This is a genomic window from Rhizobium terricola, from assembly GCF_012927355.1.
GTDB lineage: Bacteria > Pseudomonadota > Alphaproteobacteria > Rhizobiales > Rhizobiaceae > Allorhizobium > Allorhizobium terricola.
In genome coordinates this window covers 1,258,395-1,315,578 of the sequence record NZ_JABBGK010000001.1, presented here as the reverse complement: position 1 = coordinate 1,315,578, position 57,184 = coordinate 1,258,395, and the positions used below count along the sequence as shown (strand labels likewise).

General features: G+C 64.0%; 52 protein-coding genes and 1 riboswitch (2 of these 53 only partly in view). Of the genes, 45 read left to right on the top strand and 7 right to left on the bottom strand.

All coding sequences use genetic code 11. The features are described 5' to 3' along the window. The 10 genes from HHL25_RS06220 to cobO form a co-directional block, all read left to right on the top strand. A protein-coding gene (locus HHL25_RS06220; RefSeq protein ID WP_169588267.1) for a flavodoxin domain-containing protein crosses the window boundary here: on the top strand, window positions 1-497 show its 3' portion. The gene continues 40 nt to the left of window position 1, outside the view; the window shows 497 of its 537 coding nt (coding positions 41-537); its start codon lies off the left edge, out of view; the stop codon is at window positions 495-497. A gap of 75 nt (window positions 498-572) precedes the next feature. Further along, window positions 573-950, top strand: coding sequence for a fluoride efflux transporter CrcB (gene crcB, locus HHL25_RS06215; RefSeq protein ID WP_169588265.1), 378 nt, complete (start codon window positions 573-575; stop codon window positions 948-950). 97 nt (window positions 951-1,047) lie between these two features. Further along, window positions 1,048-2,037, top strand: a complete 990-nt coding sequence (locus HHL25_RS06210; RefSeq protein WP_169588263.1) for an RluA family pseudouridine synthase — start codon at window positions 1,048-1,050, stop codon at window positions 2,035-2,037. Further along, window positions 2,034-2,687, top strand: a complete 654-nt coding sequence (locus HHL25_RS06205; RefSeq protein ID WP_169588261.1) for an HAD-IA family hydrolase — start codon at window positions 2,034-2,036, stop codon at window positions 2,685-2,687. Before HHL25_RS06210 ends, HHL25_RS06205 begins: the two co-directional genes overlap by 4 nt. A 10-nt stretch (window positions 2,688-2,697) precedes the next feature. Continuing rightward, window positions 2,698-3,501 (top strand): ATP12 family chaperone protein, encoded by an 804-nt coding sequence (locus HHL25_RS06200; protein WP_169588259.1) that lies wholly within the window; start codon window positions 2,698-2,700, stop codon window positions 3,499-3,501. A gap of 63 nt (window positions 3,502-3,564) precedes the next feature. Then, on the top strand, window positions 3,565-4,323 hold the full coding sequence (locus HHL25_RS06195) for a hypothetical protein (RefSeq protein WP_169588257.1): 759 nt from the start codon (window positions 3,565-3,567) through the stop codon (window positions 4,321-4,323). Window positions 4,324-4,392: 69 nt separating this feature from the next. Then, window positions 4,393-4,763: riboswitch (cobalamin riboswitch) on the top strand. Window positions 4,764-4,932: 169 nt separating this feature from the next. Then, window positions 4,933-5,457 carry a bifunctional adenosylcobinamide kinase/adenosylcobinamide-phosphate guanylyltransferase gene (gene cobU / locus HHL25_RS06190; protein ID WP_169588255.1) on the top strand — a complete coding sequence of 175 codons (525 nt, stop codon included), beginning with the start codon at window positions 4,933-4,935 and terminating at the stop codon, window positions 5,455-5,457. A gap of 4 nt (window positions 5,458-5,461) precedes the next feature. Next, window positions 5,462-6,535 carry a cobalamin biosynthesis protein CobW gene (gene cobW / locus HHL25_RS06185; RefSeq protein ID WP_169588253.1) on the top strand — a complete coding sequence of 358 codons (1,074 nt, stop codon included), beginning with the start codon at window positions 5,462-5,464 and terminating at the stop codon, window positions 6,533-6,535. Window positions 6,536-6,788: 253 nt separating this feature from the next. Continuing rightward, a complete protein-coding gene (gene cobN, locus HHL25_RS06180) occupies window positions 6,789-11,036 on the top strand; it encodes a cobaltochelatase subunit CobN (protein ID WP_169588252.1) in 4,248 nt (1,415 codons plus the stop codon). Window positions 11,037-11,053: 17 nt separating this feature from the next. Next, entirely contained in the window at window positions 11,054-11,689 is a 636-nt protein-coding gene (gene cobO, locus HHL25_RS06175; protein ID WP_169588250.1) for a cob(I)yrinic acid a,c-diamide adenosyltransferase, read from the top strand. 302 nt (window positions 11,690-11,991) lie between these two features. Here cobO and HHL25_RS06170 read toward each other — a convergent pair whose 3' ends face one another. Together HHL25_RS06170 and HHL25_RS06165 are read right to left on the bottom strand one after the other, a co-directional pair. Continuing rightward, window positions 11,992-12,252: a type II toxin-antitoxin system ParD family antitoxin gene (locus HHL25_RS06170; RefSeq protein ID WP_169589626.1), complete on the bottom strand. Its 261-nt coding sequence runs from the start codon at window positions 12,250-12,252 to the stop codon at window positions 11,992-11,994. Window positions 12,253-12,319: 67 nt separating this feature from the next. Next, a complete protein-coding gene (locus HHL25_RS06165; RefSeq protein ID WP_169589624.1) occupies window positions 12,320-13,105 on the bottom strand; it encodes a TSUP family transporter in 786 nt (261 codons plus the stop codon). Window positions 13,106-13,442: 337 nt separating this feature from the next. Between HHL25_RS06165 and HHL25_RS06160 the strand changes: the two genes are divergently transcribed. The 8 genes from HHL25_RS06160 to HHL25_RS06125 all read left to right on the top strand — a co-directional run bounded on the left by HHL25_RS06160 (window position 13,443) and on the right by HHL25_RS06125 (window position 22,407). Further along, entirely contained in the window at window positions 13,443-14,798 is a 1,356-nt protein-coding gene (locus HHL25_RS06160; protein ID WP_169588249.1) for a sirohydrochlorin chelatase, read from the top strand. A gap of 295 nt (window positions 14,799-15,093) precedes the next feature. Next, a complete protein-coding gene (locus HHL25_RS06155) occupies window positions 15,094-15,732 on the top strand; it encodes a precorrin-8X methylmutase (RefSeq protein WP_315853050.1) in 639 nt (212 codons plus the stop codon). Continuing rightward, on the top strand, window positions 15,725-16,972 hold the full coding sequence (gene cbiE / locus HHL25_RS06150; RefSeq protein WP_169588245.1) for a precorrin-6y C5,15-methyltransferase (decarboxylating) subunit CbiE: 1,248 nt from the start codon (window positions 15,725-15,727) through the stop codon (window positions 16,970-16,972). The genes HHL25_RS06155 and cbiE overlap by 8 nt, the downstream gene beginning before the upstream one ends. A 156-nt stretch (window positions 16,973-17,128) precedes the next feature. Next, window positions 17,129-17,869, top strand: a complete 741-nt coding sequence (cobI, locus tag HHL25_RS06145; RefSeq protein WP_169588243.1) for a precorrin-2 C(20)-methyltransferase — start codon at window positions 17,129-17,131, stop codon at window positions 17,867-17,869. Beyond that, window positions 17,866-19,782, top strand: coding sequence for a precorrin-3B C(17)-methyltransferase (gene cobJ / locus HHL25_RS06140; RefSeq protein ID WP_169588241.1), 1,917 nt, complete (start codon window positions 17,866-17,868; stop codon window positions 19,780-19,782). Before cobI ends, cobJ begins: the two co-directional genes overlap by 4 nt. Before the next feature lie 256 nt (window positions 19,783-20,038). Then, window positions 20,039-20,827, top strand: coding sequence for a precorrin-4 C(11)-methyltransferase (cobM, locus tag HHL25_RS06135; protein ID WP_169588239.1), 789 nt, complete (start codon window positions 20,039-20,041; stop codon window positions 20,825-20,827). 86 nt (window positions 20,828-20,913) lie between these two features. Continuing rightward, entirely contained in the window at window positions 20,914-21,369 is a 456-nt protein-coding gene (locus HHL25_RS06130) for a GFA family protein (protein ID WP_169588237.1), read from the top strand. 75 nt (window positions 21,370-21,444) lie between these two features. Next, window positions 21,445-22,407 (top strand): nucleoside hydrolase, encoded by a 963-nt coding sequence (locus HHL25_RS06125; RefSeq protein WP_169588235.1) that lies wholly within the window; start codon window positions 21,445-21,447, stop codon window positions 22,405-22,407. A 101-nt stretch (window positions 22,408-22,508) separates the two neighbouring features. Here HHL25_RS06125 and HHL25_RS06120 read toward each other — a convergent pair whose 3' ends face one another. Both HHL25_RS06120 and HHL25_RS06115 read right to left on the bottom strand, forming a co-directional pair. Beyond that, a complete protein-coding gene (locus HHL25_RS06120) occupies window positions 22,509-23,192 on the bottom strand; it encodes a cobalt-precorrin-6A reductase (protein ID WP_169588233.1) in 684 nt (227 codons plus the stop codon). Then, window positions 23,182-24,312: a cobalt-precorrin-5B (C(1))-methyltransferase gene (locus tag HHL25_RS06115; RefSeq protein ID WP_169589622.1), complete on the bottom strand. Its 1,131-nt coding sequence runs from the start codon at window positions 24,310-24,312 to the stop codon at window positions 23,182-23,184. The genes HHL25_RS06120 and HHL25_RS06115 overlap by 11 nt, the downstream gene beginning before the upstream one ends. A 92-nt stretch (window positions 24,313-24,404) precedes the next feature. Between HHL25_RS06115 and cobA the strand changes: the two genes are divergently transcribed. The 5 genes from cobA (at window position 24,405) to HHL25_RS06090 (ending at window position 29,098) form a co-directional block, all read left to right on the top strand. Beyond that, window positions 24,405-25,247, top strand: coding sequence for a uroporphyrinogen-III C-methyltransferase (cobA, locus tag HHL25_RS06110; protein ID WP_169588231.1), 843 nt, complete (start codon window positions 24,405-24,407; stop codon window positions 25,245-25,247). Then, window positions 25,244-26,545 (top strand): cobyrinate a,c-diamide synthase, encoded by a 1,302-nt coding sequence (locus HHL25_RS06105; RefSeq protein WP_169588229.1) that lies wholly within the window; start codon window positions 25,244-25,246, stop codon window positions 26,543-26,545. The genes cobA and HHL25_RS06105 overlap by 4 nt, the downstream gene beginning before the upstream one ends. Beyond that, window positions 26,545-27,549, top strand: coding sequence for a threonine-phosphate decarboxylase CobD (gene cobD, locus HHL25_RS06100; RefSeq protein WP_169588227.1), 1,005 nt, complete (start codon window positions 26,545-26,547; stop codon window positions 27,547-27,549). Before HHL25_RS06105 ends, cobD begins: the two co-directional genes overlap by 1 nt. Further along, window positions 27,546-28,529 carry an adenosylcobinamide-phosphate synthase CbiB gene (gene cbiB / locus HHL25_RS06095; RefSeq protein ID WP_169588225.1) on the top strand — a complete coding sequence of 328 codons (984 nt, stop codon included), beginning with the start codon at window positions 27,546-27,548 and terminating at the stop codon, window positions 28,527-28,529. The genes cobD and cbiB overlap by 4 nt, the downstream gene beginning before the upstream one ends. Before the next feature lie 140 nt (window positions 28,530-28,669). Next, entirely contained in the window at window positions 28,670-29,098 is a 429-nt protein-coding gene (locus HHL25_RS06090) for a L,D-transpeptidase (RefSeq protein WP_169588223.1), read from the top strand. Between the two features lie 148 nt (window positions 29,099-29,246). Here the strand turns inward: HHL25_RS06090 and HHL25_RS06085 are convergent, their stop codons facing one another. Continuing rightward, a complete protein-coding gene (locus HHL25_RS06085) occupies window positions 29,247-29,975 on the bottom strand; it encodes a Crp/Fnr family transcriptional regulator (protein WP_169588221.1) in 729 nt (242 codons plus the stop codon). A 202-nt stretch (window positions 29,976-30,177) separates the two neighbouring features. Between HHL25_RS06085 and hemN the strand changes: the two genes are divergently transcribed. From hemN to HHL25_RS06045, 8 genes are all read left to right on the top strand, one after another. After that, window positions 30,178-31,527, top strand: coding sequence for an oxygen-independent coproporphyrinogen III oxidase (gene hemN / locus HHL25_RS06080; protein ID WP_169588220.1), 1,350 nt, complete (start codon window positions 30,178-30,180; stop codon window positions 31,525-31,527). 105 nt (window positions 31,528-31,632) lie between these two features. After that, entirely contained in the window at window positions 31,633-31,911 is a 279-nt protein-coding gene (locus HHL25_RS06075; RefSeq protein ID WP_003502893.1) for an acyl carrier protein, read from the top strand. A gap of 23 nt (window positions 31,912-31,934) precedes the next feature. Further along, on the top strand, window positions 31,935-32,408 hold the full coding sequence (locus HHL25_RS06070) for a 3-hydroxyacyl-ACP dehydratase FabZ family protein (RefSeq protein WP_169588218.1): 474 nt from the start codon (window positions 31,935-31,937) through the stop codon (window positions 32,406-32,408). Between the two features lie 96 nt (window positions 32,409-32,504). Continuing rightward, on the top strand, window positions 32,505-33,710 hold the full coding sequence (locus HHL25_RS06065) for a beta-ketoacyl-ACP synthase (protein WP_169588216.1): 1,206 nt from the start codon (window positions 32,505-32,507) through the stop codon (window positions 33,708-33,710). A 12-nt stretch (window positions 33,711-33,722) separates the two neighbouring features. Then, window positions 33,723-35,012 (top strand): beta-ketoacyl-ACP synthase, encoded by a 1,290-nt coding sequence (locus HHL25_RS06060; protein WP_169588214.1) that lies wholly within the window; start codon window positions 33,723-33,725, stop codon window positions 35,010-35,012. A gap of 62 nt (window positions 35,013-35,074) precedes the next feature. Continuing rightward, complete coding sequence (locus HHL25_RS06055; RefSeq protein ID WP_169588212.1) at window positions 35,075-36,103, top strand: zinc-binding dehydrogenase; 1,029 nt, start codon at window positions 35,075-35,077, stop codon at window positions 36,101-36,103. Between the two features lie 4 nt (window positions 36,104-36,107). Beyond that, window positions 36,108-37,037, top strand: a complete 930-nt coding sequence (locus HHL25_RS06050; protein WP_169588210.1) for a lipid A biosynthesis lauroyl acyltransferase — start codon at window positions 36,108-36,110, stop codon at window positions 37,035-37,037. A 270-nt stretch (window positions 37,038-37,307) separates the two neighbouring features. Beyond that, the gene (locus HHL25_RS06045; RefSeq protein ID WP_315853032.1) at window positions 37,308-38,048 is read left to right on the top strand and encodes a PAS domain-containing protein; all 741 of its coding nucleotides are present in this window, start codon (window positions 37,308-37,310) and stop codon (window positions 38,046-38,048) included. Window positions 38,049-38,120: 72 nt separating this feature from the next. On the opposite strand, the gene HHL25_RS06040 is transcribed toward HHL25_RS06045, so the two are convergent. Continuing rightward, a complete protein-coding gene (locus HHL25_RS06040) occupies window positions 38,121-38,642 on the bottom strand; it encodes a hemerythrin domain-containing protein (protein WP_169588208.1) in 522 nt (173 codons plus the stop codon). A gap of 291 nt (window positions 38,643-38,933) precedes the next feature. On the opposite strand from HHL25_RS06040, the gene ccoN reads away from it, so the two are divergent. From ccoN to gndA, 9 genes are all read left to right on the top strand, one after another. Then, the gene (gene ccoN / locus HHL25_RS06035; protein ID WP_169588206.1) at window positions 38,934-40,562 is read left to right on the top strand and encodes a cytochrome-c oxidase, cbb3-type subunit I; all 1,629 of its coding nucleotides are present in this window, start codon (window positions 38,934-38,936) and stop codon (window positions 40,560-40,562) included. Between the two features lie 15 nt (window positions 40,563-40,577). Further along, window positions 40,578-41,309 carry a cytochrome-c oxidase, cbb3-type subunit II gene (gene ccoO / locus HHL25_RS06030; RefSeq protein WP_169588204.1) on the top strand — a complete coding sequence of 244 codons (732 nt, stop codon included), beginning with the start codon at window positions 40,578-40,580 and terminating at the stop codon, window positions 41,307-41,309. A gap of 10 nt (window positions 41,310-41,319) precedes the next feature. After that, window positions 41,320-41,472, top strand: a complete 153-nt coding sequence (locus tag HHL25_RS06025; RefSeq protein WP_169588202.1) for a cbb3-type cytochrome c oxidase subunit 3 — start codon at window positions 41,320-41,322, stop codon at window positions 41,470-41,472. A 3-nt stretch (window positions 41,473-41,475) separates the two neighbouring features. After that, the gene (ccoP, locus tag HHL25_RS06020; protein WP_169588200.1) at window positions 41,476-42,339 is read left to right on the top strand and encodes a cytochrome-c oxidase, cbb3-type subunit III; all 864 of its coding nucleotides are present in this window, start codon (window positions 41,476-41,478) and stop codon (window positions 42,337-42,339) included. 288 nt (window positions 42,340-42,627) lie between these two features. Then, on the top strand, window positions 42,628-44,214 hold the full coding sequence (gene ccoG / locus HHL25_RS06015; RefSeq protein WP_169588198.1) for a cytochrome c oxidase accessory protein CcoG: 1,587 nt from the start codon (window positions 42,628-42,630) through the stop codon (window positions 44,212-44,214). Further along, window positions 44,211-44,708 carry a FixH family protein gene (locus HHL25_RS06010; protein WP_169588196.1) on the top strand — a complete coding sequence of 166 codons (498 nt, stop codon included), beginning with the start codon at window positions 44,211-44,213 and terminating at the stop codon, window positions 44,706-44,708. Before ccoG ends, HHL25_RS06010 begins: the two co-directional genes overlap by 4 nt. Then, on the top strand, window positions 44,705-47,005 hold the full coding sequence (locus HHL25_RS06005) for a cation-translocating P-type ATPase (protein WP_169588194.1): 2,301 nt from the start codon (window positions 44,705-44,707) through the stop codon (window positions 47,003-47,005). Before HHL25_RS06010 ends, HHL25_RS06005 begins: the two co-directional genes overlap by 4 nt. Further along, window positions 47,002-47,157 (top strand): cbb3-type cytochrome oxidase assembly protein CcoS, encoded by a 156-nt coding sequence (gene ccoS, locus HHL25_RS06000; RefSeq protein ID WP_169588193.1) that lies wholly within the window; start codon window positions 47,002-47,004, stop codon window positions 47,155-47,157. Before HHL25_RS06005 ends, ccoS begins: the two co-directional genes overlap by 4 nt. 106 nt (window positions 47,158-47,263) lie before the next feature. Then, window positions 47,264-48,688, top strand: a complete 1,425-nt coding sequence (gndA, locus tag HHL25_RS05995) for an NADP-dependent phosphogluconate dehydrogenase (RefSeq protein WP_169588191.1) — start codon at window positions 47,264-47,266, stop codon at window positions 48,686-48,688. Window positions 48,689-48,773: 85 nt separating this feature from the next. Here the strand turns inward: gndA and HHL25_RS05990 are convergent, their stop codons facing one another. Next, the gene (locus HHL25_RS05990; protein WP_169588189.1) at window positions 48,774-49,808 is read right to left on the bottom strand and encodes a LacI family transcriptional regulator; all 1,035 of its coding nucleotides are present in this window, start codon (window positions 49,806-49,808) and stop codon (window positions 48,774-48,776) included. 447 nt (window positions 49,809-50,255) lie between these two features. Between HHL25_RS05990 and HHL25_RS05985 the strand changes: the two genes are divergently transcribed. From HHL25_RS05985 to HHL25_RS05965, 5 genes are all read left to right on the top strand, one after another. Beyond that, entirely contained in the window at window positions 50,256-51,491 is a 1,236-nt protein-coding gene (locus HHL25_RS05985; protein ID WP_169588187.1) for an ABC transporter substrate-binding protein, read from the top strand. A 138-nt stretch (window positions 51,492-51,629) separates the two neighbouring features. Continuing rightward, on the top strand, window positions 51,630-52,532 hold the full coding sequence (locus tag HHL25_RS05980; protein WP_169588185.1) for a carbohydrate ABC transporter permease: 903 nt from the start codon (window positions 51,630-51,632) through the stop codon (window positions 52,530-52,532). After that, window positions 52,525-53,466, top strand: a complete 942-nt coding sequence (locus HHL25_RS05975; RefSeq protein WP_169588183.1) for a carbohydrate ABC transporter permease — start codon at window positions 52,525-52,527, stop codon at window positions 53,464-53,466. Before HHL25_RS05980 ends, HHL25_RS05975 begins: the two co-directional genes overlap by 8 nt. A 3-nt stretch (window positions 53,467-53,469) precedes the next feature. Continuing rightward, window positions 53,470-54,564, top strand: coding sequence for an ABC transporter ATP-binding protein (locus HHL25_RS05970; RefSeq protein WP_169588181.1), 1,095 nt, complete (start codon window positions 53,470-53,472; stop codon window positions 54,562-54,564). Window positions 54,565-54,790: 226 nt separating this feature from the next. Further along, window positions 54,791-57,184, top strand: the 5' portion of a protein-coding gene (locus HHL25_RS05965; protein ID WP_169588179.1) for a beta-mannosidase. 69 nt of this gene lie beyond the right edge of the window; the window shows 2,394 of its 2,463 coding nt (coding positions 1-2,394); it begins with the start codon at window positions 54,791-54,793; its stop codon lies beyond the right edge, outside the window.

Below are 57,184 nucleotides of genomic sequence, written 5' to 3'. Positions count from 1 at the left end.
CGCGCAAGATTGCCGAGACGATCGCGGCGCAGATCGAAAAGGGCGGCGACCGTGCCGTGCTGTTCAACGTGGTCACCGGCGCGGAGTTCGGCGTCGATCATCCGCAGGCCGCCATCCTGTGCGCACCGATCCACGCAGGCCGCTATCCTGCACCCTTCGTCGACTTCGTCGAGCGCGAGAAGGACTGGCTGAAGTCGGTTCCGAGCGCCTTCGTGTCCGTTTCCTTGTTCATCCGCAGCGAGTTTGCCGAGGAGCGCGAGGAGGCCATGCACTTCCCCGACGCGCTGATGGCCCAGACCGGCTGGACGCCCGGCATGGTTCATCACGCCGCCGGCGCGCTTCGCTACACCGAATACGACTTCTTCAAGCGCTGGATGGCCAAGCGTCTGGCCGAGCGCGAGGGCGCTCCTACCGACGTCAAGCAGATCCACGAGTTCACCGACTGGGCCGCTCTGGAAACCTTCACGCGTGACTTCGTCGCTGCCGCCAAGGCGTGAACTGAACCTTCCGCCGGTCCACCGGGTCGGCGGCCTTTTCGCGCGGCGCCGCGCCGCACAAGCTCGGGGCGTCCGATGAACCAGATTCTGCTCGTGGCACTCGGCGGCGCCGTCGGTTCTGTCTGCCGCTACCTGGTCGGCGTCGGTGCCCTGAGGCTGCTGGGGCCGTCCTTTCCGTGGGGAACGCTCGTGGTCAACGTGGCAGGTTCCTTCGCGATCGGCGTCCTCGCCGAACTGATTGTTGCCCGCTACGGTGCATCCGCCGAACTGAGGCTCCTGCTGATCACCGGTTTTCTCGGTGGCTTCACCACCTTCTCCGCCTTCGCCCTTGACGCCGTGACACTCTTCGAGCGGGGCGCGACCGTGGCCGGATTTGCCTATCTCGTCCTGAGCATCGGCGCTTCGATCGCCGCCGCCGTCGCCGGCATCGGCCTGATGCGTTCGGTGCTCTGACCGGTTTTCCTGTTTCCATCTTCGATCGAAATGCTCTAAAGCGCTCCGATAGATGAGAATTGCGGGCTTTTCCGCTGGACCGACCGAAAGAGTGGCAATGGCAGGCATCGAGCACATCACCGTGGAGTCCGACGAGGCAGGCATGCGTCTGGACCGTTGGTTCAAGGTGCACTTCCCCGGCCTCGGCTTCGGACCGTTGCAGAAGCTCCTGCGCTCCGGCCAGGTTCGTGTCGATGGCGGCCGGGTCAAGACCGACACCCGCGTGCAACCCGGTCAGGTGGTCCGCATCCCGCCGATGGATGTCGACGCCAAGAAGACCGGACCGATCGCAACCCATGACCTGAAGCATGGCGACGATCACGAGCTGCTGTCGCGCATGCTGCTGCATGAGGACGAGAAGGTTTTCGTGCTCAACAAGCCGGCCGGGCTTGCCGTGCAGGGCGGCTCGGGTCTGACCCGCCATATCGACAAGATGCTCGAGGCCTGGACCAGCCGGAAGGGCGAGAAGCCGCGTCTCGTTCATCGCCTCGACCGAGACACCTCCGGCGTACTGGTGGTTGCCCGCACGCGCGGCGCGGCCCAAAAGCTCGCCGCCGCCTTCCGCGAACGCGATACCAAGAAGACCTATTGGTCGCTGGTCAAGGGCGTGCCGCGCAAGCACGAGGACAAGATCTCCACCTGGCTGGTCAAGGACCAGACCGACGAAGGCGACCGCATGCGGATTGCCAGGCATGGCGAGGAGGGAGCAGACCACGCCGTCTCCTATTATCGCGTCATCGACACCGCCGCGCAGAACCTCGCATGGCTGGAGATGGAACCCTATACCGGCCGTACCCACCAGTTGCGCGTCCATGCGCTGCATATCGGCCATCCGATCATCGGTGATCCGAAATACTTCATCGACGATCCGAACTGGGATTTCCCGGGCGGCATCCAGAAGCGGCTGCATCTGCATGCGCGCCACATCGACATCCCGCATCCGAACGGTGGCCGCCTGCAGGTGACGGCACCTCTGCCGCCGCACATGGTGCAGAGCTGGAACTTGCTGGGTTTCGATCAGGCCGACGGAAACAAGGACGAGGAATGAAGCTGGTACTCTTCGACTGCGACGGAACGCTGGTCGACAGCGTCGCCCTGATCCACGCGGTCATGGTGCGGACCTTCCGCCACTTCGGTAAGGCCGAGCCCACGGTTAGCGCCACCAAGGCGATCATCGGGCTCACCCTCGATATCGCGATCGCCCGTATCGACGGCAAGCCACATGCGGACGCGGAAGCCGTTGCGATGATGGCGCATTACAAGGACATCTTCCTCGGCGTCCGCAGCGAACTCGGTTTCCATGAGCCGCTTTTCCCCGGCATTGCCGAACTGATCGCGGCCTTGGCCGCCCGCGAGGACGTGCTGATCGGCGCCGTCACCGGCAAGTCGCGCCGTGGCCTCGACATGGTGCTTGAAACCCACGGCTTCACCTCCCATTTCTTCGTTTCCCGAACGGCGGACGATTGTCCCTCGAAGCCGCATCCGGCGATGGTCAGCGAATGCTGCGACCATACCGGAATCGCGCCGTCGGAGACCGTGGTCATCGGCGATGCGATCTACGACATGCAGATGGCCAAGGCCGCTGGCGCCCGCGCGATCGGCGTCTCCTGGGGCTACGCCTCCGTCGAGGAACTCTGGGCGGCTGGTGCCGACGCTGTCGTCGATCGCCCGGCCGACATTCTCGCCTACATTCACTGAGGACACCGTCATGCGCGACGAACTGAGCGACATCTTCGGCACTTCCGTGCCAGAGCCGAGCCACGAGGACCCGGTGCGCCGGGCCCAGATCCAGATGAAACGGCCTCAGGCGAAGCGCTTCTACACCACGGTCACGGTCGAGCCGGAGGGCGAAGGGTTCTCGGTGAAACTCGATGGCAAGGGCGTCAAGACTCCGGGCAAGCGTCCCCTGACCCTTCCGACCCACGCAGCCGCGGAACTGGTCGCAGCCGAATGGCGCGCGCAGGTCGAGACCATCGACCCGGAGAACATGCCGGCGACCCGCCTTGCCAATACCGCGATCGACGCGGTGGCGGACCAGGCCGACGAGGTCTTCGACGACATCGTGCGCTACAGTGGCTCCGACATGCTGTGCTACCGAGCGGACGGCCCCGAAGCGCTCGTCGAGCGCCAGCGCCTGCGCTGGGATCCGGTCCTGGGCTGGGCGGCGTCCGCCCACAAAGCCCGCTTCATCCTGATCGAAGGGGTGATCCATCAGGAACAGCCGGCCGAGGCGATCGAGGCCTTCGCCGCTGCCCTTTCGGTGGACAAGTCGCCCTTGGCGCTGGCATGCCTGCATGTGATCACCAACCTCACCGGGTCGGCGATCCTGGCGCTCGCCTTCCGCGACCGCTTCCTTTCGGTCGATGACGCCTGGGGGCTTGCCCATCTCGACGAGGACTGGACTGAGGAGCACTGGGGCGTCGACCTGGAGGCACAGGCCCGTCGCGCTCGTCGCTACATCGACTTTGCCGCTGCCGCCGCGGTGTTCGAGGCGCAACAGGCTCGAGGTTAACCCTTCGCTAACCATAACAATGGAAATCTTTGACGGATCAGAATCATCCGTCCGGGGTTTCCCATGTTCGCGCGCCCTTTCAAGCTCGCCCTAGCATTGTTCGTTGTCGGCATCCTCGCTTCGTGCAGCTGGATGAACCGGCCGATTACCAGGCCGCTTGTCTACAACGTGCGCGAGGCCACCGTGATCGCGAACGCCAATGTGCCCCTGCGCATCGTCGAGGGCGTCGACCGCCGGGTCTCCGCAGCGATCCGGGCGACCCGCCCGCCGGCCGGCGCCGAGCGGGTGGTGGTGGTGGTCCGCATCGATAAGCTTGGCTACGGCTTCAATGCCCGACGCAGGCTCCAGTCTGCCACATTCACCGTGACGGCGGCCTCCGTCGAGACCGGCGATCCGGTCGCGACCGGTAACTTCACCGTCAACAGCCCGACCGACGATCCGGTGATGGCCGAGGAAAGCCTTGCCGAAGAGATCGCGAGCCGGGTGCGCTTCGCCTTCTCGCTGGCTTCGCCGACTATCCGCAAGGTGATTCTCCCACCGCGCACCACCTCGACCCGGCTCACGACGGATCCGGCGCCGCGCGCCTCTGTTGCCCCGCAGGCGTCCCCAACCGCGCCGGTGGCAGCCGCGCCGGCAGAAGTGCCGGCACCCGCCGTTGCCGAAGTTCCGGCCGTGCCGGACCTTGGGGCTGTTCCTGTCGCACCGGCTTCCGCCATGAAATCCAATGTCGAGGAAGGCGCGAGCGGTTCGGTCGCGCTCGGAAAGAAGGCGGCACCTTGCGATCCCGCCAAGGATCCGACTTGCGAACAGCCGAAGCCCTGAGGTTCGCGTCGTCACGTCTGCGCGTCGCCACGTCTGCGCGTCGATTGACTTGAACGGTCCTTGCGCCTAATCAGATCGCTTACGGATGGTTCTCGGTTCGACGATTGGCGACCCGGGAAACAAAAGGGAATGCGACGACGGGGATCCAGTCCGGAACCGTCAATCGCAGCCGACCCCGCGACTGTAGAGCAGCGAGGGTCTTCCGTCCGGACTTGCGAGGTGAGGGGCGACGGTTCGCGTTGTGTGAACGGTCCGGATCCCGGCAGGAACGGAAAAGCCACTGAAGGGCTGCGCGATCAGCCAGGGCCGGACGCCTCTATGTCTACGAATCGTCCCCCTTTCGCGCCGCATTCACTTTCGGGAAGGCGAGGAAGATCCGCAGGCGCCATTGGGCGCCGCGACCTGCGAGCCAGGAGACCTGCCAACCGTGCCGGGCATCATGCCCACACCTTGCAAAGGGGAGGCTCCCCTTGTTGCCAGCACGGAGGTTGTCGTGGCGACGTATCAGAAGCCGGAATCCGTCGATTCCGCAACGACAGCCACCGTTTGGTGCTGGCTGCCTCAGTCGATGGAGGCGCCGCATACTGCGCTTTCGCGTGATGCCTGACCATGGCGGCTGATATCTCCACATCCATTCTCGTGCTCGGTGGCGCCCGTTCCGGCAAGTCACGTTTCGCCGAAGGTCTCGTCGTCGATTGCGCGCGCGAACGCCACTATGTCGCGACCGGTCGCGCCTATGACGATGAAATGCGCGACAGGATCAGGCGACATCAGGTCGATCGCGGCGACGGCTGGACGACCCACGAGGAGCCGGTCGATCTCGTCGGTCTCCTGCAGCGCATCGATGATCCGGACCGAGTCGTTCTTGTCGACTGCCTGACGCTCTGGGTCACCAATCTGATGATGGCGGACGAAGACGTCGCCGCCCGGTCGTCCGAGCTCTGCGCGGCTCTGCCCGGGCTGCGTGCAAAGGTCGTCCTGGTTTCGAACGAGGTCGGTCTCGGCATCGTGCCCGAAAACCGGATGGCTAGAGAATTCCGCGACCATGCCGGTCGCCTGCATCAACTGGTCGCGCAGGTTGCGGCCGAGGTCTATTTCGTTGCGGCCGGCCTGCCGCTCAGAATGAAGGGTTGAACCAATGCTGCAACAGAAGATCCCCGCGACCGTTATCACCGGCTTTCTCGGCGCCGGCAAGACCACCATCATCCGCAACATGCTGACCAATGCCGGCGGCAAGAAGATCGCGCTCATAATCAACGAGTTCGGCGATCTCGGCGTCGACGGCGATGTGCTCAAGGGCTGCGGCGCGGAAAACTGCACCGAGGACGACATCATCGAGCTGACCAATGGCTGCATCTGCTGCACGGTTGCCGATGACTTCATCCCGACCATGCAGAAACTGCTTGAGCGCGACGTCAAGCCCGACCACATCGTCATTGAGACATCCGGCCTTGCCCTGCCGCAGCCACTGGTCGCCGCCTTCAACTGGCCGGATATCCGGACCCGCGTCACCGTCGACGGCGTCGTCACCGTGGTCGACAGCGCCGCCGTTGCCGCGGGCCGCTTCGCCGACGACCATGACAAGGTCGATGCGCTGCGCGAGGCCGATGGCAGCCTCGACCACGAAAGCCCGATCGAGGAACTGTTCGAGGACCAGCTGACCTGCGCCGACCTCATCGTCCTCAACAAGACCGACCTGCTCGACGAAGCGGGCATTGCCGCCGTCAGGGCTGAGGTCGCCGAGCGCATCCACCGCAAGCCGACGCTGATCGAGGCGAAGAACGGTGACGTCTCGGCATTGGTGCTGCTCGGTCTTGGTGCCTCGACGGAGGACGACATCGACAATCGCAAGTCCCACCATGAACTGGAGCACGAGGCGCTGCACGAGAGCGGCGAGGCGCATGAACATCATCATGATCACGACGAATTCGAGAGCTTCGTGATGAAGCTCGGCCCGATCGCCGATCCCGCCGGTTTCGTCGATCGCCTGAAGGGCGTGATCGGGACCCATGACATCCTGCGCCTCAAGGGCTTCATCGACGTGCCCGGCAAGCCGATGCGCCTCGTCATCCAGGCCGTCGGCTCGCGCATCGACACCTATTTCGACCGCCCCTGGGCCGCCGGAGAGACCCGCGAAACGCGCCTCGTCGTCATCGGCCTGCACGAATGGGATTTCGGTGCGGTGGTCGAGGCCGTCGAGAAGGCGGCTTGAGGTTTGTTGAGCCTATGAATCTGCCGTCCACCGCCCTCTGCCCTGCCGGGCGTCTCCCCCTTAAGGGGGGAGAACGATCCGGCTGTTGCCGTTTGGCAAAAGGATGGCTTGCCTTTTCCTCTGAGGAAACAACAAGGCTGCGGGGTGGTGGTGACGACATTGCCGTGGCCGCATTCCGATCTCCCCCCTTGAGGGGGAGATGCCCGGCAGGGCAGAGGGGGATGTCTGTTCGACGCCGGAGAGGCACCGTCTGATGCACCTTCTCCTTGCCCAGAAAGGTTCGATCAACGATGGCGACGAGGCGGTCGATCTCGGCCAGTCGCCGGGCGACATCCTGTTCCTGTCGGCGGCCGACACGGAACTTGCCGCGATCGCCGCGGCCGTCGCCGCGCGGCCGGCCGGCCCAAGCTTCCGCCTCGCCAGCCTGATGAGCCTGAAGCATCCGATGTCGGTCGACACCTATGTCGAGCGAACCGCGCGCCACGCCAAGCTGATCGTGGTGCGGGCGCTGGGGGGCGCCAGCTATTTTCATTATGCGCTCGAGGCGCTGCACGCCGTGGCCGTTCGGACCGGCGCTGCAATTGCTGTACTACCCGGTGACGACAAGCCGGACCCGGGGCTCGCCGAATTTTCAACGGTCGCCTCCGATGACCTTGCCGCGCTCTGGACCTATCTGATCGAGGGCGGCGACGCCAACGCACTGGCGTTCATCGACTATGCCTCCGCCCTTGCCGGCCATGGCGAAAGACCCGCACCTGCGGCACCGCTGCTTAAGGCCGGCATCTGGTGGCCGGGCAGGGGCGTGATCGGGGTCACGGAGTGGCGAGAGGCTTCGAACAATGCCCCTCATCCGCCTGCCGGCACCTTCTCACCGTCGAACGGGGAGAAGGGAAATGCGGCGGCGGCTTGGCCGAATTCCGGGATACCCCCCTCTGGCCTGCCGGCCATCTCCCCCTCAAGGGGGGAGATCGACACGCCGCAGGTATCCGCGGGTTCATCTGGCGTCGTGCCCTCTGAGACCTTCTCCAGAAGTCCCAACTCAGGAGGTGGTCCGGCGGGCTTACCGCGTCCGATCTCCCCCCTCGAGGGGGAGATGCCCGGCAGGGCAGAGGGGGGTGAACGCCAGCCCGTGCCCGTCGTCGCGCTCTGCTTCTACCGTGCCCTCGTCCAGAGCGGCGAGACCAAGCCCGTCGAGGCCATGATCGAGGCTCTGACGGCTGAAGGGCTGCTAGCGCTGCCGGTGTTCGTCTCCAGTCTCAAGGATGCCGTGTCGGTCGAGACACTGCGGGCGATCTTTGCCGAGGCGCCGCCGGCCGTGGTGATCAACGCCACCGGGTTCGCCGTGTCCGCGCCCGGCGCCGAGCGCGTTTCGACCGTGCTCGACGAAGGGGGTGCGGTCGTCCTGCAGGCGCTGTTCTCGTCTTCCACCCGGCAAGCCTGGGAAGGCTCGACGCAAGGGCTTTCGGCCCGCGACCTCGCCATGGGCGTGGCGCTGCCGGAGGTCGACGGCCGGGTGATGACGCGCGCCGTCTCGTTCAAGGCCGCCGCGCGCTACGACGAGCGCGTCGAGGCCAATATCGTCAGCCATGCGCCGGACGATGGCCGTGCCGCCTTCGTCGCGAGGCTTGCCGTCGCCTGGGCGCGTCTGCGCTCAACACCGGCCTCCGATCGCCGCGTGGCCCTGGTCATGGCCAACTACCCGAACCGCGACGGCCGCCTCGGCAATGGCGTCGGCCTCGACACGCCGGCCGGCACCGTCGAGGTGCTGCGCGCCATGGCCGGGGAGGGCTACGCGCTCGGCACGTTGCCCGCCGACGGCGACGCGCTGATGACCCACCTGATGGCCGGACCGACCAACGCGGCGGCCGACGGGCGCGAGATCCGCGAAACGCTATCAGCAAGCGATTACATTAGCTTCTTCGAAAGTCTTCCGAAGAAGGTGCAGGACGAAGTCACGACGCGCTGGGGTGCCCCGGAGACCGATCCGTTCTTCCTCGACGGCCGGTTCGCCCTGCCGCTGTCGCGTCTTGGCAATGTCGTGGTCGGCATCCAGCCGGCGCGCGGCTACAATATCGATCCGAAGGAAACCTACCATTCGCCGGACCTCGTGCCGCCGCACGGCTATCTGGCCTTCTACGCCTATCTGCGCCAACGGTTCGATGCCCATGCGGTGATCCACATGGGCAAGCACGGCAATCTCGAATGGCTGCCCGGCAAGGCGCTGGCCCTTTCGGAGACCTGCTATCCGGAAGCGGTGTTCGGTCCGCTGCCGCATCTTTATCCCTTCATCGTCAACGACCCGGGCGAGGGGACCCAGGCCAAGCGCCGAACCTCCGCCGTCATCATCGACCATCTGACGCCCCCCCTGACACGCGCCGAAAGCTATGGCCCACTGAAGGATCTCGAGGCGCTGGTCGACGAATACTACGAGGCGTCGGGCGGTGATCCACGCCGCCTGAAATTGCTTAAGAAACAGATCCTCGACCTCGTGGCCGATATCGGCCTCGACCAGGACGCCGGGATCGCCAAGGGAGAGGCAGAGGAGACGGCCCTCGAAAAGCTCGACGCCTATCTCTGCGACCTCAAGGAAATGCAGATCCGCGACGGCCTGCACATCTTCGGCCTTGCTCCGGAGGGCCGGCTGCTGACCGATCTCACCGTGGCGCTCGCACGCGTGCCGCGCGGCCTGGGCGAGGGCGGCGACGCCAGCCTGCAGCGGGCGATCGCAGGGGACGCGGGATTGACGGCGGGGTGCGCGAAAGTTCCCCCCTCTGGCCTGCCGGCCATCTCCCCCTCAAGGGGGGAGATTGGAACGTCGCAAGCGCCTCGCGTAGGCCTGGGTTCCGCAAATGCTAGCGTTCATGGCGACCGAGCGCCGTCCTCCCCGATCTCCCCCCTTGAGGGGGAGATGCCCGGCAGGGCAGAGGGGGGTGATCCTGCGCACCAAGGCGCCACCGGGCGGATGTTGACTTTCGATCCCCTCGACTGCGTCATGTCCGACGCGTGGGCCGGCCCGAAGCCGGCTCTCCTCGCCGATCTGACCGACACCCCCTGGCGCACAGCCGGCGACACCGTCGAGCGTATCGAACTCCTGGCCTCCCGGCTGGTCGCAGGCGAGGTCGCATGCCCGGAAAGCTGGCCTGCCACCCGCGCCGTGCTCGACGAGATCGAAACGCGCCTCAAGCCCGCGATCGTCCGATCCGGCCCGGCCGAAATCGAAGGGCTCCTCACCGGCCTTTCCGGGCGCTTCGTTTCCCCCGGTCCCTCCGGCGCGCCGACGCGCGGGCGTCCGGACGTGCTGCCGACCGGCCGCAACTTCTATTCGGTCGACAGTCGCGCCGTGCCGACGCCGGCGGCCTACGAGCTCGGGAAGAAATCGGCGGAGCTGCTGATCCAGCGCTATGTTCAGGACCATGGCGATTGGCCGACCTCCTTTGGCCTAACCGCCTGGGGCACCTCCAACATGCGCACCGGCGGCGATGACATCGCCCAGGCACTGGCGCTGATCGGGGTGAAACCACTCTGGGACATGGCCTCACGCCGCGTCACCGGCTACGAGATCATCCCCCAGGCGATCCTCGGACGCCCGCGCGTCGATGTCACGCTTCGGATTTCCGGCTTCTTCCGCGATGCCTTCCCCGAGCAGATCGCCCTCTACGACAAGGCGGTGAGGGCGGTGGCCGCCCTGGACGAGGACGAGACCGACAACCCGATCGCCGCCCGTGTGCGGGCCGAAGCGGCGCAGCTGATGTCCGGCGGGCTGGACGACAAGGCGGCCCTGCGCCGCGCCGGCTACCGTGTCTTCGGCTCCAAGCCCGGTGCCTATGGCGCCGGCCTCCAGGCGCTGATCGACGAGAAGGGCTGGGAGCGTCGCGGCGATCTCGCCGAAGCCTATCTCGTCTGGGGCGGCTATGCCTATGGCGCCGGCGAGGACGGCAAGGCCGAACGCGGTCTGTTCGAGGAACGCTTGCGGACCGTCGAGGCCGTGGTGCAGAACCAGGACAATCGCGAACACGACCTTCTCGACAGCGATGATTACTACCAGTTCGAGGGCGGCATGACGGCGGCCATCGAGCATGTCGCGGGTAGCCGTCCGACCGTCTATCACAACGACCATTCGCGGCCCGAGAAGCCGGTGATACGCACGCTCGAGGAAGAGATCGGCCGCGTCGTACGCGCCCGCGTCGTCAACCCCAAATGGATCGAGGGCGTGATGCGCCACGGCTACAAGGGCGCCTTCGAGATCGCCGCTACCGTCGACTACATGTTCGCCTTTTCCGCCACGACCGGCGCCGTGCGCGACCATCACTTCGAGGCCGTCTACCAGGCCTTCGTGCTGGACGAACGCGTGCGCGACTTCATGGCGGAGAAGAACCCGGCGGCCCTGAAGGAAATGTCGGAACGTCTGATCGAGGCGATCAACCGTGGCTTGTGGACGCCGCGCAGCAATTCGGCGATGTTCGATCTTACGCGGCTCTCCGGCGGGGAGCCCCGAGAATAACAATGGAGGATGACACCATGACCGAAGAGCTTCCCGGCACCTCGTCCGAGGCTGATCTCGCCCGCCACGCCGAAAAGATGGCGAAGAAGAAGGCCGCGCGTGAGAAGATCATGGCGACCAAGACGGGCGAGAAGGGCCTGATCATCGTTCATACCGGCAAGGGCAAGGGCAAGTCGTCGGCCGCTTTCGGCATGATCTTCCGCCATATCGCCCATGGGAAGAAATGCGCCGTGGTCCAGTTCATCAAGGGCGCCATGTCGACTGGCGAGCGCGACCTGATCCTGAAGCACTTCTCCGACCTTTGCGCGTTTCACACGATGGGCGAGGGTTTTACCTGGGAAACGCAGGACAAGGCCCGCGATGTTGCCATGGCTCAGGCGGCCTGGGAGAAGGCCAAGGAATTGATCCGCGATCCGTCGAATTCGATGGTCCTGCTCGACGAGATCAACATCGCCATCCGCTATGACTACATCGACATTGCAGAAGTCGTCGAGTTCCTCGAAAGCGAGAAGCCGGAGATGACGCACGTGGTGCTGACCGGGCGCAACGCCAAGGAGGAACTGATCGAGATCGCCGATCTCGTCACCGAGATGGAACTGGTCAAGCATCCGTTCCGTTCGGGCATCAAGGCGCAGATCGGCGTGGAGTTTTAGGCTGCAGTATGGTCACAGGCGGTGCTGAGGCAACATGCGATTGTGTAGCGCCGCCATGACCTGAATGCCTTCGGCAATGTGAACATAGAAGATGACATGCTCCGCTTCGGGAAAGCAGAAGAGGCCGTCTCTGATATCCGGTCGCGCCTTGCCGAGGCGCGGATTGTCCGCCAGCCACTCGATCCTCGATTTGAGTTAAGCGATATAGGCGCGACGCTGCTCATTGCCCCAAGTCGACGCGGTGTAGCGGTTGATGGACCGCATATCGTTTGCCGATCTCTTGCTGAGGCGCGCACGGCGCTTCACCGCGTAGCGTCCGCGATATCTTCGTCAAGGAGCTTTTCGAGGAAATCATCCTCGGCAAATCCGCCGCGCCGCGCCTGTTCCAGACCGATGTCGATCTCACGACGGAGTTCCGCCAGCTTGCGTTCGCGTTCTTTGAGCCCTTCGAGTGCGTCGCGTACGACTTCGTTCGCTGTCGCATAGCGGCCGCTATTCACCTGGGCCTCGATGAAGTCGTCCCAGTGCTTGCCGAGATTGAGGCTGGTATTGGCCGTGGCCAGTCTCCTCCAAGGAGTTGTGCGCCGCCATCCAAATATAGGTTGAAACGGCGCAAAAGCAAAGTCTGGTTCAGAACCCCGCCCAGACCCTTACCGGATTGGTCGGGTCCATCAGCAGCTTGGTGGCGAGCGCCACGCAGGTGACGATCAAGAGCGGCTTGATCAGCTTCGCGCCGTTCTTCATGGCGAGCTTGGAGCCCGCCTGGGCCCCGAGGAACTGGCCGAGCCCCATCAGCAGGCCGACCTTCCACAGCACGACTCCATTCAACAGGAAGACGAGGAAGGCGCCGACGTTGGAGGAGAGGTTCAGGAGCTTGGTATGCGCGGTCGCCTTCAGCACGCCGAAGCCGGCGAGCGACACGAAGGCCAGCATGAAGAATGAGCCGGTGCCGGGGCCGAACACGCCGTCGTAGAAGCCGATCAGCGGTACGAAGGTGATGCCGAACAGAAAGGGCGTCATGCGCTGGTGGCGGTCGACATCGGACAGATTGGGCTTCAGCGCGAAATAGGCGGCGATCGCGACAAGCAGGAAGGGCATCAGCGCCCGCAGCACGTCGCCGGGCACGACGGTCGCCAGAACGGCGCCCAGTGCACCGCCGAGCCCGGCGAGTGCGGCCATCGGCAGCTGGCTCCTCAGGTCGACATGGCCCTTGCGCGCATAGGCGAGCGTTGCGGATCCGGCGCCGAACATCGATTGCAGCTTGTTGGTCCCGAGCGTCTGGAGCGGCGGTATTCCGGCGATCAGCATGGCCGGCAGGGTGATCAGGCCCCCGCCGCCGGCGATCGAATCGATGAACCCGGCAATGAAGGCGGCGAGGAAGAGCAGAAGCAGGCTCTGGAAGGCGAGTTCGACCACGATGACCCCGGAAAGGCGGATGTGCAAGGAGCGGCACTCTTGCACCATGTCGCCGCCTGGAGCAACACGGCAGGCCCACCCGAGGGGTGGCTTCCTGCCACCTTCGCCGCATCCCACACACAATCCGGCGCAAACGGATTTGACCGCCCATGTCGCCTTCGCTAAAGCTCTTGTCCATGTGCGACGGCGCCTGTTCGACAGGCTGGAAATAGTCCGGTGCGGCCGACCCATTCCGGGGGCCAAGTCCGGAGCTGTCCGTAAAGGCCATGGAGCCCCGCGCGTTGCGTGACGGTTCCGGCGCTTCGTACATGCGGAAAACGAAGCAGGAGGCCAATTCATGTCGGAAAAACTCGGAATCATGGTGTGTGGCCATGGCAGCCGCAACCAGAACGCGGCAAAGGAATTCGCCGTCATCGCAGAGGCGCTCAGGGCGCGAAACCCCGACATGCCGGTCGAATACGGTTATCTCGAATTCTGCAACCCGGTGATCTCGGCCGGTCTCGACAGTCTCAGGGCGCAAGGCGTGACGCGTGTTCTCGCCGTGCCCGGCATGTTGTTTGCCGCCGGCCATGCGAAGAACGACATTCCTTCCGTGCTCAACACCTACCAGGCCCAGAACCCGGGCATGGTGATCAACTATGGCCGCGAACTCGGCATCGACCTGAAGATGATCCGCGCCGCCGGCGACCGCATCCAGGAAGCGATCGACGAGGCCAATGCCGAACTCGGCTTCGTCGACAAGCACGACACGCTGCTGATGGTCGTCGGACGCGGCTCGTCCGATCCCGACGCCAATTCCAATGCCTCCAAGGTCATGCGCATGCTCTGGGAAGGCATGGGCTTCGGCTGGGGCGAAACCTGCTACTCGGGCGTTACGTTCCCGCTCGTCGAGCCGGGCCTGACCCATGCGGCCAAGCTCGGCTACACGCGCATCATCGTCTTCCCGTACTTCCTCTTCACCGGCGTGCTGGTGAAGCGCATCTATTCCTACACCGACGAGGTGGCCGCGCGTCATCCGGAAATCCAGTTCGTCAAGGCGAGCTATCTCAACGACCACCCGCTGGTGCTCGACGCCTTCCAGGACCGGGTCAAGGAAATCCTCGAAGGTGCGGCGGTGATGAACTGCCAGATGTGCAAGTACCGCGAGCAGGTGCTCGGCTTCGAGGCCGATATCGGTCAGCCGCAGGAAAGCCATCACCATCACGTGGAAGGCATCGGCGGCGGCCTGGAAAACTGTCCGTGCAAGGGTGATTGCGATGCCTCCTGTCGCGATCCCGATTTCTGCAAGGAGCATGGCTTGCCCTGGACACCTGTTCATTCCCATGCCGAACCGCACAGCCTCGAACCGGCCTTCGACTACGGCGCTTCGACCACGCTTGGCGGCAAATACGGTCACCTCCTGAACGCCGCTCCCGATGCCGGCCTCGATGTCGTGATGAACACGCCCTCAAGCGGCAAGAGCCACGGTCACGAACATGGGCCCAATTGCGGCTGTGGTCATCATCACGACCACGACCATGGTCACCACCACCATGACCACGACGCCCACGATCACCACCATCACGATCATGGGCACGATCACGACCATGGGCACGGGCATTCCCATGATCATGCACACCACGATCATCATCACGCCCCTTACCCCCATGCTGACCATCCGCTCGGCCCGAAGTCGATGCAGAAGAAGAAGTGATGGGGCACGCGGCCACAACACCCCCCTCTGCCCTGCCGGGCATCTCCCCCTCAAGGGGGGAGATCGGAAAATGGCGCGCGCCTCGTCCTGGCAACGGTCGTGCGGCGGGCCTCGGCATGGGGGTCTGTTTCCGACTTGCGGTCAGCAGGGGAGCCATGGTCCTTGCGGTAATTGTCTCTGGAATCGCGGGCGCCTTCGCTCATAACCTTGAAGCTATGACGAGGCTTCTCCGTGGATCGATCTCCCCCCTTGAGGGGGAGATGCCCGGCAGGGCAGAGGGGGGTAACCTTTGACCATCCCGCTCGACTACATCCGCGATCCCGCCGAGATCTACCGTCAGTCCTTCGAGACGATCCGCACCGAGGCGGACCTGTCGCGGTTTGCCGGTGGCATGGAAAAGCTGGCGATCCGGCTGATCCACGCCTGCGGCATGGTCGATCTCGCCGATGACATCGTCTTTTCCGGTGGCGCCTTCGAGGCCGGTGCCGCGGCATTGGCCGGCGGTGCGCCGGTGCTCTGCGACGTGGAAATGGTTCGCCACGGCATCATTCGTCGCCTGCTGCCGGCGCAAAACGAGGTCCTGTGCCTGCTGAATGACGAGCGCGTGCGCCCGAAGGCAGTCGAGATCGGCAATACCCGCTCGGCCGCCCAGGTCGATTTGTGGGACGACCGCCTGGCCGGTGCAGTGGTGGTGATCGGCAATGCCCCGACCGCACTCTTCCGCCTGCTGGAACGGCTCGATGCCGGCGCGCCGAAGCCGGCGCTGATCCTCGGATTCCCGGTCGGCTTCGTCGGCGCCGCCGAAAGCAAGGATGCGCTGATCGCCGACAGCCGCGGCGTGCCGTTCATCGCGGTTCGCGGCCGCCGCGGCGGCTCGGCCATGGCGTCGGCCGCCGTCAATGCGGTCGCGGGGGGGCTCGGCACCAATGACTGATACCACACCCGTCGGCGCGCCCTGGCTCACCATCATCGGAATCGGCGACAACGGGCTCGCCAGCCTGACGCCGCAGGCGCAGGCATTGCTCTGGCAGGCCGAAACCATCGTGCTGGGCGAGCGGCTCGACGGCGTGCTCGAAGGCGGTCATCTGCCGGGCCTGAAACGGATCCTGACCTGGGGCGCGGGTTTCCGCGAGACGCTATCGCAGGTGCTGAAGCTGCGCGGGTCGCCGGTCACGGTTCTGGCGACCGGGGACCCGATGCATTTCGGTATCGGGGCGACGCTCCGCCGCTATGTCGCGGCGGACGAAATGCTGATCCTGCCGTCGCCCTCCGCCTTTTCGCTGGCCGCGGCCCGCCTCGGCTGGCCGCTCCAGTCGGTGGCGCAGATCTCGCTGCACGGCCGCCCGCTTACCCATCTCAACCGTCATCTGCTTCCGCGTGCCCGCATGCTGGCGCTCACCTCGGATGCGGGTACGATCGCTGGCGCTGCGGCCCTGATGGTCGGTCGCGGCTTCGGCGCGTCCGTCCTGACGGTGCTGGAGCACATGGGAGGTGAGGCGGAGCGTGTCATTGAGATGACCGCCACGGAGATCCTCGAGACCCGGCCGTCCTTTTCCGACTTCAATACGCTGGCGATCGATTGCGCGTCGGAATCGCCGCTGCTGTCGCCGGTTCCGGGCCTGCCGGACGAGGCCTTCCGCCATGACGGCCAGCTGACCAAGCGCGAAATCCGCGCCGTGACCCTGGCCCAGCTCTCGCCGTTTCCCAACGCGCTGCTTTGGGATGTCGGCGCCGGTTGCGGCTCGATCGCCATCGAATGGATGCGCGCCGGCATGGGCACGCGTGCCATCGCGGTCGAGGGCAGGGCGGACCGTGTCGCGATGATCCGCGCCAATGCCGACGCGCTTGGCGTGCCCGATCTCGAAATCGTCGAGGCGGTGGCGCCGGAGGGGCTCGAAGGGCTCGACCCGCCGGACGTGGTGTTCATCGGCGGCGGCATCAACAACGAAGGTCTGTTCGAGGCCTGCTGGGATGCGCTCGCCCCGGGCGGTCAGTTGGTCGCCAATGCCGTCACCATCGAAGGCGAGGCGCGTCTCGCCGATCTCCGTGGCGCTTTCGGCGGAGAGCTGATCCGCCTCTCGGTCGCCCGCGCCGCGCCCGTCGGCCGCTATTGCGGCTGGAAGTCGCTGATGCCGGTGACGATCTGGTCGGTTGTGAAGGGTGGGGGAGAATGACATTTCGAACGAGCCCCTCATCCCCCTGCCGGGACCTTCTCCCCGTGAACGGGGAGAAGGGGGCAGAACGCCGGCCGCTTCGGCCTTCTCCCCGCCTGCGGGGAGAAGGTGGCAGCAGCCGGATGAGGGGCGATGTACATGCGAGGAGCAGTACACATGACCGGTAAACTCTACGGCCTCGGCCTCGGCCCCGGCGACCCGGAGCTTCTCACCCTCAAGGCCCACCGTATCCTGACCGGTGCGCCGGTCGTAGCCTATCCGGCCCCGGATACCGGTCCGAGCTTTGCCCGCCAGATCGCGGCCCCCTATCTCAGGGCCGACCAGCTGGAGGTGCCAATCGTCGTGCCGATGCGCGTCGAGCGGTTTCCCGCGCAGGAGATCTATGACGAGGCGGCGGAAACGCTGGCGCGCCATCTCGATGCCGGTTCCGACGTAGCGGTGCTGTGCGAGGGCGATCCCTTCTTCTTCGGCTCCTTCATGTATCTCTTCGAGCGTCTGTCCGGCCGCTACGAGACCGAGGTCGTGCCGGGCGTGTCGTCCATGATGGCGGCGGCCGCCGCCCTCGGGCGCCCGCTTGCCGCGCGAAACGACGTGCTCTCCATCGTGCCGGGACCGCTCGACGACGAGACCATGCGGACGCGCATCGAGGCCGCTGGAGCGGTCGCGATCATCAAGGTCGGGCGTCATTCTGCCCGTATCCGCGCGCTGATCGAGGCCATGGGGCTGACGGCCTGCGCCGGTTATGTCGAGCGCGTCAGCCTGCCCGAACAGCGCGTCATGCCGCTCTCCGCCGTGCCGGAAAGTGCGGCCCCCTATTTTTCGATGATCCTGATCTACAAGGGCGGCGAGGGCTGGAACGCCGCGCTGTCGCGCACCACCATGGACGGCGCGTCATGAGTGAGCCCGTTCCAGCCGTCGTGATCCTCAGCGACGCGACCCTGCCGCTTGCCGGCCGGATTGCCGCCGAGATCGGTGGCGAGGTGCACGGCGCAGCGGCGCGCGTGACGGCGGCCGACCGGCATTTCGCCTCGGTCAAGGAACACGTGCAGGCCCTGTTTGCCGAAGGCCGGCCGATCGTCGCCGTCATGGCATCCGGCGCGGTCATCCGGATCCTGGCGCCGCTTCTGGCCGACAAGCATTCGGAACCGCCGGTGCTTGCCGTGTCCGACGACGGCGCGAGCGTGGTACCGCTTCTCGGCGGCCATCATGGCGCCAATGATCTGGCCCGCCGCATCGCCGCTGTCCTTGGCGCCCATGCCGCGATCACCACCGCCGGCGACCTCAAGTTCGGCATCGCCCTCGACCAGCCGCCGGCCGGCATCGTCCTTGCCAATCCGCCTGCCGCCAAGGCCGTCATGGCCGAGCTGGTGGCAGGGGCGGGGGTGCGGCTTGATTTCCCTTCTCCCCGCTTGCGGGGAGAAGGTGCCCGCAGGGCGGATGAGGGGCGGCAAGACGAGCCCCTCACCCCAGCCCTCTCCCCGCAGGCGGGGAGAGGGAGTGCAGCCGCCTGGCTCATCCAATCCAGACTTCCATTCCATCAAGAGGCCCGCGTGACGCTAACTGTGACCCCAGAAAACAAGACCGCCGGCGAGATGGAACTCGTCTATCACCCGAAGACGCTGGTACTGGGCATGGGCTGCGAGCGCCATGCGAGCCCGGAGGAAGCGATTGCGCTTGCCGAGCAGGCGCTGGCCGGCGCGAACCTCTCACCGCTGGCGCTCGCTGCCGTCTGCTCGATTGATCTGAAGGCCGACGAGACCGCCATCCATGCGGTTGCACAGCATTTCGGCGTGCCGGCGCGCTTCTTCACTGCCGCCCGGCTGGAAGAGGAGACGCCGCGGCTGAAGAACCCGTCCGACGTGGTGTTCGCCGAGGTTGGCTGCCATGGTGTCGCGGAAGGCGCGGCGCTGGCCGCCGCCGGGTCCGACGGCGCGCTCATCGTCGAGAAGATCAAGTCGAAGGGCGCGACCGCGGCAATCGCCGAGGCGAGCGACGTGATCGACCCGATGACGATCGGCCGTGCCCGTGGCAAGCTCTTCGTGGTCGGCATTGGCCCGGGAGCCGACCAGTGGCGCTCACCGGAAGTCTCGGCCATGGTGTCCGCCTCGACCGATCTCGTCGGCTATTCGCTCTATCTCGATCTGCTCGGTCCGCTGGCCGAGGGCAAGACCCGCCACGATTTCGATCTCGGCAAGGAGGAGGCCCGCGTGGTGCGGGCGATGGAACTGGCAGGCGAGGGGCGCACCGTCGCGCTCGTCTGCTCCGGCGATGCCGGCATCTATGCCATGGCGACGCTGGTGTTCGAGCTCTTCGACAAGGGTGGCATTTCGGATGCCGCCAGCCGGATCGAAGTGCAGGTCTCGCCCGGAATTTCGGCGCTCCAGGCCGCTGCCGCCCGCATCGGCGCGCCGCTCGGCCACGATTTCTGCACCATTTCGCTGTCCGACCTGCTGACGCCGTGGGAGCATATCCAGCGCCGCGTGAAGGCGGCCGGCGAGGGCGACTTCGTCATCGCCTTCTACAACCCGGTCTCGATGAAACGTCGCACCCAGCTCGCCTTTGCTCGCGACAAGCTACTGGAATACCGTCCCGCCTCGACCCCGGTGATCCTCGCCACCAATCTCGGCCGCGACGGCGAGCATGTGCGCACCGTGCCGCTCGGCGAACTGAACGTCGATGACGTCGACATGCTGACCGTGGTTGTGGTCGGCTCGTCGGAGAGCCGCACCGTGACGACCGGTGACGGCAAGACCTGGGTCTATACGCCTCGCGGCTATTCGGGGAAGGCGGACACGGGGATGAAGGCGTGAAGGCTCTTTCCAACACTGTCCTCGTGCACAGTTCACCCCCCTCTGGCCTGCCGTCCATCTCCCCCTCAAGGGGGGAGATCGGATTGCGGTTGCCGCCGTCTGTAATCGCAAGCCGGCTTTCGGGGCAGGGCTTCCAATTGATTTCAACATCGGCCGGAGAGCGCGTCTCGTGCCCCGTGCCGATCTCCCCCCTTGAGAGGGAGATGCCCGGCAGGGCTGAGGGGGGTAACGCTCCCGCAGGTGTAAGGAGAGCAGCATGACCGTCTATTTCATCGGTGCCGGACCGGGCGCCCCCGACCTCATCACCGTGCGTGGCCTGAGGCTGATCGAGCGCTGCCCGGTCTGCCTCTATGCCGGTTCGCTTGTGCCGGAGGAGATCGTTCAGGCGGCGCCCGAAGGCGCGATCGTCAAGGATACCGCTCCGATGCACCTCGACGAGATCGTTGCCGACATGGTCGCCGCCCATGGCCGTAGCGAGGATGTCGCGCGCGTGCATTCCGGCGACCCCTCGATCTACGGCGCGATTGCCGAGCAGATGCGGCGTCTCGATGCCGCCGGCATTCCTTATGACGTCGTGCCCGGCGTGCCGGCCTTCGCCGCGACGGCCGCCCGGCTGAAGACCGAGCTGACGCTGCCCGAGATCGCCCAGACCGTCATCGTCACGCGCACCGAGATGAAGGCATCCTCGATGCCGGAATTCGAGACGCTGGAGATCCTGGGCAAGTCGCGGGCGACCCTTGCGATCCACCTGTCGATCCGCAACCTCACCCATATCCGCGACACGCTGACGCCCTACTATGGCGAGGATTGCCCGGTGGTCGTCGCCTATCGCTCGACCTGGCCGGACGAGCTCTTCATCCGCACCACGCTGAAGGACATGGCCGAGGAAGTGCGCAAGGCGAAGATCACCCGAACGGCCCTCATCATGGTCGGCAAGGTCTTCGGCCATGTCGAGTTCCGCGACAGCGACCTCTACAATTCGCAGTTTTCCCACGTGCTGCGAAACGTCGGCAAGAAAAAGAAGAAGGGCGCCGCCGAAACCTGACGGCGTCCCCTTTGCAGGTGACTGCCAATCGGTATGCTCGCCGCCGAACCTCAGTTATGCTCGTCCCGCATCAAGGGAGCGAGTCGATGTCGGGCGAAGACACCATCACGGAAGGCGGCTGCCGTTGCGGCCAGGTGCGGCTGAAGGTCAAGGGGCGGCCGGTCATGACCATGGCCTGCCACTGCGTCGGCTGCCAGAAGATGACGTCGAGTGCCTTCTCGCTGAGTTCGCTTTATCCGGAGGACGCCTTCGGATATTCCGGCCTGGAGCCGGTGATCGGCGGGCTGCACGGGGATTTGCGCCACTTCTTCTGCCCCCATTGCCTGAGCTGGCTGTTCACCCGTTTCGACGCCATGGGACCCTTTGTCAACGTGCGGTCCACAATGCTCGACAATGCCGCGACCTTCGAACCCTTCATCGAGACCTGCGTCGCCGAAAAGCTGTCCTGGGTGACGACGCCGGCGCGCCACAGTTACCCGCAGTTCCCGCCGATGGAGGACTTTCCGCGTCTGATGGCGGAATTCGCCGCAAACGATCTCTGAGCGTGGCCACGGCATATCAAATACGATAAGACGGCGGCTTCGTTTTTTCGTTCCAACCAGCATTCCGGCGGTTTCATGCACAAGGTCATCTTCGATACGGATCCGGGCGTCGACGACGCCATGGCGCTGCTTTTCCTTCATCATCATCCGGACATCGATCTCCTCGGTATCACGACGGTGTTCGGCAATGCCTCGATCGAGACCACCACGCGCAACGCGCTGTTTCTGAAACGCGAATGGAAGATCGCCGCCCCGGTTTCGCGCGGCGCCGGCGAAACCTTCATTCCTCATCGCGTGAGCCATGAGCCGCCGAAGTTCATCCACGGCGACGATGGCCTCGGCAATATCGGTGTGCCCGAGGTGATAGACCTGCCGCTCGATCCGCGGCCGGCCCACCGCTTCATCGTCGAGACGGTGAGGGCCAATCCGGGTGAGGTGACGCTCGTCGCCGTCGGCCGCATGACGAACCTCGCCAACGCCTTGAAGGAGGATCCCAAGATCGTCGACTTGGTGAAGGAGGTCGTCATCATGGGTGGAGCCTTCGACGTCAACGGCAATGTTACGCCAGCGGCGGAGGCCAACATTCACGGCGATCCGGAGGCGGCCGACGTGGTCTTCACGGCCGCCTGGCCGGTCGTCGTCGTCGGCCTCGACGTCACGACCAAGACGGTGATGACCCGCCAGCAGCTCGCCGACATCCGCGATGCCGCCGGCTCCAGCCGCGCCAAGCTGCTGTTCGATCTTTCGCAGTTCTACATCAAGTTCTACGAAAGCCGTGTGCCGGACGGCATGGTGGTCCACGACAGCTGCGCCTGCGCCTATGTCGTGGCGCCGCATCTTTTTACGACGCGTTCCGGATCGATCCGTGTCGTCTCGGGCGGGATCGCCGACGGCCAGACCATCCAGAAGCCCGATCATATCGGTTTCGGCCCCAGCGAGTGGGACAACCTGCCGAGCCAGAAGATCTGCACCGGGATCGATTCGGAAGGGGTCCTGAAACTGATCCACGACGCGATCGTCGCGGTCCGTGAGGATTGAGGACTTCACGAAAGAAGGGGGAAACTTTTTCCGTCAGGAATGGCGGGGAACCGAGAGATCGGACGCCCGCGTGACCGTGTGGAAAACTGAAACGCTGCCGATCAGCGGCTGATCATTACCACCCGAAGGCCTATCTCCCGGGCCGCGGCGATCTTGCCGTAGCCCGCTGCCCCACCGGAGTTGCGGCAGACGAGATGCGTGACCCCGTGGGTTGAAAAGAGATCCGCCTCGCGGGCCGGATCTTCCGAGGGTTTTCCGACGATAAGGGTATAGTCGGCAAAGGCGAGCGGCCCGGCCGGCTCGTCGACCATGCGGATGACGAACCGGCAGTCGTCGCGGCTCGAGAATGCGTCGAGATACTGCCGCCCCAATGCCAGGAACACGACCGCGCCCGAAGGCAGCGCATGGGCCGCATCCGCAAGCGTCGAAACCTCCTGCCACCGATCACCGCGCTGGCGCTGCCAGCCGGGCCGGACGACGTGCTCCAGCGTGACCCCGGTCTCCGCAGCCGCGCGGATCGCATTTTCGGAAATCCTCCGTGCGAAGGGATGGGTGGCGTCGATGATCCGCGTCACGCCGTTTTCGCGGACGTAGGCGATGAGGCCCTCGACCCCGCCGAAACCGCCGATCCGCACGTCGCCGGGCGGCAGCACCGGTTCGCGGGTTCGGCCGGCGAGCGAGGTGATGACACGCGTACCGCCGTTCGCCGTCATCTGTTCGGCCAGCCGGAATGCCTCGGCCGTACCGCCGAGGATCAGGATCGTCTCCGGATGCTCAGACGGCATGGGCGATGATCTTCCCCTGGCGGTCGGTCACGACGACGTCGACCGCTACCTCGGCGCCACGCAGGGTGTCGAGTGCAGCCTGTCGCGCCGCCGTGGCGACGGATGAGGCGAGATCGATTCCATTTTTGTTTGCTAATTCATATATTTCTAACGCAGTGTTCGCGTCGAGCATCTGCTGCCTGACTCTAGGGGAGAGCGCCGCGTCGTCGATCAGGCCGGCGAGGAAAGCGTTGTCGACCTGGCTGCGCGACGAATGCAGGTCGAGCGCCCCTTGGGCGAGCTTGGCCATCTTGGCGAAACCGCCGGCGATCGTCAGGCGGGGAACAGGGTGTGCCCTCAGGTATTTGAGCAGCCCGCCGGCGAAATCGCCCATGTCGAGCAGCGCACCGTCCGGCAGGCCATGCAACGCTTGCGCGGCCTTTTCCGACGTCGAGCCAGTCGCCCCGAGCACATGCGGCATGGCTTCCGCCCGTGCCACGTCGATGCCGCGATGGATGGAATGGATCCAGGCGGCGCAGGAGAACGGATTGACGACGCCCGTCGTGCCGAGCACGGAGAGCCCGCCGACGATCCCGAGCCGCGGGTTCCAGGTCTGGGCCGCGATCGTCTCGCCGCCGGGAATGGCGATGGTGATCTCGACGTCGGCCGGCAGTCCGTGCGCGCCGCAAAGCTCCTCGACCACGCCGGTCATCATGGCGCGGGGAACGGGATTGATCGCCGGTTCGCCGACCGCGATCGGCAGGCCCGGCCGGGTGACGGTGCCGACCCCGTCGCCCGCAGCAAAGCGGATACCGCTTCCGGGCGGCAAGGGTCGCACAGAGGCGATTACGGTCGCCCCATGTGTCACATCCGGATCATCGCCGGCATCCTTGACGATGCCGGCCATCGCATAGCCGTCGCCGAGGGCCTCGAGCGCCAGCGCGAAGGCCGGTTCCTGGCCGCGCGGCAGGCGGATGCTGACCGGGTCGGGGAAGTCTCCGGTGATCAGCGCGGTGAGCGCCGCCTTGGTGGCCGCCGTCGCGCAGGCGCCGGTCGTCCAGCCGGTCCTGAGCGTACCTTCCGGCTTCTCGGCACGGTCGCTCGGGGCTTGGGGGGGAACGGATGCGGTCGCCTTGGTCATGTCCCCGTTATAGGCGAGAGCGGGGCACACCGAAAGCGCGTTGAGCGCCCTCGGCGATTGCATTTTCGCCATGCGGAGCCTAGAGCAGGATCATGACGTTTTCACCTTTCTCCGCGCTTCCGTCGATCAGTCCCGGCCATGTCTGGCTGGCCGGTGCCGGCCCGGGCGACCCCGGCCTTCTGACCCTCTTGGTCGCCAAGGCGCTGTCCGAAGCTGACGTGATCGTCCACGATGCCCTGGTCAACGACGATTGCCTGAAGCTCGCGCGGTCGGGTGCCGTTCTCGAATATGCCGGCAAACGTGGCGGCAAGCCGTCGGCCCGCCAGCGCGACATTTCGCTGCGTCTCGTCGAGCTGGCCAAGGCCGGACAGAAAGTGCTCCGCCTCAAGGGAGGCGATCCCTTCGTCTTCGGCCGCGGCGGCGAGGAAGCTCTGACCCTCATCGACCATGGCATCCCGTTCCGCATCGTGCCGGGCATCACGGCGGGCATCGGCGGGCTGGCCTATGCCGGCATTCCCGTCACCCACCGCGAGATCAACCATGCCGTCACCTTCCTGACCGGTCATGATTCCTCCGGCGTCGTCCCGGACCGGATCGACTGGGAAGCGATCGGCCGCGGTTCTCCAGTGATCGTCATGTACATGGCAATGAAGCATATCGGCACCATCAGCGCCAACCTGATCGCGGCCGGCCGTTCGCCGGATGAACCGGTCGCCTTTGTCTGCGATGCGGCAACGGCGGCCCAGAAGGTGCTGGAAACCACGCTTGGACGCGCCGAGGCCGATGTCGCGGCCTCCGGTCTCGAACCGCCGGCTATCGTCGTGGTCGGCGAAGTCGTAAGGCTTCGGCCGTCGCTCGACTGGCTGGGAGCACTCTCCGGCCGCAGGCTTCTGCCCGATCCCTTCGCCACCGGCGAGACGAAGGACAGCGCATGAAGGGCCTGCTGATCGCGGCGTCGTCCTCGGGAGCCGGCAAGACGACCGTGACGCTCGGTCTCTTGAGGGCCCTGCGCAATCGCGGGCTGGCGATTGCGCCGGGCAAGGCCGGTCCTGATTACATCGATCCCGCTTTCCATGCCGCCGCAAGCGGCGAGTCTTGCATCAATCTCGATCCCTGGGCCATGCGTCCCGAACTGCTGAGCGCGAATGCCGTGAGTCACTGCGCCGGCGGTCGTCTTCTCGTCGTTGAGGCGATGATGGGGTTGTTCGACGGCGCTGCCGACGGCAGCGGTGCGCCGGCTGACCTTGCGGCCCTGCTCGGCCTGTCCGTGGTGCTGGTGGTCGACTGCGCCAAGACCTCGCATTCGGTCGCGGCGCTGGTAAAGGGCTTCGCCGGTTTCCGCGCCGACACCCATGTCGCCGGCGTGATCCTCAATCGGGTCGGCAGCGATCGCCACGAGACGATGTTGCGGGATGCACTGGAGAGGATCGGAATGCCGGTCTTCGGGGCCCTGAGATCCGATCCCGCCCTGCATCTTCCCGAGCGCCACCTCGGCCTCGTCCAGGCCGGTGAGCATGCCGAGCTGGAAGCCTTCATCGAGCGTGCCGCCGCGGCCGTCGCCGCAGGCTTTGATCTCGACGCGCTGGTTTCGGCCGCGGGCGATCTGCGGCCCGTCAGCAAGTACCGTGTTGCGGTCCTGCCGCCAATCGGCCGCCGGATCGCCGTCGCCCACGATGTGGCGTTTGCCTTCTGCTACGAACACCTGTTGTCCGGCTGGCGCGGCGAGGGGGCCGAGATCACCTTCTTCTCGCCGCTTGCCGACGAGGCGCCCGTGCCGGATGCGGACGCCGTCTATCTGCCGGGCGGTTATCCGGAGCTCCATGCCGGCCGGCTTTCCTCGTCCGGAAATTTTCGCGCCGGCATGCACTCGGCGGCCGCGCGCGGCGTCCGGATCTACGGGGAGTGCGGCGGCTACATGACGCTCGGCGAGGCGATCATCGACGGTGAGGGCGACAGCCACCCGATGCTCGGCCTGCTTCCCGTCGTCACCAGCTATGCGGCCCGCAAGCGTCACCTCGGCTACCGCCGCCTGCGGCCGGTCGATGACAGTTTCTTTTCGATGCCGCTCACCGCGCACGAGTTTCATTACGCCTCGATCGTGTCCGAAGGTAAAGCCGACCGAATGTTCCGCGCGGAAGATGCCCTCGGATTGTCGCTCGGAGAGGTGGGCCTGAGGCGCGGCACTGTCGCCGGCTCCTACATGCACCTGATCGACGTGAGGGGCGAAGGCTGATGAGCGGCAGGATCGCCCATGGTGGCGGCATCGGTGCCGCTGCTGCCCTCTACGGCGGACGCCCGGAAGGCTGGCTCGATCTGTCGACCGGTCTCAACCCGTGCCCGCCCGCTCTGCCGGTGATCGCCGACCGCGTCTGGCACCGGCTTCCCGACCAGGATCTGGTGACCCGCGCCCGCCAGGCTGCCCGGGGCTTCTATGGCTCCGGCAACATCCTGCCCTTGCCGGTACCCGGCACCCAATCGGTCATCCAGTTGCTGCCGCGGCTTGTCCGTCCCGGCGCGCGCGTCGCGGTGGTATCGCCGACCTATGGTGAATACGGCCGCGTGCTCTCGCTCAACGGTTTCGCCGTCGATCGGCCCGAGACACCGGACGCTGTCGTTCCGGCAAGCGACCTTGTGGTCGTCGTCAATCCCAACAATCCGACCGGGCGGCTCTATCCCCGCGAGGAACTGCTCGCGCTGGCCGACCGGCTTGCGGGCGAGGGCGGCCTTCTCGTCGTCGACGAAGCCTTCGGCGACTGCGACCCGGCGGCAAGCATCGTCGATGCGGTGCAGACGCGGTCCAATCTCGTCGTCTTCCGATCGTTCGGAAAGTTCTTCGGTTATGCCGGCATTCGCCTCGGCTTCGTCGTTGCCCCCGAGGACATGCTCGAGCGCTTTGCCGACTGGCTCGGGCCCTGGGCCGTGTCTGGTCCCGCGCTTTCGGTCGCCGTCGATCTTTTCGGCCGGGAGCCGGGTCCGCTGCGCCGCGTGATAGAGGAGCGCCGCGCCGGCCTCGGTTCGGCCCTCTCCGCCGCCGGTCTGACGGTTGAAGGCTCGACCCCGCTTTTCGCTCTGGTGACCGATCCCCGTGCGGATGAATTGCACGAGCATCTCTGCCGCGCGCACATCCTGACCCGCAAGTTCGACTATGCTCCGACCTGGCTGCGCTTCGGCCTTGCGCCAGAGGCCGACGGGGATGCGCGGCTCGCCGCGGCCCTTGCAGACTGGAGGCAAAATTGAGCGTCTGGATTCCTGCCGTTCTTTTGATTGCCCTTGTGCTCGATCGCCTCGTCGGCGACCCGCCCGCTCTGTGGGCCCGGCTGCCCCATCCGGTCGTAATCTTCGGCAAGGCGATCTCGGTTCTGGATCGCAACCTCAACCGCGACGATCTGTCGGCGAGCCGCCGCCGCGGCCACGGCGTGCTGGCGATTGTCGCGCTGCTTGCCGCTTCTGCCCTGGTCGGCGATGTGCTTTCAGGTATCTTCCACCATCTCGGCCCGGTAGGCTTCGTTCTCGAAGTGATCGTCGTCGCGGTTTTCCTGGCGCAGAAGAGCCTCGGCGATCATGTCGGCGCCGTGGCGGCCGGCTTGCGGAGCGAAGGCCTCGCCGGAGGGCGACGGGCCGTTGCCCTGATCGTCGGACGTGACCCGGAAACGCTCGATGAACCGGCGGTCTGCCGGGCGGCGATCGAAAGCCTGGCCGAAAATTTCGCCGACGGCGTGGTAGCGCCGGCCTTCTGGTACGCTCTGTGCGGCCTGCCGGGCATCCTTGCCTACAAGATGCTCAACACCGCCGATTCGATGATCGGCCACAAGAACGAACGCTATCTTCGTTTCGGCTGGGCGTCCGCCCGGCTGGACGACCTTGCCAACTGGCCGGCGGCCCGCTTGTCGAGCCTCCTGATTGGTACTGCTGCCCTTATCCTCGACGGGGCCGAGGCGGCGCGGCGCGCAATGTCGGTGACGCTGCGCGACTCCGGCCTGCACCGCTCGCCGAATTCCGGCTGGCCGGAGGCGGCCATGGCCGGTGCGCTCGACATCCAGCTGACCGGCCCGCGCATTTACGGCGGCCAGCGGGTGAGCGAGCCGATGATCAACGGATCGGGCCGGGCCGTTGCAACGGCCGGCGACATCGAAAGCGGCGTCGATCTTTTCTATGGCGCCTGTGCCGCGCTCGGCGTCATGACGGTCGTACTGCTGGTCCTTGCCATGCTGGTCTAGACCTTTAGGAGGCGGCGCTTCAGCAGATCGTGTTAAAACAATATTTTCCTTTTTGCTTAATCGCCTATATTCGGATTTATACTACAGTGTCCCCAGTCAAGCGCCTCGGACAACGCGGCGAACAAGAACCAGGGGACATCATGCGCAAGTTCATTCTGGCCGCCTCGGCCTTTCTCTGCCTTCAGATCCAGCCACTCGTGGCGGAAGCCAGCAATCTCGTCGCCAAGGTCAGCATTTCGCAGCAGACCATGACCGTATCGCAGAACGGCATCGTCAAGTATCGCTGGAAGGTTTCGACCGCGCGCAAGGGCTATGTCACGCCGCTCGGCAACTACAAGGCCAAATGGGCTTCGAAGAACCATCGGTCGCGCAAGTATGACAATGCGCCGATGCCTTACGCGATTTTCTTCAACGGTGGCTATGCCGTTCACGCGACCTTCGATCTGAAGCGCCTTGGTCGGCCGGCGTCGCACGGCTGCGTGCGGTTGCATCCGGACAATGCGGCACAGTTCTTCTCCATGGCCACCGCCAATGGCCTCGGCAATACGAAGATCATCGTGACACGCTGAAGCAATTCCCGGAAAAGCGTGAAGCGATTTTCGGCCGGAATTGTGTAAAAACAAAGAAGTAGAGCGTTTCCTGCTGTTGGGGAACCGGGAACGCTCTGGCCGTGTCGCTTATCTCTTGGGGGTGAATGGGGCCGTGCGGCCGGTGACGTCAATCGTTGCCGGCCGCATAGCGCAGGCGGCGTGCGTCGGGAACGATCACATGCCGGTTATTTTCGATGATGATGATGCCGTCCTTGCGAAGCTTCGTCATCTGGCGGCTTACCGTCTCGATCGTGAGGCCCAGAAAGTCCGCAATGTCTGCACGCGAAAGCGGCAGGTCGAAGGTCGTCGTGTTGCCGCTCTTTTCCGGATCGATATGGGTAGCGATCAGGTACAGGAAACTCGCGACCTTTTCCTGCGCCGTCTTGCGGCCGAGCGTCAGCATCCAGTCACGCGCTTCGTCGAGTTCCTTGAGCGACTGCGAATGCAGCTTGCGTTCGAGATCCCGCGCCTCGCTGACCATGCGGTCGACCAGCGGCCGCGGGAAGGAACAGATTTCCGTCTCGGTCGCGGCTTCTGCGGTGACCGAGCTTTCGCTCAGGAAGGGCCGGCCGAGGAAATCGGGGGCGAACTGCAGTCCGACGATCTGCTGGCGGCCATCCGCCATCATCTTGGAAAGCTTCACCACGCCGTTGAGAATGTTGCTGTAGCTGCCGACGCGCTCACCCTGGCCGATCACCTCGTTGCCGGGTTCGACCTTGCGGCGGGTGGAATGCTTGTTGAGCTCGACCAACTGACTTGCGGTGAGCGCCGCGCAGATGCCGCCGTGGCGGGCTTCGCAGGCTTTGCAGACCGTGGGCGCTTCGCATTCGCCCGTATGTTTCTTGTGCGCGTCCATGATGTTGATCCCGTCTGACGCCAAACTGGCCATAGGTCAAGTGAGGAATTCGCAGGTCCCGATGCCGGGTTCCGACTCCCTCCACGCTCGAATGCGTACAGCCACGCAAATCTACCTATAAATTGATCGAAGTCAAAGGAAGACCACGCCTGCGGGGTTATTCAAAAGGCTATGAACATCCATCTGAAAAGCGGCGTATGACATGCGAAACCCCTTGCTGGCCAAGTATTCCGGCTCTGTTCCACGATACACGAGCTACCCGACGGCGCCGCATTTTCATGAAGGCGTTGACTGCGGCAAATATACGCAATGGCTCGGGGAACTGGGCGCCGAGCACGATTTGTCGCTTTACGTGCACATCCCGTATTGCGATCGCCTCTGCTGGTTCTGCGCCTGCCATACGAAGCACACGCTGAAATACGAGCCGATCACCAGCTATCTCGAATCGCTGAAGCGGGAGATCGCCAAGGTCGGCAGTCTCGTCAGCCGCGACGCGAAGGTTTCGGCCCTGCATTTCGGCGGCGGCTCGCCGACCATGCTGAAGCCGGAGGACATGATCGATCTGATGCAGGCGTTCCGCGCCGCCTTCGACTTCCGCCCCGATGCCGAGATCAGCGTCGAGATGGATCCGAACGACCTCGATGAGCCGCGCTACGATGCGCTGGCGGCGATCGGCATGACGCGCGCGAGCCTTGGCGTGCAGGATTTCGATCCGAAGGTGCAAAAGACCATCAACCGCATCCAGACATTCGAACAGACCAGGTCGGTCGTCGATGCGGTCCGGGCTCGCGGTGTCCACTCGGTCAATTGCGACATTCTCTACGGTTTGCCCTACCAGACGATGGAAACGCTGGAAGCGACGGTCAACGACATCGTGTCGCTTTCGCCCGACCGCATCGCGCTCTTTGGCTATGCCCACGTTCCGTGGATGAAGAAACACCAGACGATGATTCCGGAAGAGGCGCTTCCGGATGTCGAAACCCGCTTCGACCAGATGAGCCGCGCCGCCGACATGCTTGTCGCCGCTGGCTACGAGCCGATCGGCATCGACCATTTTGCGAAGCCCGACGACCGTCTCGCCGTTGCCGCCCGCAATGGCCGTCTCCGCCGCAATTTCCAGGGTTACACCGACGATGCCGCCGAGGCGCTGATCGGTTTCGGCGCCTCCTCCATCGGGCAGCTGCCGCAGGGCTATGTGCAGAACATGCCGGCGACCGGCGAGTACCAGAAGATGGCTGACGCAGGCGGACTGACCGCGGTGCGCGGTATCGAGCTTTCCGCCGACGACCGGCTGCGCGCCCACGTGATCGAGGAGATCATGTGCCGCTTCGCCTTCTCCTTCGCGACCGTCAGGGCGCTCTATCCCCAAATCGGCGAGACCGTCATTGCCGAGGCGCGGCAGTTCTCGGCCTCTAATCCGGACGGAATTTGCGAGATTTCCGGCGACGAGTTCCGCCTTACGGAGGCCGGTAGGCCCTTTGCCCGCAGCGTCGCCGCGGTCTTCGACAGTTATCTCGCCACCGGAAAGGGTCGCCACTCAATTGCTGTTTGAGCAACACTTCGGCGCCAAATTTTGCAGTCGCTCAAACTTGCCATTGGCTTTTAAAACAGTTTTCCCTATGTGGAACTCAGATTTTAGACACATGAGGTAATTGGCGTGACCGCTACATTCGACAAAGTTGCCGACATCATTGCTGAAACCAGCGAAATCGACCGCGAGACGATTACGCCGGAAAGCCATACGATTGATGACCTCGGCATCGACAGCCTCGACTTCCTCGACATCGTCTTTGCGATCGACAAGGAATTCGGCATCAAGATCCCGCTCGAGCAGTGGACGCAGGAAGTCAACGAAGGCAAGGTTTCGACCGAGGAATACTTCGTCCTGAAGAATCTCTGCGCCAAGATCGACGAGCTGCGGGCAGCCAAGGGCTGATCCGCCTCGGGGCGGAGGTCTCAATGCTGCTCGAATACTTCCAGATGATTGACAGGGTCGAGGCATTGGACCTCGGCCTTGGCACGCTCAAGGCCCGGTCGGTCGTGCCGGAAAAGAGCCCGGTCTTCGAAGGCCATTTTCCCGGAATGCCGCTCGTCCCGGGCGTGCTCCTGATCGAGACGATGGCGCAGGCCTCCGGCATGCTGCTTCTCGCGGTCAAGGACTTTTCCGTGATGCCGTTCCTGATGTCTGTCGACGGCGCGAAGATGCGAACCTTCGTGGAGCCGGGTGCGGCTCTTGACATCGAGGCCGAGCTGGAACACGACGGCTCCGGCTTCGCTGTGACGAAGGCAAGGATCTCGTCGTCGGGCAAGAAGGTCTGCGACGCGCAGTTGAAACTGCGGACCATGCCGTTCAGCGAAGTGCCGCTTGCCGACATCGTGCGCAAGCGTGCCACAGAAATCGGCCTCATCGAGGCCATTGCCGCCGCCCGCTGATCCTGCCTGCGGGTGGCTTTTCGTTGTTGACGGATGCGGGCCGACCGAACTGCCGCGGCTCGCTGCGCCGGAAACGCTCCGGCGAGAGGATGTAAGATGGTCAAGAAGCCCAATGATGTGGTGATTACCGGTATCGGCATCGTGACGTGCCACGGGACCGGCAAGGAACCGCACCTCGCTCTTTTGTCTTCGTCCAGGGCCCCGACGCCCGTCGTCGAGGTGGAGAAGTTCAAGCCCTATCCGATTCACCCGATGCCGGAGATCGACTGGTCCCAGCAGATCGCCAAGCGCGGCGATCAGCGCCAGATGGAAAACTGGCAGCGCCTCGGCGTTTATGCGGCGGGTCTGGCGCTGGACGATGCGGGGCTGAAGGACAATCTGGAAGCCTGTTCGACCATGGACATGATCGTTGCCGCCGGTGGTGGCGAGCGCGACGTGAACGTCGACACGATCATCGTCGACGAGGGCCTGAAGCGTAACGACCGCGCCCAGCTGGTCAACGAGAAGCTGACCACCGAGCTCCGCCCGACGCTGTTCCTTGCCCAGTTGTCCAACCTGATGGCTGGCAACATCTCGATCGTTCACAAGGTGACCGGTTCCTCGCGCACCTTCATGGGTGAGGAAGCTGCCGGCATTTCGGCCGTGGAAACCGCTTTCGCCCGCATCCGCGCCGGTCAGTCCACCCATACGCTGGTCGGCGGTGCATTCGTTGCCGATCGCGATGATATCTTCCTCCTCGTCGAGGGCATCCAGGCCCACGCGACGGGCGACTGGCAGCCTCTGTGGCAGCGCGGCTCGGGCAAGGGCGGCGGCATGATGCTCGGCACCGTAGGCGCCTTCCTCATGCTTGAATCCCGCGCCCATGCCGAGGCGCGCGGCACCCACATCTATGCCTCGATCGATTCGATCGAGGGCGATCGCGGCCGGCGCGACGACGGCGGGCTCGAAAAGCGCCTGAAGCGCATGGCCGCTTCGGTTGCCGGCGAGGCTCACGAAGGCACGCTCGTCCTGTCGGGCGCGAGCGGCCTGCATGCGCTTTCGGAACGCGAAAAGGTCGTTCTCGGCGAGGTCTTCCCCGGTTCGGTCGTGCGCGGCTTTGGCGGCGTGACCGGCCATGCGCTCGAGGCTCAGTTCCCGCTAGGCCTGGCGCTTGCGGCGTTGGCGCTGGACAGCAAGGCGGTTGTTCCTGCCTTTGACGACAAGAATGAAACTGCCATGGCAGCACCGGCGACGGATGCCGTGGTGACCACGGTCGGCTATGTGCGCGGCGAGGGCCTTGCGCATCTGACGGCCGAGGCGTGAGGAGACATGACCATGACTGAATCTCGCTTCAAGGATCATCTGGGACGCCCGATTGTCGCCGTGACCGGCATGGGCGTCATAACCTCGCTCGGCCAGGGCCTCGCCGACAATTGGGAAAAGCTCACCGGCGGCGTCTCGGGGATCCACAAGATCACCCGTTTCCCGACCGAGGGCCTCAATACCCGCATCAGCGGCACCGTCGATTTCATCGATCTGCCGGCGGTCAACGCGGTCGACCGCTCCTATGCGATGGCGCGCGAGACCACCATCGAGGCGCTCGCCCAGGCGGGCCTGTCGGGTGATTTCGACGGTCCTCTTTTCCTCGCCGCACCGCCGGTCGAACCGGAATGGGACGACCGCTTCCGACTCGCTGAACGCATTCCGCCGGAAGAGAACGAGGGCCACGCCTATCATCGCCTGCTCGCCGCCATGCGCGCCAAGGCCGATCCGGTTTTCATGGAGGCAGTGCAGTTCGGTTCGATTTCCGAGCGGCTTTCGGACAGGTTCGGCACGCGCGGTCTGCCCGTGACGCTGTCGACCGCCTGTGCCTCCGGGGCAACGGCGATCCAGCTCGGCGTCGAGGCGATCCGCCAGGGGCGCACCGATCGCGCCCTGACGGTTGCGACGGACGGCTCGGTCAGCGCCGAGGCGCTGATCCGTTTTGCGCTGTTGTCCGCCCTCTCGACCCAGAATGATCCGCCGGAAAAGGCCTCCAAGCCGTTCAGCAAGGACCGCGACGGCTTCGTCATCGCCGAAGGTGCGGCCACCCTCGTGCTGGAATCGCTGGAATCGGCGATCGCCCGTGGCGCGCGTGTGCTCGGCGTGATGAAGGGCTGCGGCGAGAAGGCCGACCATTTCCACCGCACCCGTTCGTCGCCGGACGGTGGGCCGGCGATCGCCACGATCCACGCGGCACTCGACGACGCCGGTCTCTCGGAAGAGCAGATCGGCTACATCAACGCCCATGGCACTTCGACGCCGGAAAACGACAAGATGGAATATGGCGCCATGCTTTCCGTGTTCGGCGAGCGGCTGAAGGACCGGATCCCGGTCTCGTCCAACAAGTCGATGATCGGCCACACGCTGACGGCGGCCGGCGCCGTCGAAGCGGTCTTTTCCATCCAGACCATGCTGACCGGCACGATCCCGCCGACCATCAACTACGTCAATCCGGATCCGACGATCGTGCTGGACGTGGTGCCGAACGTGAAGCGAGAGGCGGAGGTTTCTGCCGTCCTGTCGAACTCCTTCGGTTTCGGCGGCCAGAACGCCAGCCTTGTCATGACGCGTGAACCGGCTTAAGCGACGGTTCTCTAGTCCCTTTACCCAGAATTGAGCGCCCTCGGGGCGCGAGGATAGACCTTATGCGCGCACTTCAACTTGTCGATGACCGCAAGCTCGAAATCGTTGACATTCCGGAGCCGGACGCACCCGGCCCGGGTGAGGTGACCCTGCGCGTCAAGGCCGTGGCGCTGAACCACATCGATGTCTGGGGCTGGCGCGGCATGGCGTTTGCCAAGCGCAAGATGCCGCTGACCATTGGTGCAGAAGCCTCCGGTGTGGTCGAGGCGATCGGTCCGGGTGTCGGCAACATCCTTCCGGGTCAGCTTGCCGCCGTTTACGGCGCACGCACCTGCGGTCTCTGCAAGCCCTGCCGCGAGGGTCGCGACAATCTTTGCGAAAACGTCGGCGGCGTGCACGGCTTCCACCTCGACGGCTTCGCCCAGGAGAAGATCAACCTCCCGGCGCGCCTGCTGGTTCCGGCACCGCCCGGCGTCGATGCGGTCGGCGCGGCGCTGGCGCCCGTCACCTTCGGCACGGTCGAGCACATGCTGTTCGACAATGCGAAGCTGGAATCCGGCGAAACCATCCTGGTCCATGCCGGCGGGTCCGGCATCGGCACGGCTGCGATCCAGCTCGCAAAGAAGATCGGGTGCACGGTCATCACCACCGTCGGTTCCGACGACAAGATCGAGCCGGCCAAGGCGCTCGGCGCCGATCACGTCATCAACTACCGCACCGACCGTTTCGAGGGCGTGGTGCGCAAGATCACCAAGAAGAAGGGCGTGGACGTCGTCTTCGAACACGTTGGCAAGGATACCTGGGCGGGCTCGATGTTCGTGCTGAAGCGTGGCGGCCGCCTGGTCACCTGCGGTTCGACCTCCGGCGTCTCCACCGACATCAACCTGATGATGCTCTTCCAGCAGCAGCTGAAGCTTTTCGGTTCTTTCGGCTGCCGCATGGAGAACATGGCGAACGCCATGCAGAAGATGGCGCGCGGTCTCGTCCATCCGGTGATCGATACCGAGGTCAGCCTCGAGGACATCGATCGTGCCCTGCTGCGCATGGAAGGCCGCCAGGTCTTCGGCAAGATCATCCTGCGGATGGATTGATCGCTTGAGGCAGATCGTCACCAAGATCGTCCTGGCGTTTCGCCGCTTCCCGCAATGGCTGGTGGCGAAGCTGGTGCTCGTCCTGCTCAAGGTTTTAAAGCTTCTGCCGGCTGACGCCGCGATCAATGCCGCCGACCGGCTGGTCCGCTTTATCGGACCGAAGCTGTCGCGCCACAGGCTGATGCTGACCAATCTTCGCAACGCCTTTCCGGAAAAGAGCGAAGCGGAAATCCAGACGATCGCCTCTGACGCCTGGGGACACATGGGGCGACAGTTCGCCGAATATGTCTTCCTCGACGAACTCTTCGATTTCGATCCCGAACGGCCGGGCGAGGGGCGTGTCGAGGTGTCGGGCGTACCGATCTTCCTCGATCTCTTGAACAATCCGCGCCCGTTCATCGTCTTCACCGGGCATACCGGCAATTTCGAGATGCTGCCGGTCGCCGGGGCCGCCTTCGGCCTTTATGTGACGGTGCTTTTCCGTCCGCCGAACAATCCCTACATCGCCGACATGGTCTTCGACTTCCGCCGCGCGCGCATGGGCAACCTGGTTCCTTCGCATGCCGGTTCCTCCTTCCAGCTCGCCCGGCAGCTGGAAGCAGGGCAGGGTGTCGGCGTGCTCGTCGACCAGAAGTTCAAGAAGGGCCAGCCGACGCAATTCTTCGGCCGCGACGTTCACACCAACCCTCTGCTGGCAAAGCTCGTGCGCCAGTTCGGCTGTGACGTCTATCCGGCTCGCTGCATCCGCCTGCCGAACAACCGCTACCGGCTTGAGATCGAACCGCGTGTCGATCTGCCGAAGGATGCCGATGGCCGCATCGACGTCCGGGGAACCGCACAGTATCTGAACGACAAGGTCGAGGCCTGGGTGCGCGAATATCCCGAGCAATGGCTCTGGTATCACGACCGCTGGAACATCAAAAAAGAGCTCTGAAAGGGCCGGGCCTGACTTTTATTGGGTCTTGGGTGCCTGTCGGGCACCCTCTCAAGCGCTTTGGGAGCCACCGGTATCGTTTCAGTGGGTAAAACGGCCCAAATACTTCACAAGCATCAATTTTAGGGCTTTTCTACCCCAAAAGTTAGGCAATTGAATGTGAGTAACATTCATGTTAACTGCCCCTAATACAGCCGCATTGGTGCACGTTCGCTCTGGACGCCCGTCGATGTCGACCTTTTCCCACGCGTATTCAGGGTAGTTGTCAAAGTGGCATCTCAAGTTTTCCCTTACCCGAGTTTGTTGCCTCTCTTCGAAGCGGTTTCGCTGAAGAATGTCCAGTTGCAGCAGGCGATCCGCGTCGGTGACGATCACCTGGTCCGTCTCCTCGATCGCGAGCTGGATCCGCTGATTGCCGCCGTCATCGACTACCATGCGGCCGATCTCGCCGAGATTCATCTGCAGCTCCGCTTCATCAGCAATCTCATCCGGGAGGATGCCGACGACCGCTCCTGCGTGCAGCGGCATGCCGCCGTTCTGTCCGTGTTGCTTGATCGCTATTTCGGAGACAATACGGCCAACAAGGGGCGTTCGCCGTCCTCTCACGGCGAAGTGCCGCTGGAGGCCCGTGTGCAGGGCGAGGACGGTCTGCTGAACGAGTCGATCCTCAACAGCCTGCCGGATCGCGTCGCCGTGCTGACGCTCGACTACCGGTATCTCTACGCCAATCCCGCCCATGCGGCTTATCTGAAGTCGACGCCACTGGAGCTTGTCGGCCGCAACCTGTTCGATTTCCTTGAAGATGACCAGGTCAGCGACGGCATGCGAGTCCAGCTCGACCGCTGTTTTGCGGGAGAGCAGGGAGACTATTCCTACTGGTCGTTCGGTGACGGCCGCAGCATGCCGCTGCGTTGTCGCCTGACGCCGCTACGCACCGGGCGGGGCGATGTCATCGGCGCAGTCATGATGCTGCTCGACAATCAGGTCGCCTCCGGCGAGATCGCCGCCTGAGAGCATGACGAAAAGCGGCGCCCCAAGGAGCGCCGCCGATCTCTTCACCAAAAATTTGTTCACGGGTCTGGCTCAGTTGTGGCCGGAAACCTTCGCGTCTTCCGGGATGCTGTAGAGCAGATGCTCGCGCTCAAACGCGATATGCCGCCGGATGCCTTCGAAGAAGCCGCGCAGCATGTAGCCCACCGCCTCCATGTTGACCGCCGTTCCCGATCCGAGCTTCAGCAGTGCATCGGTCAGTTCCTCGGCAAAGCATTCATCCTCGCAGTGCTCGAACTTCAGCCGGTCGAGGGTGTCCCTAAGGTTTTCCACGTTCCGGTTCGCCGTCTCCAGCCAGGGGAAAAGCACCGTCTCCTCATAGTGGTGCACGCCCTTGATCAGCGGTCCGAGCGACTTGGCCGCGTAGATACATTTCTGCCGGTTGACGCTGGCAGGCAGCGAATCGGCAATCTCTTCCAATTCGCCGCACAGGGCGAGCTGCTCTTCGTGTGCCCTGCGAAGCCAGGCGAGCGAGCGCTGGCTGTCCTGCTGGCCGTTGGCGACCGTCTGCTCAATCCCGTCGGTCGGCCCGTTATTCACTTTATTTGCGTGCATTCCGCCACCTCCACCGCATCGGTCTCCGCCGGGACCCGATCCCTCGCAAGTTCCCGGCGAGCCTCAAGATCCCTTCCGACTGCGCGCCGATGACGCATGGCGCCGGTCTGGCAAATCGCAGAAGGGGTAGTGTGAATGCATAATTCCGTAATTCAGACCCCGCTTGCATTGATTTGGATCAAGGTGGATTGTGGGCCGGAATGCGAATTCTGCACGTGACGCGAAAGGATTCTCCGTCTCGTACGGGTATGTTTTCGTGAGTGATCAGCAAGCCGTTGGGGGATGCCAACAATGAATTACACGTTAGAAACAATAGTGATGGCCGTACTGGCCTTCGCTGCGCTGCTCGGGGTCGCTTTTGCCCACGACAGCCTGTTCGCTGCCCATATGTGGGTCGCGTTCTTCGTGCTGACAGCCGGTACGATCGTCATGCTTCGCCGCATGAAGTTCGCTCCGGTCAACGCCAAGACCGCCGAGCAGATCAAGTCCGAATACTTCGACGAAGTCGTCAAGTACGGCGTGATCGCCACGGTGTTCTGGGGCGTCGTCGGCTTTCTCGTCGGCGTCGTCGTGGCGCTGCAGTTGGCCTTTCCGGACCTCAACATCGAGCCGTGGTTCAACTTCGGTCGCATGCGTCCGTTGCACACCTCCGCCGTTATCTTCGCCTTCGGCGGTAACGCGCTGATCGCCACCTCTTTCTATGTCGTCCAGCGCACCTCGCGCGCACGCCTTTTCGGCGGTTCGCTAGGCTGGTTCGTGTTCTGGGGCTATCAGCTGTTCATCCTCATGGCCGCAACCGGCTATCTGCTGGGCATCACCGAAGGCCGCGAATATGCCGAACCCGAATGGTATGTCGACCTGTGGCTGACCGTCGTCTGGGTGGCCTATCTGATTACCTTCCTCGGCACGATCATGACCCGGAAGGAATCGCACATCTATGTTGCGAACTGGTTCTACCTGTCCTTCATCGTCACGATCGCGATGCTGCACATCGTCAACAACCTGTCGATGCCAGTCTCCTTCCTCGGCGTGAAGAGCTACTCGGCCTTCTCCGGTGTTCAGGATGCGCTCACCCAGTGGTGGTACGGCCATAACGCCGTCGGCTTCTTCCTGACCGCAGGCTTCCTCGGCATGATGTACTACTTCGTACCGAAGCAGTCCGGCCGTCCGGTCTATTCCTACCGTCTGTCGATCATCCACTTCTGGGCTCTGATCTTCATGTACATCTGGGCCGGCCCGCACCACCTGCATTACACCGCTCTGCCGGACTGGGCTCAGACCCTCGGCATGGTCTTCTCCATCATGCTGTGGATGCCCTCCTGGGGTGGCATGATCAACGGTCTGATGACGCTCTCGGGCGCTTGGGACAAGATCCGTACCGACCCGATCGTCCGCATGATGGTCATCGCCATCGCCTTCTACGGCATGTCGACCTTCGAAGGCCCGATGATGTCCATCAAGGCCGTCAACTCGCTCAGCCACTACACCGACTGGACCATCGGTCACGTTCACTCCGGCGCACTCGGCTGGGTTGGCATGATCACCTTCGGTGCCGTCTACTACCTGACGCCGAAGCTGTGGAACCGCAACCGCCTCTACTCGCTGCGCCTGGTCAACTGGCACTTCTGGCTCGCCACCCTCGGCATCGTCGTCTACGCCGCCGTTCTGTGGGTCGCCGGTATCCAGCAGGGCCTGATGTGGCGTGAATACGACGAGCAGGGCTTCCTGGTCTATTCGTTCGCCGAATCGGTCGCAGCCATGTTCCCGTACTACGTCCTGCGCGCCGTCGGCGGTGGCATGTACCTGCTCGGTGGCATCATCATGGCCTACAACGTGCTCATGACGATCCTCGGCTACGAGCGCCAGGAAGCCCCGATCCCGGGCTCTGTCGCACCTGCCGCCGTCCAGCCGGCCGAATAAGAAGGAAGGCTAAAGATGTCTATTCTTGATAAACACGCAATCCTCGAGAAGAACTCCAGCCTTCTGCTTCTCGGCTCCCTGCTGGTCGTCACCATCGGCGGCATCGTCGAGATTGCACCGCTCTTCTATCTTGAGAACACCATCGAGAAGGTAGAGGGGATGCGTCCCTACTCGCCGCTGGAGCTTGCCGGCCGCAACATCTACATCCGTGAGGGATGTTATGTCTGCCATAGCCAGATGATCCGTCCGTTCCGTGACGAGGTCGAACGCTATGGCCACTACTCGCTGGCTGCGGAGTCGATGTACGACCATCCGTTCCAGTGGGGTTCCAAGCGTACCGGTCCGGATCTGGCCCGCGTGGGCGACCGCTATTCGAACGAATGGCATGTCCAGCACCTGACCGAACCGCGTGACGTGGTGCCGGAATCGATCATGCCGAGCTACTCGTTCCTCAAGACGACGCCGCTCAAGGTCGCGAATGTCACGGCGAACCTGGAAACCAACAAAATTGTTGGCGTTCCCTATACCGACGACATGATCGCCAACGCGGAGACCGATCTTGCAGCGCAGGCTGATCCGAATGCGGATACGACGGCGCTGCTGGCCCGCTACCCGAAGGCCAAGGTCGGCGATTTCGACGGCAATCCGGCTGAACTGACCGAGATGGACGCACTCGTCGCCTATCTCCAGATGCTCGGCACGCTCGTCGACTTCACCACCTACGACGACGCCACCGGCTATCGCTGAGGAGGGGCACATGGAAACCTATACGGCCATGCGCCACTTCGCAGACAGCTGGGGCTTGCTCGCCATGACCCTGTTCTTTGTCGGCGTTGTCGTCTTCACGTTCCGGCCCGGCGGCAAGCGAGTTGCTGACGAGGCGGCAAGCATCCCTCTCAAGGAGGACTAAGAGATGTCACAGAAACATATTGATGAAATCAGTGGCGTCGAAACCACTGGCCATGAGTGGGATGGTATCCGCGAGCTCAACAATCCGATGCCGCGCTGGTGGGTCTGGACCTTCTACGCGACCATCCTGTGGGCGATCGGTTACACGATTGCTTACCCGGCCTGGCCGCTCCTGAAGGAGAACACCAAGGGCATGCTCGGCTTCTCGAGCCGTGCCCAGGTTGCTGCCGAACTCACCGACGCCAAGGCTGCCCAGGCGGTGTATCTCGACAAGATCGCCGCTCTGCCGCTCGCCGACATCGTCGCTGACAAGGAGCTTACCCAGTTCGCCATCGCCGGCGGTGCTGCGGCCTTCAAGGTCAACTGCTCGCCCTGCCACGGCTCGGGCGCGCAGGGTGGCAACGGCTATCCGAACCTGAACGACGACGACTGGCTGTGGGGTGGTGATCTCGAAACCATCAACACCACGCTGGCACATGGTATCCGTTACGCAAGCGACGCTGATACCCGCGTGTCCGAAATGCCGGCCTTCGCCGACATTCTCGAGCCGGAGCAGATCAAGCAGGTTGCCGCCTATGTGGTCAGCCTGTCCGGCACCCCGGCCGACGCAGCCATGGTTGAACCCGGCAAAACCGTGTTCGCCGAAAACTGCGCTTCCTGCCACGGCGAAGACGCCAAGGGCGGCCGGGACTTCGGTGCTCCGAACCTGACCGACGCCATCTGGCTGAAGGTCGATGGTGAGGCACAGATCGCCGAACAGGTCGCGCAGCCCAAGCACGGCGTCATGCCGGCCTGGAGCGCACGCCTGGGTGACTCTACCGTCAAGCAGCTCGCCATCTACGTCCACTCGCTGGGTGGCGGCGAATAAGCCGATCGGCATGAGGCCTCGGCGGCACTGGCAACGTGCCGCCGATCGCCGCACTTCAAGACACCGGGCCACGCCTCTGGGCGTGGCCTTTTCTTGCTTTGGGACGGATTCCAGGCAGTTTTTCTCGCGGTGCGCCGCAGGCCTGCGCTCTTGCTGTGCAAAAACGTCGCATCCTTCCCGATATAGTGCTTTTTCTATGCATTGCGACGCTTCGCCGCTGCTTGATATAAGTCAAGGCGGGATATGGTGCCGAATGGGAGAAGAAGCCCTAATCTAAGAGGTCCTGTGATGAATCTGCATGCTGACAAAGGCAAGGCGGCCGAGCCTGCCGAAATCGAACGTCTTGAAGCCGAACCGGTCATGTCGGCCAAGGTCCGGCGTCCCCTTTACGAGGCACGCAAGAAGATCTTCCCGAAGCGGGCGGAGGGGCGTTTCCGTCAGTTCAAGTGGCTGGTGATGCTCGTCACGCTTGGCATCTACTACCTGACACCCTGGCTGCGGTGGGACCGTGGGCCCTATGCGCCTGACCAGGCGGTGCTCATCGACCTCGCGCATCGCCGTTTCTACTTCTTCTTCATCGAAATCTGGCCGCAGGAATTCTTCTTCGTCGCGGGCCTGCTTGTCATGGCAGGGTTCGGCCTCTTCCTCATCACGTCGGCGGTCGGCCGCGCCTGGTGCGGTTACACCTGTCCGCAGACCGTGTGGGTGGACCTCTTCCTCGTCGTCGAGCGCGCGGTCGAAGGCGACCGCAATGCGCGCATGAAGCTGGAATCCGGTCCCTGGACCTTTGACAAGATCTCGAAGCGGGTGGTTAAGCATGCCATCTGGCTGGCGATCGCCGTGGCGACCGGCGGTGCTTGGATTTTCTATTTTGCCGATGCGCCGACGCTGGCGATGGACTTCATCACCGGCTACGCGGAACCGGTCGCCTACATGACCGTCGCGGTGCTCACCGCCACCACCTATGTGTTCGGCGGCATCATGCGTGAGCAGGTCTGCATCTACATGTGCCCCTGGCCGCGAATCCAGGCCGCGATGCTCGACGAGAACTCGCTGGTCGTCACCTATAACGACTGGCGCGGCGAACCGCGCACTCGTGGTGCGAAGAAGGCCGCCGCCGCCGGGATTCCGGTCGGGGACTGTGTTGATTGCAACGCCTGCGTTGCCGTCTGTCCGATGGGCATCGACATCCGTGATGGCCAGCAGCTCGAATGCATCACCTGTGCGCTCTGCATCGACGCCTGCGACAGCGTGATGGACAAGGTCGGCAAGCCGCGTGGCCTGATCGCCTATGCGACGCTCGACGAATATCAGGGCAACATGGCGCTCGCGACCGCCGATGGCACCACGCCGATCGATCCGCACAAGGTGCGCGATGCCGACGGCAAGTTCATCGACAGCATCCGGCACTTCGACTGGAGGATCATCTTCCGCGCCCGTACGCTGCTCTACATGGGTGTCTGGTCCGCGGTCGGTGTGGGCTTGCTGGTCGCGCTTCTCAGCCGCGATCGGCTTGAGGTCAACGTTCTCCATGACCGCAACCCGCAGTTCGTTCTGGAATCTGACGGTTCCATCCGCAACGGCTACACGGTGCGCATCTTGAACATGATCCCGCAACCGCGCAATATTCTGGTCTCGCTCGAGGGCCTGCCGGATGCGACGATGAAGGTCAACGGCACTTCGGACGAGGAGGTTCGCTCCTTCACGGTTGATGCCGGTCCGGACGAAGCGACCACGCTCAAGGTCTTTGTCACCCTGCCGAAGGGTGGTCTGAAATCGCAGGCGGAAGACTTCGAATTCGTCGTCAAGGACCAGGGTGGCGACGAGCAGGATACCTACGACGCCGTATTCTTCGGCCCCGGAGCAAGGAAATGACCACACAGAGCGAGAAGCGGCCCTTCGTCTTCACCGGTTGGCACATGCTGACGATCATGGTGCTGTTCTTCGGCACCATCATCACCGTCAACTTTACCATGGCCTATCTGGCGTCCTCGACCTGGAGCGGCCTGGTGGTGAAGAACACCTACGTCGCCAGCCAGGAGTTCAACGGCAAGGCAGCCGGCATCCGCGCCATGCTGGCGACCGGCATCAAGGGCAAGCTCGAGGTCAAGGACGGCGTCATCCGCTATCACTTGACCATGTCGGGCGACGAGCCGGTCATTGCCGACAAGGTGACGGCTCACTTCAAGCGCCCGGTGGGCGAACACCAGGACTTTGTCGCCGAGTTGCAGTCGGTCGGCGCGGGTGTCTATGAGGCGCCGCACGAGGTTCTGCACGGCCACTGGATTGTCGAGGTGATGGCGGTCAGGGACGGGCAGACCATCATGCATGAAGCGAACCGCATTGCGGTGATCGGAGAGGCAAAATGAGCTGCTGTGCCGCAGGAACGGAAGGCGCGCTCGATATGGAGCGTGCCGGGCACGCTCTTCCGACGGCGGAAGAGCTGCGTCTGGCGAGCCGGGATCTGGGGCAGGGGCTCCTGCAGACCGATCTCAGCGTTCCGGCAGTCCACTGCGGCACCTGCATCACCACCATTGAACGGGCCCTGCGAGCTCTTCCGGAAGTCGAGCGCGCCCGCGTCAACCTGTCGACCAAGCGGGTTTCCATCGTCTGGAAGGACAAGGTCGGTGAGACGTCCACCGATCCGGTCGGCCTTGCGCGAGCGATCGCCTCGACCGGCTACGAATCGCATCTTTTCACGGCTGCCGAGGAAGCCGGCGACGAGTTGCGCAACCAGCTGATTCGGGCGGTTGCCGTCTCCGGTTTCGCAGCGACCAACATCATGTTGCTCTCGGTCTCGATCTGGTCGGGCGCCGACGCGTCGACCCGCGACATGTTCCACTGGATCTCGGCGATGATCGCGGCGCCCGCACTGATCTATGCCGGTCGCTTCTTCTACCAGTCCGCCTGGAACGCGCTGCGCCATGGCCGTACCAACATGGATGTGCCGATCGCCATCGGTATCACGATGTCTTATTTCATCTCATTGTGGGAGACGGTCCATCATGGCGAGCATGCCTATTTCGACGCGACCGCATCGCTGCTCTTCTTCCTGCTGATCGGGCGCACCCTCGACCACATCATGCGTGACCGCGCGCGCTCGGCGATCAGCGGCCTGGCCCGCCTCAGCCCGCGCGGCGCACTCGTCGTGGCGGAAGACGGCTCGCGGGACTATCGCGCGCTCGAGGAAATCCGGGTCGGCGACAAGGTTGCCGTCTCGACCGGCGATCGCGTCCCGGTCGACGGCACCATCGTCAGCGGCGCAAGCGACATGGATGTGTCGATCGTCAACGGCGAAAGCGCGCCCCTTCAGGTTGCCGCCGGCGATATGGTTCAGGCGGGTACGCTGAGCCTCACCGGATCGCTGGTGATCGAGGCGACGGCCACGGCGCGCAATTCCTTCCTCGCCGAGGTGATCAACCTGATGGAAGCGGCCGAAGGCGGTCGCGCCCGTTACCGCCGCATTGCCGACCGCGCGGCGCAATTCTATTCGCCGGCCGTTCATCTGACCGCGCTTCTGACCTTCCTCGGCTGGGGCTTCTACGATGGCGACTGGAAGCACGCCATGCTGGTTGCCGTGGCCGTGCTGATCATCACCTGCCCATGCGCGCTCGGTCTCGCCGTGCCGGTGGTCCAGGTTGTGGCCGCTGGCCGCCTGTTCAAGGCCGGGATCATGGTCAAGGACGGTTCCGCCATGGAGCGCCTGGCCGAGATCGATACCGTCGCCTTCGACAAGACCGGCACGCTCACCCTCGGCAAGCCGCGCCTGCTCGATACCACATCGATCGACGCGCATGCTTTTTCGATCGCAGCCGGCCTTGCCGCGCATTCGCGGCATCCGCTGTCACAGGCCCTGTGGCGTGCCGCTTCTGGGCTGACCGTGGTGTTCGATGCGGTGAAGGAAATCCCGGGCGCCGGCATCGAAACCGTAACGGCCGATGGCGTCTACCGGCTCGGCAGCCGTCGCTTTGCCTGCGCGGAAACCGCGACGGACCCGGCTGATCACGCAAATTCCGAGGTCGTGCTTTCTCTCGACGGTCGTGAACTGCAGGCCTTCCGTTTCGAGGACACCCTGCGGCCCGGCGCCGAAAGGGCGATCGACCTGATGAAGTCCAGGGGCTATGCCGTCGGCATCCTGTCGGGTGACCGTCGCGGCGTGGTAGCGTCCCTTGCCCGACGCCTCGGCATCGACAACTGGAAGGCCGAGCTTGCCCCGCGCGAAAAGGCCGAGTTCTGCGCTTCCGTTCAGGCCGAAGGCCACAGGCTGCTGATGGTCGGCGACGGGATCAACGATGCGCCGGCGCTTGCCGCCGCCCATGTGTCGATAGCACCGGCCACGGCTGCCGATGTCGGGCGCCAGGCGGCCGACTTCGTCTTCATGCGCCAGAACCTCGATTCGGTGGTCTTTGCCATCGAGGCTTCCCGGCGTGCCGGCCGGCTGATCCGCGAGAACTTCGTGCTCGCCATCGGCTACAACGTCATTGCCGTGCCGATTGCCATTCTTGGCTACGCCACCCCGCTGATCGCCGCCGTGGCCATGTCCACTTCGTCGATCATCGTCGTCGTCAATGCGCTCCGCCTCAATCGGCTGGCGCTGGAGGATGATGCCGACCAGGTGCAGCCGGCGCCGGCCTATGTCGGGCCTAATGCGAGCCTCGTCTCATGAACATGCTGATCTACCTGATCCCGATCGCCCTCTTCCTGGGGGGCTTGGGACTTTTCGCCTTTCTCTGGTCGCTGAAGAGTGGCCAGTACGAAGACCTCGAAGGCGCTGCCTGGCGGGCGATCAGCGACGACGACGACCGGCCCGGCACCTGATTTCGTCAACGGAATTTTGATCGCGGTCAATCGCGCCCCGCTTGTCGGCAACGTTTCAGAATGTCACAAAGTGGACCTCATGCATTAGACGGCAACGAGGGACAACATGACGGAACTTGCGGAAATCGGGCTGATCGGCCTTGGAGTGATGGGATCCAACCTGGCGCTCAACATCGCCGAAAAGGGCAGCCGTATCGCGGTCTTCAACCGCACGCCGTCACGGACCGCGGAATTCGTCGCCGAGGCCGGTGCGCTGGCCGGCAACATCGTCGGCTGCGACACCATCGAAGCCTTTGTGGCCGCCATCCGTCCGCCGCGACCGATCATCATCATGATCAAGGCAGGTGAGGCGGTCGATCAGCAGATCGACGCGCTGAAGCCGCTTCTGTCGGGTGGCGATATCGTGATCGACGCCGGCAACGCCAACTTCCGCGACACGATCGCCCGCTTCGACCGGCTGAAGGATACGGGCCTGACCTTCATCGGTATGGGCGTTTCCGGTGGCGAGGAGGGCGCCCGCCACGGCCCGTCGATCATGGTCGGCGGCACCGAGCAGTCCTATCAGCGCGTCGAAAAGGTTCTGACCTCGATCTCGGCCCGCTATGAAGGCGATCCGTGCTGCGCCTGGCTCGGCACAGATGGTGCCGGCCACTTCGTCAAGACCATTCACAACGGCATCGAATATGCCGACATGCAGATGATCGCCGAAATCTACGGAATCCTGCGCGACGGCCTCGGCAAGTCTGCCGGCGAGATCGGTACGATCTTTGGCGGCTGGAACAAGGGCCGGCTCAATTCCTACCTGATCGAGATCACCGAAAAGGTCCTGGCCGCCGGCGACGCCTCGACCGGCCGGCCGATCGTCGACGTTATCCTCGATCGTGCGGGCCAGAAGGGCACCGGCAAGTGGTCGGTCATCGAGGCCCAGCAGATGGGCGTGCCGGCGACCGCGATCGAGGCGGCGGTTGCCGCCCGCAGTCTGTCGTCGATCAAGGCCGAGCGCGAGGCCGCCCAGGCGATCTTCGGAGCACCGGACCATGTCTTTCCGCTTGAGGACGGTGCCGCCCTACTCAAGGACCTGGAACTGGCGCTCTTCGCCGCCAAGATCGGTGCCTATGCGCAGGGCTTTGCCGTGATGGCCGAGGCCTCCCGCGAGTTCGGCTGGTCGCTGCCCATGCCGACGATCGCGCGGATCTGGCGGGCCGGCTGCATCATTCGTTCGCAGTTCCTCGACGAGATCACCAAGGCCTTTACCGAGACACCCGACGTTGCCAACCTGATCGTCACGCCGGCTTTTTCCGCGATGGTCCGCGAAAGCCTGCCAGCCCTTCGCCGCATCGTGGCCGCCGCCGTCACGGCCGGAATTCCGGTTCCGGCGCTCGCCTCGGCGCTCACCTATTTCGACGCCTATCGCCAGGCCCGCGGCACTGCCAATCTGATCCAGGCGCAGCGCGACTTCTTCGGCGCCCATGGCTTCGATCGCACCGACGGCCTCGACATCCACCACGGGCCGTGGAGCGCTGGTGCGTGACGCTCCAATGCGGGCTGGACAGATACAAAAAAGCCGGCGTCGCGCCGGCTTTTTTGTGAGTGGTTTGTGCTCCTTCCGGGACGCCTCAGTCTTCCCAGATCGGCTGGCTGATGCTCTGGAGCATGTCAGGCGAGACGCCGTCGATGCTGGCGATCACGGCCTTAGCCAGCTCACGGCCGGCAAGCCGCACGTCTTCATAGGCGGTGATGATCTCGGGCCGGATCCAGTTGAGGATCGGGGCTGACTGCTTCGACACGAGGTCGATGTCGCGTCCAACCCGCTTGCCGGCCGCCTCGATGCCGGCATTGACCGCGATCGTCGAGCTTCCCGAGGACGAGACGATACCGTCGGGCGGATTGTCGGAACGCATCACGGCCTCCACGGCATCGCGGATCTCGGCGAGCGGCGTGTCGATCGTCACGGTCAGCGGAACTTCCGTCGCGCCGCAGGCTTTCAGCCCCTCGAGGAAGCCGTTTCGCGTATGGGTGTAGTAGGTGAGCTTGCCCGGCGGCTGCAGCAGGGCGAGTTTCCGCCGCCCGCGGGCGACGAGCCGCTCCACCGCCTGGCGGGCGAAGGCCTCGTTGTCGAAGTCGTGGAACGGATGGGTGAGTCCCGCATTGGTCCGCCCATGGGTGGCAAACGGCATGTTTTGGTCGGCAAGCAGCCTGACCCGCGCATCATCGGGCTCGATCCTCGAGATGATCACCCCGTCGGCCGATCCGGTGTCGAGGATGTAGCGCACCGGCTGCATCGGGTCCTTGCTGTGCGAATGCGGCGTGACGACGATGTGATAGGGGGTGCCCGACAGCACTTCGGAAATGCCGAACACCATCTGGCTGGAAAAGCCCATGATCTCCTCGTCGATGCTGAGCACCAGCGCGATCACATTCGTCTTGCCCGTCCTCAGGCGAACCCCGGCACGATTGGGCTGGTAGCCGAGCTGGCGAGCCACCATGCGCACCCGTTCCTTCGTCTCGGCGCCGATGTCCGGAGCGTCTTTCAGTGCGCGTGAAACGGTGGTGATGCCGAGTCCGGTCATGAAGGCGATCGTCTTGAGGGTCGGTCGCTCCTTCGTTTCCTTCGCGAGACTGCCGAGGTCTCGCGTATTGTCTTCTTTCATGCTGTCCCCACCGCTTCCCTTGAGCTTCCCTTATAGATGCCCGAGCGTCGGCTGCAAATGCGCATCGGCGCTAGTTCTTCGTACTATTGGCGGTAAAATCTGTAACGATACAGATGAAAAGTCGAGTGCTGTTTTGTGTGCGATTGCGAAGGGGATGCAATCATAAATGGTATGCGCATTGTCGAGCAGGAGAAGCACGACATACGAGCGCGAGATGCCGCATTGCACCATAATGGCGAGCATATTTGCGGTAAATGACGATAAGCGAACGAAAAATGTCGTTTTATTCTGATGGAATCGCCGGGAAGCGGCGCGCTGGAGATCTTGTGTCACGCTCGACCGTCGGTGGAAAATGCGGTGAAGGAAAAATTAATGTTCGCGGAGGTTGCGTGCTTAAATCGATTGTAATAGGTTTTTCCGGCAACGTTTCAGTGAGGGAGGAGACTCATGAATTTTCGTAGCGTCGCGGCCGCTTTGGCCGCCACCGTCGTCATGCCGTTCGGTCTGGCGCAGGCAACCGATCTCGAAGTGACCCATTGGTGGACGTCCGGCGGGGAGGCCGCAGCGGTCGCCGAACTCGCCAAGGCGTTCGATGCCACCGGCAACAAATGGATCGACGGTGCGATCGCCGGCTCCGGCGGCACTGCCCGTCCGATCATGATCAGCCGCATCACCGGCGGCGACCCGATGGGCGCAACCCAGTTCAACCATGGCCGTCAGGCGCAGGAACTGGTCGAGGCCGGCCTCATGCGTGACCTGACGGCGGTCGCCGAAGCCGGCAAGTGGAAGGAGGTCATCAAGCCCTCGTCGCTGCTCGACAGCTGCACCATCGACGGCAAGATCTACTGCGCGCCGATCAACATCCACTCCTGGCAATGGCTGTGGCTGTCGAATGCCGCCTTCGAGAAGGCCGGCGTGCCGGTGCCGAAGGACTGGAACGAATTCGTCGCCGCAGCACCGAAGCTCCGCGAGGCCGGTCTTCAGCCGCTTGCCCTCGGTGGCCAGGCCTGGCAGTCGGGCGGTCTGTTCGACACGCTGGTACTCAATCTGGGCGGCAAGGATCTCTTCGAGGCGGTTTACGTGAAGAAGGATGCCGAGGCTGCGGCTGGTCCGGACATGGCCAAGGTCTTCCAGGCCGCCGCCCAGGCGCGCGACATGGCCGCCGGCAGCAATGTCCAGGACTGGAACCAGGCGACCAATCTCGTGATCACCGGCAAGGCCGGCGGTCAGGTCATGGGTGACTGGGCGCAGGGCGAGTTCCAGATTGCCGGTCAGGTCGCCGGCAAGGACTACAGCTGCCTGCCGGGCCTCGGTCTCAGCCCCTACATCACCACCGGCGGCGACGCCTTCTACTTCCCCGTCCTGAAGGACGAGGAAAAGTCGAAGGCGCAGGACATCCTGGCGCAGACCATGCTGGATCCGAAGACCCAGGTGGCCTTCAACCTCAAGAAGGGCTCGCTCCCGGTGCGCGGCGACGTCGATCTCACGGCGGCCAATGATTGCATGAAGAAAGGTCTGGACATCGTCGCCAAGGGCAATGCGCTGACCAGCACCGACCAGGCGCTGTCGGCCGACAGCCAGAAGCAGAAGGAAGATTTGATGATCGAATTCTTCGCTGGCACGTCGATGAGCCCGGAAGCCGCGCAGGAACGGTTCGCCGACATCATCTCATCGGCTGACTGACACGGTCGACCGCGTCCGGCCGGCACCGATCTTCGGTGTTGGCCGGATGCTGGAGCGTCTAGGCCCCGCAAGGTCCGCCGGCTCCGGCCGACCGCCCTTGCCTGTTTCCTGCGACGATGCGCTTGAGGAGGAACCGAAATGACAGGTCACGCGCCTGCCAAACGCCCCAACCAGCTTTTCCGCAATCTGAATTCCAAGATTGCCTCAATCCCGATGATCCTGATCGCCGTCGGCATCTTCCTCGGAGGCTCGATCTGGACGGTCGTCTATTCCTTCACCAATTCCAAGCTCCTGCCGCGCCTGTCCTTCGCCGGGCTCGATCAGTATGAGCGGTTGTGGAACACCTCGCGCTGGATCATCTCGATCCAGAATCTGGCGATCTACGGCGTTCTGACGCTGATCTTCAGCCTGGTGATCGGCTTTCTGCTGGCGGCCCTGATGGACCAGAAGATCCGGTTTGAGAACGCCTTTCGCACCATCTTTCTCTATCCCTTCGCGCTGTCCTTCATCGTCACCGGCCTCGTGTGGCAGTGGATCCTCAACCCGGAATTCGGCATCGAGGCCATTGTCCGTTCGCTGGGATGGGAGAGCTTCCGCTTCGATCCGCTCTACAATCCCGACATCGTCATCTATGGCATTCTGATCGCCGGCCTCTGGCAGGGGACGGGGCTCGTGATGTGCCTGATGCTGGCCGGCCTGCGGGGCATCGACGAGGATATCTGGAAGGCGGCGCGCGTCGACGGCATACCGATGTGGAGGACCTATCTGTTCATCGTCATTCCGATGATGCGTCCGGTCTTCATCACCACGCTGGTCATCATCGCGAGCGGCATCGTCAAGGTCTACGACCTGGTCGTCGCCCAGACGAGCGGCGGTCCGGGCAATGCCTCGGAAGTGCCGGCGAAATATGTCTACGATTACATGTTCCAGGCCCAGAACCTCGGCCAGGGCTTCGCCGCCTCGACGATGATGCTGCTGACCGTCGCCATCATCATCATTCCCTGGGCCTATCTCGAATTCGGAGGGAAGAAGCGTGGCTAACGTCTCGACGCTCAATACTGTCGGCGCCGGCTTTGATGCCGTCGCGCCCGAAGTCTCCGGCCCGCGCGGCCGCCGCCCGCGGCGCGCTCTCTCCCGGCGCAACATCATGCTCTATGGCACGCTGTTCGTCGCTGCCCTTTACTACCTGTTGCCACTCTATGTCATGGTGGTGACGTCGCTGAAGGGCATGCCGGAAGTGCGCATGGGCAACATCTTCGCGCCGCCGATGGAGATCACCTTCGAACCCTGGGTCAAGGCCTGGGCCGAAGCCTGCACCGGCCTCAACTGTGACGGGCTTTCGCGCGGCTTCTGGAATTCGGTGCGCATTCTCGTGCCCTCGGTGATCGTCTCCATCTTCGTCGCTTCGGTCAGCGGCTATTCGCTCGCCAACTGGCGGTTCAAGGGATCGGAGCTGTTCTTTTCCATTCTGATCATCGGTGCCTTCATCCCCTACCAGGTGATGATCTACCCGGTGGTCATCGCTCTGCGCGAACTGGGCATCTACGGCACGCTCACCGGCCTGGTGATCGTCCATACGATTTTCGGCATGCCGATCCTGACACTGCTGTTCCGCAACTATTTCACGGCATTGCCGGCGGAGTTGTTCAAGGCGGCGCGCATCGACGGGGCAGGCTTCTGGCAGATCTATCTGAGGATCATGGTGCCGATGTCGCTGCCGATCTTCGTGGTTGCCATGATCATTCAGATCACCGGTATCTGGAACGACTTCCTCTTCGGCGTCGTGTTCACCCGGCCCGACACCTATCCGATGACCGTCCAGCTCAACAACATCGTCAACTCCGTCCAGGGCGTGAAGGAATACAACGTCAACATGGCGGCGACGCTGCTGACCGGTGCCGTTCCGCTGATCGTCTATTTCGTTTCCGGCCGGCTTTTTGTTCGCGGCATCGCCGCCGGCGCAGTGAAGGGTTAATTCATGTCCAACAGCGTTTCCATTCGCGATTTGTCCCTGTCGTTCGGTGCGGTCAACGTCTTGCAGAACCTCGACCTCGACATCCGCGACGGCGAGTTCCTCGTCCTGCTCGGTTCGTCGGGATGCGGAAAGTCGACCCTTCTCAACTGCATTGCCGGCCTGCTCGAACCGACCGACGGGCAGATCTTCATCAAGCACAGGAACGTCACCTGGGAAGAGCCCAAGGATCGCGGCATCGGCATGGTGTTCCAGTCCTATGCGCTCTATCCGCAGATGACGGTCGAGAAGAACCTCTCCTTCGGCCTGCGGGTCGCCAAGGTACCGGACGAAAAGATCCGCGAGAAGGTGGCCCGCGCCGCCGAAATTCTGCAGATCGAGCCGCTTCTTAAGCGCAAGCCGGCGGAATTGTCGGGCGGCCAGCGTCAGCGTGTGGCGATCGGCCGTGCGCTGGTGCGCGACGTCGACGTCTTCCTCTTCGACGAGCCGCTTTCCAACCTTGATGCCAAGCTGCGCTCCGAACTGCGCGTCGAGATCAAGCGCCTGCACCATTCGCTGAAGAACACGATGATCTACGTCACCCACGACCAGATCGAGGCGCTGACGCTCGCTGACCGTATCGCCATCATGAAGGGCGGCGTGATCCAGCAGCTCGACGATCCGATGACGATCTACAACCGTCCGAAGAACAAGTTCGTCGCGGGCTTCATCGGGTCGCCGTCGATGAATTTCCTGCATGGTGAACTGGTCGATCGCCCGGGCGGCATTGTCTTCAGGACCAACGGCGTCGACTTCTCGCTCGCGGGCTACGCGTCCGCCGCGGATGCCCTGACCGCCGGTCGCAAGGTCGTCCTCGGCCTAAGGCCGGAACATATCCAGGTCGACGATGATGTCCCGGCTGGGGCCGAGGCCCACGAGGCGGTCGTCGACATCGAGGAGCCGATGGGCGCCGACAACCTGCTCTGGCTGAAACATGCCGGCCACGTCATGTCGGTGCGGACTTCCGGCACCCGACGCTATCCCCCCGGCGCACGCCTGCGCCTCGGTTTCGACATGTCGGTTGCCTCGCTGTTCGACGCCGAAACGGAGGAGCGGCTTTGAGACGCATGACCTCCCCCTTACCCTGACCCTCTCCGCGCAGGCGGGGAGAGGGACGGCCGGGGCGGCACCGTTTGGTCCTTCTCCTCGTTTTCGGGGAGAAGGTGCCGGCAGGCGGATGAGGGCTCGAGAGAGGCGCCCACCGTATTCCATCTCCCCCTTGAGGGGGAGATGGCCGGCAGGCCAGAGGGGGCGTTCTTGCTCCGAAATGAATGACCTGGATTGAACGATGACGAATGCTTCCGACACACCCAATACGATCGACCTTTCCGGCGAATGGCGCCTCGCCACGGCCGAGGGCGAACACCGGACGGTCATCCGGCTCCCCGGCGACGTGCATTCGGCGTTGCAGGCAGCCGGCATCATTCCCGACCCCTATTTCGGCCGCAACGAGGAGGCGGTGCAGTGGGTGGCCGAGCATGACTGGACGCTCGAGCGGTCGTTCTTTCTCGACCATGCCGACGGAAGCTTCTACCTCGACGTCGACTATCTCGACACGGTCGCCGTCGTCTTCGTCAACGACGTGCCGGTGCTGTCTGCCGACAACTGCTTCCGCCGCTACCGGCCGGACGTCTCGGCGGCTCTCCAGCCGGGCGAGAACCGCATCCGCATCCTCCTGCATTCCTCGATCGTCGCCGGCGCCGAACGCCAGGCGCGGCAGCCGTTCTTCGTTCCGTATTCGACGGCCAATTCGCCGATCGCCAACGGCAACATGCTGCGCAAGCCGCAATGCCATTTCGGCTGGGACTGGAACATCGCCATCGCGCCGCTCGGCCTCTACGGCACCATCGCGCTGAAGCAGCTCGACCCGGCCCGGATCGAGCACCTGGAGACCGAGCAGGTCCATCACGACGACGGCAGCGTCGATCTGCATGTTCGTCTGACGCTCCACGCCTTCGAACCGAGCGTGGTGCCCGTGCATTTCGAATTCGACGGCCAGAGAGAGCGACTCGATTGCGGCATCGCCGCGGGGCAGACGGTGATTTCCCATGTCTTCACCGTCGAAAAGCCGCGCCTGTGGTGGCCGGCCGGAAGCGGGGAGCAGGCGCTCTACACGTTGTCGGCCGAGATCCCGGGCGAAACGCTGACGCGCCAGATCGGTCTGCGGACCGTCACGCTGATCACCGATCCTGACGAGGCGGGCGCGCGCTTCGCCTTCCGGGTCAATGGACGTGAGATCTTCTGCCGCGGCGCCAACTGGATTCCCGCCGATGCGCTCTTTTCCCGAACGAGCCAGGCCCGGACCGGGGACCTGCTGCGTTCCGCGGCCGCGGCCCACATGAACATGATCCGCGTCTGGGGTGGCGGCTTCTACGAGGCCGACTGGTTCTACGACCTCTGCGATGAACTCGGGCTGATGGTCTGGCAGGACTTCATGTTCGCCTGCAATCTTTATCCGTGCTCCGAAGACTTCCTCGCCAACGTGGCGCAGGAGGTCGACTACCAGGTCCGCCGGCTCTCTTCGCATCCCTCGATCGCGCTCTGGTGTGGCGACAACGAACTGGTCGGTGCGCTCACCTGGTTCAAGGAGAGCCGCGACAATCGCGACCGCTATCTGGTCGCCTATGACCGTCTGAACCGGGTGATCGAGCAGGGGGTGCGCAAGGCTCATCCGCAGGGCATCTGGTGGCCGTCGAGCCCGGCCTCGGGTTATCTCGACTATGGCGACGCATGGCATGCCGACGGATCCGGCGACATGCACTACTGGTCGGTCTGGCACGAAAATAAGAGTTTCGCTAATTACCGAACTGTCAAACCGCGCTTCTGCTCGGAATTCGGCTTCCAGTCCTACACCTCGATGCCGGTGATCGAGACCTTTGCAGAAAAGGGCGACCTCAACATCGCCTCGCCGGTGATCGAGCTGCACCAGAAGAATGCCGGTGGTAACGAGCGGATCGCCGCCACCATGTTCCGCTATTTCCGCTTCCCGAAGGATTTTGCCAACTTCGTCTATCTGAGCCAGATCCAGCAGGGCCTCGCGATCAAGACCGCGGTCGACTACTGGCGCTCGCTCAAGCCCCATTGCATGGGCACGCTTTACTGGCAACTGAACGACACCTGGCCGGTCGCATCCTGGTCTAGCCTCGACTATGGCGGCAGCTGGAAGGCGCTGCACTACATGGCGCGGCGTTTCTTCCAGCCGGTCAACGTCGTCGCCATCCCGTCCGAGGACGGCAGTTCCATCGCGCTGTCCCTGGTCAACGACACGACCGATGCCGTGACCGTCGAGGTCGAGCTCTTTGCCCTTGCGCCGTCCGGTCGCCGCCTGCCGCTGAAGACGGTGACAGGGGTCGCATCGGAGGACCGCGCGGTCGCTCTCGCCGATGTCGCCCAGGCGGCGATCCCGCCAGATGCCTTGCTCGGCTGGCGCTTCACTGCCGCAAATGGAATGGCGGGCGAGGGGCATCTCTCGGTCCTGCCCTACAAGGCGCTCGAACTCGAGCCGCCCGGCTTGACGCTCGATGTCTCACCCCTGCCGGACGGCACCTACGAGGTGTCCGTGACTGCGGCGGGGTTGGCGCTCTTCGTCGTGATCGAGGCCGATCGCCCCGGGCGCTGTTCGGACAATGCCTTCGATCTCGCGGCCGGCGAGACACGCCGCATCATTTTCACCCCCGCCGAT

What these genes read in the sequence shown, in the direction of transcription:
- HHL25_RS06040 (WP_169588208.1), bottom strand. Translation starts at nt 38,642, where the DNA reads ATGCACGCAAATAAAGTGAATAACGGGCCGACCGACGGGATTGAGCAG.
- HHL25_RS06025 (WP_169588202.1), top strand. Translation starts at nt 41,320, where the DNA reads ATGGAAACCTATACGGCCATGCGCCACTTCGCAGACAGCTGGGGCTTG.
- HHL25_RS06160 (WP_169588249.1), top strand. Translation starts at nt 13,443, where the DNA reads ATGTCGGAAAAACTCGGAATCATGGTGTGTGGCCATGGCAGCCGCAAC.
- cobJ (WP_169588241.1), top strand. Translation starts at nt 17,866, where the DNA reads ATGAGTGAGCCCGTTCCAGCCGTCGTGATCCTCAGCGACGCGACCCTG.
- ccoO (WP_169588204.1), top strand. Translation starts at nt 40,578, where the DNA reads ATGTCTATTCTTGATAAACACGCAATCCTCGAGAAGAACTCCAGCCTT.
- HHL25_RS06120 (WP_169588233.1), bottom strand. Translation starts at nt 23,192, where the DNA reads ATGCCGTCTGAGCATCCGGAGACGATCCTGATCCTCGGCGGTACGGCC.
- HHL25_RS06105 (WP_169588229.1), top strand. Translation starts at nt 25,244, where the DNA reads ATGAAGGGCCTGCTGATCGCGGCGTCGTCCTCGGGAGCCGGCAAGACG.
- cobN (WP_169588252.1), top strand. Translation starts at nt 6,789, where the DNA reads ATGCACCTTCTCCTTGCCCAGAAAGGTTCGATCAACGATGGCGACGAG.
- ccoG (WP_169588198.1), top strand. Translation starts at nt 42,628, where the DNA reads ATGAATCTGCATGCTGACAAAGGCAAGGCGGCCGAGCCTGCCGAAATC.
- cobW (WP_169588253.1), top strand. Translation starts at nt 5,462, where the DNA reads ATGCTGCAACAGAAGATCCCCGCGACCGTTATCACCGGCTTTCTCGGC.
- HHL25_RS06065 (WP_169588216.1), top strand. Translation starts at nt 32,505, where the DNA reads ATGGTCAAGAAGCCCAATGATGTGGTGATTACCGGTATCGGCATCGTG.
- HHL25_RS06070 (WP_169588218.1), top strand. Translation starts at nt 31,935, where the DNA reads ATGCTGCTCGAATACTTCCAGATGATTGACAGGGTCGAGGCATTGGAC.
- cobD (WP_169588227.1), top strand. Translation starts at nt 26,545, where the DNA reads ATGAGCGGCAGGATCGCCCATGGTGGCGGCATCGGTGCCGCTGCTGCC.
- HHL25_RS06195 (WP_169588257.1), top strand. Translation starts at nt 3,565, where the DNA reads ATGTTCGCGCGCCCTTTCAAGCTCGCCCTAGCATTGTTCGTTGTCGGC.
- hemN (WP_169588220.1), top strand. Translation starts at nt 30,178, where the DNA reads ATGCGAAACCCCTTGCTGGCCAAGTATTCCGGCTCTGTTCCACGATAC.
- HHL25_RS06125 (WP_169588235.1), top strand. Translation starts at nt 21,445, where the DNA reads ATGCACAAGGTCATCTTCGATACGGATCCGGGCGTCGACGACGCCATG.
- HHL25_RS06130 (WP_169588237.1), top strand. Translation starts at nt 20,914, where the DNA reads ATGTCGGGCGAAGACACCATCACGGAAGGCGGCTGCCGTTGCGGCCAG.
- HHL25_RS06085 (WP_169588221.1), bottom strand. Translation starts at nt 29,975, where the DNA reads ATGGACGCGCACAAGAAACATACGGGCGAATGCGAAGCGCCCACGGTC.
- HHL25_RS05990 (WP_169588189.1), bottom strand. Translation starts at nt 49,808, where the DNA reads ATGAAAGAAGACAATACGCGAGACCTCGGCAGTCTCGCGAAGGAAACG.
- HHL25_RS06060 (WP_169588214.1), top strand. Translation starts at nt 33,723, where the DNA reads ATGACTGAATCTCGCTTCAAGGATCATCTGGGACGCCCGATTGTCGCC.
- cobO (WP_169588250.1), top strand. Translation starts at nt 11,054, where the DNA reads ATGACCGAAGAGCTTCCCGGCACCTCGTCCGAGGCTGATCTCGCCCGC.
- HHL25_RS05980 (WP_169588185.1), top strand. Translation starts at nt 51,630, where the DNA reads ATGACAGGTCACGCGCCTGCCAAACGCCCCAACCAGCTTTTCCGCAAT.
- HHL25_RS05970 (WP_169588181.1), top strand. Translation starts at nt 53,470, where the DNA reads ATGTCCAACAGCGTTTCCATTCGCGATTTGTCCCTGTCGTTCGGTGCG.
- HHL25_RS06090 (WP_169588223.1), top strand. Translation starts at nt 28,670, where the DNA reads ATGCGCAAGTTCATTCTGGCCGCCTCGGCCTTTCTCTGCCTTCAGATC.
- HHL25_RS06205 (WP_169588261.1), top strand. Translation starts at nt 2,034, where the DNA reads ATGAAGCTGGTACTCTTCGACTGCGACGGAACGCTGGTCGACAGCGTC.
- ccoP (WP_169588200.1), top strand. Translation starts at nt 41,476, where the DNA reads ATGTCACAGAAACATATTGATGAAATCAGTGGCGTCGAAACCACTGGC.
- HHL25_RS06055 (WP_169588212.1), top strand. Translation starts at nt 35,075, where the DNA reads ATGCGCGCACTTCAACTTGTCGATGACCGCAAGCTCGAAATCGTTGAC.
- ccoN (WP_169588206.1), top strand. Translation starts at nt 38,934, where the DNA reads ATGAATTACACGTTAGAAACAATAGTGATGGCCGTACTGGCCTTCGCT.
- gndA (WP_169588191.1), top strand. Translation starts at nt 47,264, where the DNA reads ATGACGGAACTTGCGGAAATCGGGCTGATCGGCCTTGGAGTGATGGGA.
- HHL25_RS06010 (WP_169588196.1), top strand. Translation starts at nt 44,211, where the DNA reads ATGACCACACAGAGCGAGAAGCGGCCCTTCGTCTTCACCGGTTGGCAC.
- cbiE (WP_169588245.1), top strand. Translation starts at nt 15,725, where the DNA reads ATGACTGATACCACACCCGTCGGCGCGCCCTGGCTCACCATCATCGGA.
- HHL25_RS06200 (WP_169588259.1), top strand. Translation starts at nt 2,698, where the DNA reads ATGCGCGACGAACTGAGCGACATCTTCGGCACTTCCGTGCCAGAGCCG.
- cobU (WP_169588255.1), top strand. Translation starts at nt 4,933, where the DNA reads ATGGCGGCTGATATCTCCACATCCATTCTCGTGCTCGGTGGCGCCCGT.
- HHL25_RS06115 (WP_169589622.1), bottom strand. Translation starts at nt 24,312, where the DNA reads ATGACCAAGGCGACCGCATCCGTTCCCCCCCAAGCCCCGAGCGACCGT.
- HHL25_RS05985 (WP_169588187.1), top strand. Translation starts at nt 50,256, where the DNA reads ATGAATTTTCGTAGCGTCGCGGCCGCTTTGGCCGCCACCGTCGTCATG.
- HHL25_RS06005 (WP_169588194.1), top strand. Translation starts at nt 44,705, where the DNA reads ATGAGCTGCTGTGCCGCAGGAACGGAAGGCGCGCTCGATATGGAGCGT.
- cobM (WP_169588239.1), top strand. Translation starts at nt 20,039, where the DNA reads ATGACCGTCTATTTCATCGGTGCCGGACCGGGCGCCCCCGACCTCATC.
- cobI (WP_169588243.1), top strand. Translation starts at nt 17,129, where the DNA reads ATGACCGGTAAACTCTACGGCCTCGGCCTCGGCCCCGGCGACCCGGAG.
- crcB (WP_169588265.1), top strand. Translation starts at nt 573, where the DNA reads ATGAACCAGATTCTGCTCGTGGCACTCGGCGGCGCCGTCGGTTCTGTC.
- HHL25_RS06210 (WP_169588263.1), top strand. Translation starts at nt 1,048, where the DNA reads ATGGCAGGCATCGAGCACATCACCGTGGAGTCCGACGAGGCAGGCATG.
- cobA (WP_169588231.1), top strand. Translation starts at nt 24,405, where the DNA reads ATGACGTTTTCACCTTTCTCCGCGCTTCCGTCGATCAGTCCCGGCCAT.
- ccoS (WP_169588193.1), top strand. Translation starts at nt 47,002, where the DNA reads ATGAACATGCTGATCTACCTGATCCCGATCGCCCTCTTCCTGGGGGGC.